The following is a 54,611-nucleotide window of genomic DNA, read 5'->3' as shown; positions in this document are numbered from 1 at the left end:
TTCGAGCCGGCGAACTTTGCGTCGGACGAACCATAACCGGCCTGACCGCCGACATAGAAGCCCTGCCAATTGACCCGCGAGGCGCTCAGCCCTTCGGTGAAGCTGCCTCGGAGAAACGGCAAGTCCGGCATGTCAGCCGCCTGGGCGACACTCGCCGCTCCGCACATCACAGCCACCAGCAACAATCGACGCATCGCAACGCTCCATCAGACGCTCTGAACTTGCGTTGATCATCGCCTGTTAACCTTAACCAATCGTTCCCGCGGCATCCATTTGGCGAGATCTTGTCGGAAAACCGGCGAACATTTTCGTACAGCCCTGCATCCGCAATCGGCATGCGCCAAAACAAAACGGCGCGGGAAACACCCGCGCCGTTCGGCAATCGTTAACGAATGGAAGTCGCGATTAACCTTTGCGGATCAGCGGCGACGGCGCGTAGACCTGCGGGCTGGTCAGGTCCCAGCGCACGCCGAGCTTCAGGTCATGCGAAGTGATGTGCTTGAAGGTCGTCGGGTTGTTGATGTTGTTGGTGCCGTCGAACGCGCGAAGGTCGCCCGTCAGGCCATCGCCCATATCGAGATAGCGATAGGCGAGTTCGACGGTGAAGCTCGGCGTGACCCTGTAGGCGAGACCGGCATGGGCCGCCCAGGCAAAATTCCACTTCGCGACGTTGTCGCCGAAGGCGAGGCCCGCCAGCGCGGGGCCGGGCGGCGTGGGATTGCTGACGATGCCCTGATCGGTAAAGCCGTTGATCGCCACCCGCGCGCCGCCGACGCCGGCGCCGATGAACGGGGTGATGCACCACCAGGTGCCGAGATCGACATAGGCGTTGGCCATGACGACCCACTCGCTCTTGGTCGCGTGATAGGTGTCGGTGCCGACGCCGCCCACAAACGTGTTGCGGTCGGTGCCAAAGAACTGCGAGTTGCCGCGGTATTCACCGGTGACATCAGCGCGGAACCAGTTGTTGACCCTGTAACCCACGCCGAGGCCGAAGATGCCAGCGCTGTTGAAGTTGTTGGTCTGCACCGACGAGGTGAGTGTGGAGTCGAGCCTGTTGTTCAGACGATCGACACGCTGGCTGCTGAAGCCGATGTCGCCACGCAGATACCAGCCGCCGAAATCCTCAACCACCGGCGGAGCATAAGGCGGCGGCGCAATCGCCATGTCGGCAGCAAACGCCGCCTGGGACAACAAAGTGGCCGCACCGGCGGCAATGAAAGACTTAACGCTACGCATCGGGCTTCGTCCTTTTGTCCGGTGAGGCAGACTGCGAAAAAAGCCCCACTCCAAAAACTCACGGGCGGACGATGCCATTAAATGCTTAAGCGGCGCTTAACCCTAATTATTAAGGTTGACAAACTCTAACTGATTTCTCTGCAGGTGTTTCGCGACGCGGGAGTTGATGCATTCGCGCGCACAGAGAACGGTAGAAAACCGCCACACACCCTAACGATGGATTTCGCGCGCTATAGCGGTGTTAAGATTTTGTTGACGCAGCACCCCTCGCCCGCGGCACGCGTCAGCGCACGTGCTCAGCGCACAACAGGTTGAGGCATCTTCGGCAGGAACACCGCGAGCAATCCCAGCGCGGGCAGGAACGCGCAGATATGATAGACGTAAGCGATCCCGGTGTGATCGGCGAGCTTGCCGAGTACGGCTGCGCCAAGCCCCCCGATGCCGAAGGCGACGCCGAAGAACACGCCCGAGATCATCCCGAAGCGGTGCGGCATCAATTCCTGTGCGAACACGATGATCGAGGACGTCGCGGAGGAGAGGATGAGGCCGATGAACACGGTCAGCACCGCGCTTCCGACAAGGCCGGCATAGGGCAGCGCCAGCGTAAACGGCAGCGCGCCGAGGATCGAGAACCAGAGGACGTATTTGCGGCCATAGCGGTCACCGAGCGGCCCGCCGAAGAACGCCCCCGCCGCGTTGGAGGCAAGGAAGATGAAGAGATAGAGCTGGGCTGCCTGCGTCGACACCTGAAACCTGTCGATCAGGTAGAAGATGTAATAGCTCGACAGGCTCGACACGTAGAGCTGCTTTGAGAACAGCAGCGCCACCAGCACCGCGAGCGCGATTTTGACCCGTCGTGAATCCGGATGGTCCGGATGGCGCTCGACCGCCACGGATTTCTTGGTCGTAATCTGCGGCTTGTACCAGACGCCGATCCGCCACAGGATCACGATCGCCAGAAACGCGATCGATGAAAACCAGGCAATGCTCGGCTGACCGAACGGCACTACGATCAGCGCCGCGAGCACCGGCCCCATCGACGTGCCAAAACTGCCGCCGAGCTGAAACACCGATTGCGCAAAGCCGTAACGCCCGCCCGAAGCCAGCCGCGCGATCCGCGCCGACTCCGGATGGAACACCGCCGAGCCAAGCCCGACCAGCGCCGCCGCGATCAGGATGATGGGATAGAGGTGCGCGACGCTCAGCAGCAGCAATCCGAAGAAGGTAAAACCCATGCCGATAGCGAGCGAGAACGGCTGCGCCTTCTTGTCGGTGAAATGCCCGACGACGGGTTGCAGCAGCGACGCGGTAAACTGGAACGCCAGCGTGATCATGCCGATCTGCCCGTAGTCCAGCGCGTAAGCATCCTTCAGGATCGGATAGACCGAGGCGATCAGCGACTGCATGGTGTCGTTGAGGAAATGCGAGAAGCTGATGCCCGTCAGCACGACATAGGCCGGCCCCGCGACAGCCGCCTTGGCGGCGAAGCCTGGCGTCGCATCCAGCACGACCACCGGCGCGGTCGCTGTTTCCTCTGAGACGATGACAGGCTTGTTCAAGGCGCATTCCCGAAAAGAATCGCGGACAGGCAATGTCCCGTGTTCTACGGCCGCACCATCGTCGCGACCAGCATCAATAGCTTATGGCTGCGATGCGTTGTCGCAGCAGCGATCAGCGACTCCGTACCGTCGGAATAAAGCTGGCTTATGCCGCCGCGGCGTGGCCGAGCGCGGTGACGATCTGATCGACGACGTCCTCAACCAGGATGCGGTCGTCGCCCTCGCCCATCACGCGGATCACAGGCTCGGTGCCGGACGAACGGACCAGCAGCCGGCCGTGGCCGTTGAGACGGTTCTCGCCGTCCATGATCGCCGATTTCACCTCGGCATGGTCGAGCGGCTTGCCGGATCGGTAGCGCACGTTCTTCAGGATCTGCGGCAGCGGATCGAAACGGTGGCAGACTTCCGACACCGGACGGCGAAGTTTTTGCACCACGGCCAGCACCTGCAGCGCGGCGACGAAGCCGTCGCCTGTGGTGGCGTAGTCCGAGAGAATGATATGGCCCGAGGGTTCGCCGCCGAGATTGTAGCCCTGCGTCAGCATCTGCTCGAGCACGTAGCGGTCGCCGACCGGCGTACGCACCATGCCGAGGCCCTGCCCTTCGAGAAAACGCTCGAGCCCGAGATTGGACATCACGGTGGCGACGATGCCGGGCTTGGCGAGACGTCCGTCTTCCTTCCAGCTTTGCGCGATCACCGCGAGCAACTGGTCGCCATCGACCACATGGCCGCGCTCGTCGACCAGGATGACGCGATCGGCGTCGCCATCGAGCGCGATGCCGATATCGGCGCGCATCTCGCGCACCTTCTTCGCCAGCGCTTCCGGCGAGGTCGAGCCGCATTCCTTGTTGATGTTGAAACCGTCCGGTTCGACGCCCATCGCGATGACGTCGGCGCCCAATTCCCACAGCGCTTCCGGCACCACCTTGTAGGCCGCGCCGTGCGCGCAATCGATCACGACGCGCAAACCGTCGAGCGAGAGCTCGCGCGGCAGCGTGCGCTTGGCGAATTCGATGTAGCGGTCATGCACGCCGTCGATGCGGCGGGCGCGCCCGAGGCTGGCGCTTTGCGCGAGACGGCGGTCGATCGGCTCGTCGAGCAACTGCTCGATCTGCTTTTCGACGTCGTCGGACAATTTGAATCCCTGCGGACCAAACAGCTTGATGCCGTTGTCCTCGAACAGATTGTGCGAAGCTGAAATCATCACGCCGAGATCGGCGCGCATCGACTTGGTGAGCATCGCGACCGCCGGCGTCGGCATCGGGCCGAGCAGCAGCACATCCATGCCGACCGAGGTAAAGCCGGCCACCATCGCGTATTCGATCATGTAGCCGGAGAGCCGGGTGTCCTTGCCGATGACGACGCGGTGGCGGTGGTCGCCACGCTGGAACACCAGGCCGGCCGCCTGCCCCACCTTGAGCGCTAGCTCCGGCGTGATCAGACCATTGGCACGGCCCCGAATTCCGTCGGTACCGAAATATTTGCGGCTCATGTGACCCCCAGCCATTCCAGGGCTTCTTCAGGCCATCACGGCCACGAATCCCCGAACGCCCACCATCGTAGCGTCCAGCGGTTATAATCCCTCGGCCGCTAAAATGGCTTCAAAAAATATGATGAATCATTACCGCCGGACGCGGCCGCAATCAACGCATAAGCATTTGTAATAAATGGATATTTTACGGAAACGGCCGCGCCCGCCCTGGCGTGCTAGTTCCCTCGCTTGACGTGGCGGTCCCCCTTCGAGGGCGCTGGCTGGGTGACATTGACCGGGTCGGACCCCGGAAAGGTCTCTTTCAGGCCCTCCTCCAGGGCGTCGTCGAGCCGGCGCTTTTCCTCGCGATCGGCCAAGCCGGCATCGACTGGGGCAACTACGCGCGGTCCGGTCATGGGAATGTCCTCCCGTCGGGAATGGCGCCCAGGCGACACGATAAGCGATGCGATTCGGCAGATGCGATTTGGCTGACCATCCAACCATGCTAGATGACAACGCAGCGAAGAAGTTCAAGAAGGGCCGGGACGTCCATGAAGCACATCACCTGCATTGAGGATCTGCGCCAGTTGCACAAGCGCCGGGTTCCCAAGGCGTTTTTCGACTACGCCGACCGCGGCTCCTACACCGAGGACACGCTGCGCGCCAATTCCGAGGATCTTGCGCAGATCAAGTTCCGCCAGCGCATCCTGGTCGATGTCTCCAAGCGCGATCTCTCCACCAATATCCTCGGCGAGCCGGCCGCGATGCCGTTGATCCTGGCGCCTGTCGGCCTGCTCGGCATGCAGCATGGCGACGGCGAGATTCATGCCTGCCGCGCCGCGCAGGCCGCCGGCATTCCCTTCACCCAGAGCACGATGTCGATCTGTTCGATCGAGGACATCGCAGCCGCCGTCGACAAGCCGTTCTGGTTCCAGCTCTACGTGATGAAGGACCGCGGCTTCATCAAGTCGCTGATCGAGCGCGCGATCGCGGCCAAATGCTCGGCGCTGGTGCTGACCGTCGACCTGCAGGTGATCGGGCAGCGCCACCAGGACATCAAGAACGGCATGACGGTGCCGCCGGAATGGTCGCTGTCGAAACTGCTCGACTTCGCCAGCAAGCCGTCATGGGTTGCCGGCGTGCTGCGCGGCAAGCGCCGCAGCTTCGGCAACATCGTCGGCCACGTCAAAGGCACCGAGGACCTTACCAAGCTGTCGGAATGGACCGCGTCGCAGTTCGACACTTCGCTGAACTGGAAGGACATCGACTGGATCCGCTCGATCTGGCCGGGCAAGCTGATCCTGAAAGGCATTTTGGACGTCGAGGACGCCGAACTCGCCGCGAAAACCGGCGCGCAGGCGCTGGTCGTTTCCAACCATGGCGGCCGCCAGCTCGACGGCGCGCCGTCATCGATCGAGGTGCTGCCCGAGATCGTCGACACCGTCGGCTCGCAGATGGAAATCATGTTCGACGGCGGCATCCGCTCCGGCCAGGACGTGGTGCGCGCGCTCGCGCTCGGCGCCAAATCCTGCATGATCGGCCGCGCCTATGCCTATGGCTTAGGGGCCGGCGGACAGGCCGGCGTCACCAAGGCGCTCGACATCATCGCCAAGGAAATGCTCACCACCATGGGATTGTGCGGCGTCAATACGATCGCCGAGATCGACGATAACGTGCTGGCGGTGTGAATACAAAGCGCAGTCATTCCGGGGCGATGCGAAGCATCGAACCCGGAATCTCGAGATTCCCAGATGCGCAATTGCGCATCATAGTTCGCGCTTCGCGCGCCCCGGAATGACCCTACGGGTCACATCGGCGGTGTGATGCCGTCCCGCCCGACATTGACGCGATTGGCTTCCAGCGTGCCGTCGTCCTTCTTCGCCGCGCCGAAGATGATGATCTTGGCGCCCGGCTTCAGTTCGGACTTGTCGCCGGCGACGAAGGTGACGATCGGCGTACCCGGCGGCACCACGACTTTCTTTTCGCCGTCCTTGTACTTGACCAAAATGTTCTGGCCGTCGGTGCCCTTCACCGTCTGGGCGACGGTGGCGTTGGTCATGGTCGAGTTCGGCCGCTGATCCCAGGGCCGAAAGCCTTCGGCCGCGCCGCGCTGGTTCTCCGGGAAAATATGCACCGCGACCGCCTTCTGGGTGCCGTCCGGCTCCGGCATCGCGGTGACGCCGATGTAGGAACCTTCCTTGATCTCCGAGAGTTCGGTCTTGGCGACGCCGAACACCGCGACATTATCGGTGACCCGCACCTTCATGTCGGTGCCCTCGCGCGACTTGATCGACAGCATGGGTCCGTCGACCGCCTCGATGGTGCCGCGAATCCGGACCGTCGGCGGCTGCTGCGCCCACGCCACCGATCCAAGCAGGGTGACAAAGGTCAGCGAGGCCGCGAGCATCCGCGGCCAAGAAGAAGATTTCAGCATGGTATTCCTCCGAGGTGTAATTGGCGCCCAACTCAACGCAAACACCGCACGGGAGGTGCTATTCCAGGCGGTGACTTCACATCGGCGGGGTCAGCCCGTCGCGGCCGACGCTGACGCGGTTGGTCTCGAACGAGCCGTCCGGCAGCTTCTTCATGAAAGCGATCACCTTGGCGCCGGGTTTGAGGTCGGACTTGTCGGCGGGGACATAGGTCACGACCGGCGTCTCCGGGGAGACCACGACTTTCTTCTCGCCGTCCTTGTATTTGACCATCAAGGTGTGACCGTCATTGCCGACCACGGACTCCGCCACCGTGGCGTTGGTCATGGTGGAGTTGGGCCGCAGGTCATAGGGCCGCGAGCCCTCGCCGGTGCCGCGCATCGCTTCCGGAAACACATGCACCTCCACCGCATTCTGGCTGCCATCCGGTCCCGGCACAGTAGTGGTGCCGATGAAGGAACCGACCTTGATATCCGACAGCGAGATCTTGGTGATCCCCACGATCCTGAGATCGCCGGTCATATGCAGCCTGACGTCCTCGCCGCCCCGCGACTTCACGGCAAGCACGTCGCCATCGACGGCTTCGATGGTACCGCGAACGCGCGTCGGCGTGGGCGGCTGCTGGGCAATGGCGTAGATCGTGGAGCCGGCGACCATCGCGACTGCGACAAGCGGGCGAACGAACTGAAAGCGACGGGCGGTCATGCTGAAGTCTCCGGTGGCAGTGACGTAACCATTTGACCCCGGCATTTCAAAAAAATTCCGGCTCAAGTCTCCGCGATCAGCCGATCATGTATTTGTGAGATCGGCCTCGACCAGCACGCGAAGTTCCGCCGTCACCTCTGGGCGCTGCCCGAACCACAATTCGAAGCCGCGCACCGCCTGGTGCAGCAGCATGCCGAGCCCGTCGGCCGTCTTCAGCCCGCGGGCGCGGGCGGCGGTGAGCAATGGCGTGTCGAGCGGCACGTACACGAGATCGGCGACGACGGCGTGTGACGGCAACCGCCCGACATCGAGTTCGAGCGCCGGCTGGCCCTTCATGCCGAGCGAGGTCGTATTCACCAGCAGCCCGGTGCGCGGCAGCAGATCGCCGAGCGCGTCCCATGCCACGGGGACAACGCTCGCGCCGAATTCATCCGCCAGCGCGCGGGCGCGCTCGATGGTGCGGTTGGCGAGATGCACGCGCTTGATGCCGCGGTCGAGCAAACCGAACACCACCGCGTGCGCCGCACCGCCGGCGCCGAGCACCAGCGCGTCCTCGCAACCGTCCCAGCCGGGCGCGCTGGCGTCGAGATTGTTGATGAACCCTTCGACGTCGGTATTGGTCGAGCAGAGCTCGCCATTCTCGAACCACAGCGTATTGGCCGCGCCGACCGCACGCGCCCGCTCATCCGGCTTCGACAGCGCAAGCGCGCGCTCCTTGTGCGGCATGGTGACGTTGGCGCCGACAAAGCCGCGCAGCGACAGGCGGAAGATGAAATCCTTGAACTCGTCGGGCGGCACCGCCTCGATGACATAGCCGCCCGCGATGCCGAGCGTCCGCAGCCAGTAATGATGGATCAGCGGCGAGCGCGAATGCGCGGCCGGCCATCCGATCAGGCAGGCGGCGGGGGGTTTTGTTCCACTGGTCATGCCTGTCACATCAGGCAAGCGGCGGGCGCTGTCAATGACCATGGTCCGGAGACCAGATCATCGACATCTCATAAGCCGTCTCTCACGCCGCGACGCGGTGCGCGGCGATGATCTGGTCGGCGGCGCGGCCGGTGACTTCGGCCATGCGGTCGAACGCCCTCGTGAACCCGCCGGCGCCGGCGGTGGCCGACCGTAACTCCACGATCAGGTCGCCGATCTCCGCCTCCGGCATGGTGGCGCGGACGCAATCCCATCCGGGCCAGCCTTCGCGGGTATCGAAGCCCAGGATCTGGCCGCGCCGCGCCGACAGGATGGCGTTGATCTTCGCCGTCGCCTCCGTCGGGCAGACGATCTCCACCATGTGGATCGGCTCCAGCAGCACCGGCTGGCACTGCGGCAGCGCCTCACCCATACCGATCCGCGCCGCCGTGCGGAAGGCGAGGTCGGAGGAATCGACGCTGTGATAGGAGCCATCCGTCAGGGTGACATGAAGATCGATCACTGGAAAACCGAGCGGCCCGCGCACGAGGCTGTCGACCACGCCCTCCTCGACCGCGCCGATATAGTTGCGCGGCACGGCGCCACCGACCACCTTCTCGTGGAACTCGAAGCCGCTTCCGCGCGGCATCGGCTTGATCTCCAGCACCACGTCGCCGAACTGGCCATGGCCGCCGGACTGCTTCTTGTGACGGCCGCGCTGGGTAGCCGATTTGCGGATGGTCTCCTGATAACCGATCGCCGGCGGCTGCGATTTGACGTTGACGCCAAAACGGTCCTTGAGCCGCTCGAGCGCGACGCGCAGATGCATCTCGCCCTGCCCCCACAGCACGATGTCGTGGGTCTGCTGGTTCTGGATCATCGTCAGCGACGGATCCTCCTCGTTCAGCCGCAGCAGCGCCTGGCCGAGCTTGACGTCGTCCTTGCGGTCGGTCGCCGCAAGCGACAGCGCCAGCACCGGCGGCGTCGGCTCGACATGGACCAGCGCCGGCGGCGCGGTCTTGCCGCTCGACAGCGAGTCGCCGGTCTTGATCGCGTCGAGCTTGCCGAGCGCGATCGTGTCGCCGGCCTCCGCCGCGGGCCGCTTGGTATCGTGCCCGCCGCTCACCGCGAGAATACCGGAAACCCGCCCGGCCTCACCGGAGGAAGATTGCAGCGTCGCGCCGTCATCGAGATGCCCGGCGAGCAGCCGCACCAGCGACAGCTTGCCGCCGTGCTGCAGATGCAGGGTCTTGAACACGTAGGCCAGCGCTTCCTTTTGCGCGGATACGCCGAGCCGTTTCGCCGTCTCGGCAACGCCGGGCGCTTCATGCCGCAGCGCCTTCATCAGCCGCAGCACGCCGTTTTCGCGCGCCGCAGCACCGAGCAGCACCGGGCAGATCAGGCCTTCGCGCAATTCGCGGGCGAGGTCGTCGAACACCGCGTCGCGCGGCGGCTGGATGTCTTCCAGCAACTGCTCCATCAGCGCGTCGTCGTGGTCGGCGAGCTTTTCAAGCATCGAGAACCGCGCTTCCTTCTCGCGGTCGAGATTGCCGCCTTCGAGTGCTACGACCTCGGACGGCTTGTGTTCCCGGTAAACGAAGGCGCGCTCCAGCGCGAGGTCGACAAAGCCCTCGATCAAGTCGCCGTTCCAGATCGGAATCTGCCGCAGCACCAGCGGCACGCGCGAGGCCGGCTGCAGCGTCGCCAGCGTCTCGCGGATACGCTTGTTGGCGCGGTCGATCTTGTTCAGAAACAGAAAACGGGGAATGCCGAGATCCTCGAGCTCACGCAGGATGATCTGCAGTTGCGGCAGCTTCTTCTCGTCCGCCTCGCAGACCACGACCGCGGCATCGACCGCAGGCAGCGCGGCGCGCATGTCATGCGCGAACTCGATCGAGCCGGGACAATCGATAAAGGTGTAACTGTCGCCCATGAAGGTGGTGGTGGCGGCGGAAAGGCCTACCCCCATCTTGTGATGGCGCGCCTCGGGGCTGGCATCGCCTACGGAAGTTCCGGCATCGACGCTGCCGGCATTTTTAATGGCGCCCGTTCGCGCCAGTATGGCCTCTAGAAGTGTGGTCTTACCGCTTTGGAAAGGGCCCACCAGCGCGATGCACCGTGGACCACGGGGACTTCTGACGTCTTGTCCCATTGCCGCCTCCTTACTTTTGGAGCTCGGCCCGTGATTGGGTCGGCGACCTCTGATGCTCCGCCTGTCCTGAGGTTTTGGCAAGCGGGAAAAATTCGCTGCAGTGCATACAGTCGTATATGTCGACGTCCACCTCGGCACGCCGGTATTAGGTATGCTTTTGGGTCCGCTCACCGCCTTCCCGGTCTGGAACTCAACTGGATCCCGCTCAGCCGGTCGCCGTACCCGATCCGTCCGAACGCGGATCGAGCATGGTTAGCAGCGCGACGGCGAAGCGCTCGATATCGACGCGCCCGTCCCAGGCAAGCTGCAGCGAAATGCCTTGCAGGACCGCGACCATGACGCGGGCGGCCGAAGGCGGATCGAGATGCGACGGCCAACGCCCCTGTCGTTGCGCCTCTGCGATCATCGGCGCCAACACGTCCACGGCCTGCGAAACCCCCGCAAGCGCTTCGCGCTTCAATCGCGGATTGGAAAGGCTCTCCGCCCAAAGCTGCACGGCCAGATGGCGCCATCGCCTTTCCTTAGGCGTGCGCAATTCGAGCACGAAGCCTTCGACGAGACGTCGCAGGCCGGTGTCGATGTCAGGCGCGGCCAGCGCGAATTCCATGCGCCGGCGTTCCATCGCGTGGCGTTCGGCAGCGATCGCCATCGCGATCTCGGTCTTGCCTTTGAAATAGCCGTAGATCGCGCCGGGACTAAGCCCTGACTCCTCGACGATGTCCTGCACGGTTGCCGCATGAAAGCCTTCGCGCGCAAAGCATGTCAGCGCGGCATCGAGGATGCGCCCGCGCTGCTCGTTGGCGCGCGCCGCCGATATCCTAGGCATCGCCGACTTCCGCAAGCACCGTGTGATAGAAGCTGTAGCCCTGCATGTTGCGGCCGGCTTGTCCCATCACCCGCTCCCGGTATTGATCGGCGCCGAGATCGCTCACCAGCCTCAGCCCGCGCTCGCGCAGGAAGTCCGGCAATTCGTTCGGCAGCAAGCCGAACCGCCAGGGTTCGCCCGAGCCGTCGACCTTGGCGATGACCTTGTCCGCGCCATCGAACGCGACGCTGCCGTCGATCGCGCCCTCATGAACATAGGTGAAGATGAACCGGCTGCGCGGCGCGAGCCGGCCCGCCCAGCGTATCACGCCGCACACCGCCTCGCCGGTCAGATACTGGCTGACGCCTTCCCACACGACGATCGTGCGCCGTGCCGGATCGAAGCCGGCATCGCGCAGACGCTGTTCGAAATCATCGATCTCGAAATCGACGGCGACAAAGCTCACCCGGTTCAGATCGGCTCCGGCAGCCTGCAGCCGCTCTTGTTTCACCTTTGCCGTTGCGGGGTGATCCACTTCAAAAACCCTGACGGCATCGAGCGCGGCAAGCCGCCAGGCCCGCGTATCAAAACCCGCACCGAGCAACACGACCTGCTCGGCCTGTCCGGTCGATTCCTCGATCCAGTCGTCGATCAGCCGCGTGCGGGCGATGCCGGAGGTGCGCGCGCCCGGCCATCGCCCGTCAATGTAGCGGTTGAGCATTTCGCCTACGGGACGGACCGCGAGCAGTTTGGCTGGCAGCCGCAAGCTTCCCGGCAACAGCGCGACGGCCAGCGGATCGGTAAACACGCGTCGTCCGGCACCCTTCGCATGCTCCGACGCCCGGAACATGGCCATGTATTCGGCGGTCCGGCTTGGCTGATGCTGCAGCATTTCGCGACCTCCTCAAAAAGAACGTTTATTCTTTTTAAGACCAAGCGCAGTCGCGGGTCAAGACGTCCCATGGCGAAAATGAAGTGCGGTTAACTAGCGCCCCGGCCGCAGTTCCAGACTTTCCAGTCCGGCAGCAACGCTGACCCCGACCTGCCCCTGCACGCTCAGCGGCTGCAACGCGATCGAATTCTCGGAGCCGCCGACCAGCACGTTGCCGCCGACACCGACGCCGAGCGTCGCGCTGCCCTGCGCGCCGACATAGTCGCCGGAAAGGCCGGCCGCCCCCAGCCGCGCCACGGGCGCGAACACGCCCCAGGCCAGCGCCGATTCCTGGGTGATGCCGAGATCGAGCCCGACTTTCCGGATGGTGGCGATGTAGCGGTCTTCCGGCATGCCCTCGGCGCGCAGCACGCAGCCGAGATTGGTGACGGAGCCGACGACGAAACCGACACTGGCGCCGCCGCGGCACTCCAGCACGCCCACCTGCACGCGCTGCACCTGCTGCGCATGGGCGCCGCTGATGGAGGTAGCCAGCACGAAGAGAGCGGCAAGGATGATGGAGCGACGCATGAAGTAATCTCCGGCTGAAAAAGTGATGCGAGCAGAGAATCAAGAATGGCGCCGTGCCCGCGGCGCTTTCCGTTCTATGCCACAACATCTGGGGCCGTGCCAGAATTTGCCGCCGGGGGTGCGCCGCGTCCTGAAACGAAAAAGGCCCGCTTGCGCGGGCCTTTTCCTTAACGTGTCATTCTCAGCTGCGGCGGTGATGCCCGCGATGGTGGTGCCGGCGCGGACCGTTGCCGTAGAACGGCTGCAGCTCGAGACCGGCGATACCGGCGGCGACATTCAGCCCGGTCTGGCCTTGCACGCTAAGCGGCTGCAGCGCGTAGGCGTTGGACGGACCGCCGACCAGGAAGTTGCCGCCGCCGCCGACGCCGATCGATGCATTGGCGCCGACGCCGCCATAGCTGCCGGCGAGTTCGCCGCGCCCGAGCCGGCTGTTCGGCGCATTCACGGCCCAGGAAAGCTGGGTCTGCGCGGTGACGCCGAGGTCAAGACCGATGCGCTGCACCTTGGCGATGTAGGGTTCGGGCCGGCGGCCTTCGCTCTGAAACACGCATTCGAGGCTGGTCACCGAACCGACCACGAAGCCGACATTCTGGCCGCCCTGGCATTGCAGGATGCCGGCGCGAACCGGCGGCGCCGCGCCGGCGGTCGCGATCGGCGCGAGCAGCGAAAGCGTGGCGAGTGTCAATGTCAGGAGTCGCATGTGTCCCAGTCTCCGCATCATGTTGATGAACAAATTTAGCGGAGCGGACAGGATGGAAACGCCGTGTCGAAAACATGGCGCTTCCGTAAAAAACATGGCGCTTCGATCAGAAGCGATCAAAACATCGTGCACGCGTGATGTGATTAGAAACGTCTTTTTTCTGACGCGTTTCTTGACGCGGGCCGAAACCCATCCCGCATCAACATGCGGGACAGGCTTGGGACTCGAAAATGCTTATCGCAAATTGCCGCAGAAGCGCTGGATGCGCTTGCAGGCGTCTTCGAGGTCGGAGGTTTTGGTCGCGTAGGAAATCCGGAATGCCGGGCCGAGACCGAACGCAGACCCCTGCACGACGGCGACGCCTTCGCTCTCCAGAAGCTCGGTGACGAAATCCTCGTCGTTGGCGATCACCTTGCCGGACGGCGAAGTCTTGCCGATGGTGCCGGCGCAGGACGGATAGACATAGAATGCGCCCTCGGGCCGCGGGCATTCGATGCCCTTGGCCTGATTCAGCATCGACACCACGAGGTCGCGCCGCTCCTTGAACACCTTGTTGTGCACGGGGATGAAGTCCTGCGGACCGTTCAGCGCTTCCACCGAAGCCCACTGCGCGATCGACGACGGGTTCGAGGTCGACTGCGACTGGATCGTCTGCATCGCCTTGATCAGGTCGGCGGGGCCGCCGGCATAGCCGATGCGCCAGCCGGTCATGCAATAGGCCTTCGACACGCCGTTCACCGTGAGCGTGCGTTCGTACAGTTTCGGTTCGACCTGCGCCGGCGTTGCGAACTGGAAGTCGTCATAGACCAGGTGCTCATACATGTCGTCCGTCATCACCCAGACATGCGGATGCTTCACCAGCACGTCGGTGATCGCCTTCAACTCGGCGCGGGTGTAGGCGGCGCCGGTCGGGTTCGACGGCGAGCACAGGATGATCCACTTGGTCTTCGGCGTGATCGCCTTTTCCAGATCGTCGGGGCGCAGCTTGAAGCCGCTCGACGCCGGGCACACCACGGCGACCGGCTCGCCGCCGGCCAGCGCCACCATCTCGGGATAGCTGACCCAGTACGGCGCCGGGATGATGACCTCATCGCCGGGGTTAAGCGTCGCCATCAGCGCATTGTAGAGCACCTGCTTGCCGCCGGTGCCGACGATGATCTGGTTCGGCTTGTAGGTGAGGCCGTTCTCGCGCTGGAATTTGGCAATGATGGCTTCCTTCAGCTCGGGAATGCCGCCGACATCGGTGTACTTGGTCTTGCCGGCCTCGATGGCACGGATTGCCGCCAGCTTGATGTTGGCGGGCGTGTCGAAATCCGGCTCGCCGGCGCCGAGGCCAATGACGTTGCGCCCCGCCGCTTTCAGCGCGCGCGCTTTATCCGTGACCGCGATCGTCGCGGACGGCTTCACACGGGCGAGCGAGGCGGACAGGAAGGGCATCATCATCTCCTGGCAAACGTCGTGACCTCTGGAATTCACGACTCTTTTTGATGGGAACGCCGCACCCTAAGGCGCTGCGCGCTGCATCGCAAGAAGCTTGGCCGGATACGGGTCAAACTTTAGGGAACGCCGCGCGAGCTCGGTACGGTCGGAGCAATATCGGCGCAATATTCGCAAAGTTCCGTGCCGGATTGACTCATATCTGACAAGGGATCGCCGAGGCTGAAGTTTTGACAGGGACCGCGATGGCGAGCGCGGCTGTTGGCCCCGGGGCCGCTGTCCTGCACGGCCGCCGCGGGAGGCCGCCAGGGCATCCGGTTCTCCACCACGCAAGTGGCGCATGGCACGGCGCTCGCCTCTTCGCGGCCAATGTGGATTCAACGCCAGGGTGTCTCGTCAGCGATTCGGATTCCCTTCCGCTCACGCCGGAAGCGGACGCAGGCAGCCTGGTCGCGAAGGCTTGCATCGGTTTGCGCCTTCGCTCTCGTTCACGTGATCGATACGCTGTGGCATGGCATGCTGCGCGCGTGCAGTGCAGTAGAGGTTTTCGACTTTTTCCATTCCGCGGGCCTTGCGACGCATTCGTATCGGCATCATTGTTTAGCCGCGTTGCGGCGCGAGAGCTTCGCGCAGTTCGCCGACGGCGTGCGCCCCTCGATCCCCGAGTGAACTTAAACGACGATGTACAAGCTCTATTCGATGCAGCGCTCCGGCAACAGCTACAAGGTCCGCCTTGCGCTGGCGCTGCTCAACGCGCCGTATCAGGCGATCGAAGTCGACATTCTCCGAGGCGAAAGCCGCACACCGGATTTCCTGGAAAAGAATCCGAGCGGACAGGTGCCGCTGCTGGAAGTCGCCGATGGACGCTACCTCGCCGAGTCCAACGCCATCCTCTGGTATGTCTGCGGCGGCACTTCGCTGGCGCCGGAGTCACGGATCGAGCGCGCCGAAGCGCTGCAATGGATGTTCTTCGAGCAGCACGCGCTCGAGCCCAATATCGGCGCCGCCTATTTCTGGCTGTCGCTGGTCAAGGGCGGCCGCGACTTGCAGACGCATGCGCTGGAGGATTGGATGGAGCGCGGCTATGCCGCGCTGCAGGTGATGGAAAACCATCTCAAGACCTGCAGCTATTTCGCCGCCGGGCAACTGACGGTCGCCGATATCGCGCTGTACGGTTACACCCACGTCGCCGACCGCTGCGATTATGATCTCGCGACCTTCCCCGCCATCCGCGCCTGGCTGCGGCGGGTCGAGCAGACCCCCGGCTTTGTCACCATGGACTGGCAGCCGGAGGTCGAGGTCGACGACCAGGCCGGCATCGCGGCCGGCGCATAACCGCGCCGCCCGCAGCCAGCCTCCTCACTTTCGCGCGAGCACGCCGCCAAAGGTTAACAATAGCGGGCACAACGTTAACCTTTGCCGCGATTTTGCCATTTTCAACGGCTGACCCGCCGCAATGTTGCCGGTGATCATTGCAAGATTTTCCTGACGTCGCGTGAGTCGCGGGTGATTCGTCCCGCGTTACAAGGATTTAGGCCAATGATGCGGTCATCCGGCGCGGTCGGCTTCGAGAGCAGCCGAGCGCCCGTCGCTTCTTCCCGATTGCTTGGTGCCATCGCCACATCGCTCGCGATCGGCACGCTATCGCTTTGCCTCGTGGTCACCCTGACGGTGCTGTCGATCAGGGCCACCGTTGCGATGCCCTTTCCGTGACAGCTTGCGGCTTTTTTTGTTTGCATCATTAGCGAACGCGCGATGATCGGCATCGCGATTGGACCCGCATGAAGACACCTGTCGGCCTTGTGACGGCCGCGCTGGCGCTAGCGATCCTGCTCGCGGTTTCGTTCCTGATCGCCACCAGCACCCGCGGCGAAGAACCGGCGTTCGGCTCGTCGGCGGGCGAACTCGAGGTTCGCACCATCGCAAGGGGCCTCGTCAATCCATGGGCGCTGGCGTTCCTGCCAGACGGAACGATGCTGGTGACCGAGCGTCCGGGCCGCATGCGCATCGTCACGGTGGAAGGACAGATCTCGCCGCCGCTCAAGGGCGTCCCGGAAGTGTGGGCATCGGGCCAGGGCGGCCTGCTCGACGTCGCCATCGACAAATCCTTTGCGCAGAACAAGACCATCTATTTCTGCTTTGCCGAGCGGACCGATGGCGGCGGACGCACCGCGGTCGCGCGCGCCAATCTCAACGACGGCAAGGACCGGCTCGACGAGGTCAAGATCATCTTCCGCCAGCAGGGGCCACTGTCGTCAGGCAATCATTACGGCTGCCGCATCGCGCAGGCCGACGACGGCAATCTGTTCGTCACGCTGGGCGAACACTTCACCTATCGCGATCAGGCGCAAAGCCTCGCCAATCATCTCGGCAAGGTGATCCGGATCGCGCCGGATGGTTCGGTGCCCGCAGACAACCCGTTCGCCGGCCGCGCCGACGCCAGGCCGGAGATCTGGAGCTACGGCCATCGCAATCCACAAGGCCTCGCGATCCATCCCACCTCCGGCGAGCTCTGGGAAATCGAGCACGGCCCGCGCGGCGGCGACGAGGTCAATTTGATCGGGAAAGGCAAGAACTACGGCTGGCCGGTGATCGGCTACGGCATCGATTACTCCGGCGCCAAGATCCACGACGCAACCGCCAAGGACGGCATGGAGCAGCCGCTCAAATACTGGGTGCCGTCGATCGCGCCGTCGGGCATGGCCTTCTACACCGGAAAGCTGTTTCCGAAATGGAACGGCAGCCTGTTCACCGGCGCGCTGCGCGGCGCGATGCTGGTGCGGCTGACGCTGAACGGCAACACAGTGACGTCGGAGGAACGCCTGCTGCAAAACCTGCATGAGCGTATCAGGGACGTCCGCCAGGGGCCGGACGGCGCGCTGTGGCTGCTGACGGATAGTTCGAACGGACGGGTGTTGCGGGTGGCGCCGGTTGCAAAGTGACGTCCGGGTCAGGTTCGCCGCCGCAACCAACTCACGTCCATTTGTGAAAAATCAGAAACGCGCCAACGGCAATGAAAAGAAAACCGAGTGCGTGATTCCAGCCCAGCGGCTCCTTCAGATAGAGCACCGAGAAGCCGGCGAACACCAGAAGCGTGATCACCTCCTGGATGGTCTTGAGCTGCGCCGCCGAATAGACCGCGCTGCCCCAGCGGTTGGCCGGCACCGCCAGCCAGTATTCGACAAAGGCGATGCCCCAGCTCACCAGCACGACCGTCGGCAGCGGGCTCTGCTTGAATTTCAGATGGCCGTACCAGGCAAAGGTCATGAAGACGTTGGAGGCAAACAGCATCAGGATCGGCAGCAGCGCCGGGGAAACAGTGGGCATCGATGTCCTCTTTGCAAAATGTCGTGCGGCTCAATGGTCGGGTGCGGTACCCCGTTCCCTGCCTCGATAGCATTTGATTTCAAAAATGCGAAAGCCCGCCGCATCCCCGCAACGCCCTCTTAAGACTGGCGGCGGAAAGGCGTGCACAATCGCAACAATCGGGCATGCTTGCGCCTTATTCCCGGCAAGTGGCGAGAACGGGCATGCAGGTGAACTGGCGCGCAATCTCTGGTCCGGCTCTTACGACAGCGACGGCGGTGCTCGCCTTCCTCGTCGACCGGCATGTCGTCTCCATCCCCAATCCCGCGCCGCTGTTCGTCTGCATCGTAGCGCTTGCCGCTTCCATCAGCGGCATCGTCTCCGGCATGGCCAGCGCCATCATTGCAGTTTCGTCTTCCGCGCTGCTCTTCCTCAACCACCGCGCCGCGCCCGGTTACGACATATCGGACCTGGCGCGCATGCTGCTGCTGGCGGCGACCGCCGGCGGCACCGCGCTGATCACCGGCCTGTTGCGGCAGAAATGGGTCGACGCATTCGCCTGGGAGAAGAAGCACCACGCCACCGCGGACCGGCTGTCGGCCGCGCTCGACCAGGTCGATATCGGCATCGTGCTGCTCGATTCCGATACCCGCGCCGAATTCATCAACCGCGCCTTCCGCGACTATTTCGCTTTGTCCGACGCGCAGGCCGACAGCAAGCCGCCCTTCATCGCGCTGATGTATCACGGCCGCGACACCGGCGCCTGGCAACTGCCCGAGGACGAGCTGAGCGCGTTCATCGCCAAGCGCACTGAAATGATCCGGGTCGGCGATTCCACGCCGATCAACATCAATCTCGCCGACGGACAGGTGCTGCGCTTCATTTGCACGGCGCTGCCCGATGGCGGACGCATGCTGAGCTATACGCCGGTCACCGATCTCGTTCGCCACAGCGACGATCCCGACAGCGGCGACTACTACCGCGCGCTGCGCGGCAGCCATCGCAGCCTCGCCCAGCACCTCGGCGCCGCGGAATAGCGGCGGCACGCTGGCGCCCTCGCGACGTTGATCCCCTCCCGCCCTTTCTGTAGTAATGAACGGACATCGCGCGTCCCGACGCGTCACCTCCGAGCAAAACGGAATCGCTCAATGTCCGGCGACCTCACCATCCGCTTCGTCACCCGTCAGGACTACGCGCAATGGCTTCCGCTGTGGGACGGCTACAACGGCTTCTACGGCCGCTCGGGCGCAACCGCGCTGGCGCCCGAGATCACGGCTATGACCTGGGCGCGCTTCTTCGACGCCTACGAGCCGGTGCATGCGCTGGTCGCCGAGAGCGGCGGCGAGCTGCTTGGGCTGACGCACTACCTGTTTCACCGCTCCACGACAATGATCGAGCCGAACTGCTATCTGCAGGATCTGTTCACGAGCGCCGCGGCGCGTAACAAGGGCGTCGGCCGCGCCTTGATCAACGGCGTGTACGAACAAGCGAAACTGGCCGGATCTTCCCGCGTCCGTTGGCAGACGCACGAGACCAACCACACCGCCATGCAGCTCTACGACAAGGTGGCGGAGCGTTCCGGCTTCGTCGTTTACCGCAGGCTGTTCTGACACGCTTTTGTGAAAACGGCCCCATCAGGCGGGCTGTGGATAAGTCCGGTTGTCACGGCGGCGTAACATAGCGCGGCTAGGTTGCACCCGCGTCTGATCAGGCCCCCCGTCTCAGATCACGCGCCCCAAGCGGCCCCCGTCAGTCGCCGCGTCTGACCGGGGCCGCATCTTTTTGTGCCGCATGGCTGCCAAGCATAAAGGCCGATAGCACCGCTGCTTGCGGGTCGTAGCCGCGCGGGCCACAATGATGGCCCCTCTCCCCGCGTGCTTCCCACAGGATCGATCCATGCAAATTCGCAACCTCGGCGGCTCCGGCCTGCGCGTTTCCGCCGTCGGCCTCGGCTGCAACAACTTTGGCCAGCGCACCGATCTCGAAACCTCGCGCAAGGTGATCCACAAGGCGATCGACCTCGGCATCACCCTGTTCGACACCGCCGACATCTATGCCGGCATGGGCGGCTCCGAGACCGTGCTGGGCACCGTGCTCGGCGACCGCCGCAAGGACATCGTGCTGGCGACGAAATATTCCAAACCGATGGCAACCGACGGCACCAAGCAGGGCGCCTCGCGCCGCTACATCATGTCCGCCGTCGAGGCCAGCCTGACGCGGCTGAAGACCGACTATATCGATCTCTACCAGCAGCATGATTACGATCCCCTGACGCCGATGGAAGAGACGCTGCGCGCGCTCGACGATCTCGTCCGCCAGGGCAAGGTCCGCTACATCGGCAATTCGAATTTTCCGGCCTGGCGCATCGCGGAAGCGGAAATGATGGCGCGGCAGATGAACGTCAGCCGCTTCGTTTCCTGCCAGGACGAATACAGCCTCGTGGTGCGCGGCATCGAAAAGGATCTGCTGCCGGCAGCAACGGAATACAAACTCGGTCTGCTGCCGTTCTTCCCGCTCGCGAGCGGGCTCCTCACCGGCAAATACAAGCGCGGCGCCGCCGTCCCCGACGACACCCGCTTTGCGAAAGCACCCGCGCTGAAGGACCGCTACGTCACGGCGCGCAACGAGGACATCGTCGAACAGCTGCAGGCATTCGCGCAAGCCCGCGGCCACACCATGCTCGAACTCGCCTTCTCCTGGCTCGCCTCCCGCCCGCAAGTCTCAAGCGTCATCGCCGGCGCCACCCGCGTCGAACAGGTCGAGCAGAACGTGAAAGCCATCGGCTGGACGCTGAGCGCGGAGGAACTGGCGGAGATCGACGGGATTACGAGATAGGTTGTCGTCCCTGCGAACGCAGGGACCCATACCGCGTGATCTATCGAGGGCGCGCGGTCGCTGACGCTCTGCGTTGCCCAACACCCGTTGTCGCTTGCGGAACCGAAGCCGTCTCCCACTGTGCCCTCACGCCGGCCGCGGCGTATGGGTCCCTGCGTTCGCAGGGACGACGGGAGAGAGAGTCGGCTTCCTTTAAACAATCAGATCGCTGAGATCGCGCCATTCCAGATTCTCGCGCTCGATTAGTTCGATCTTCCAGTCCCGCTTCCAGCGCTTGAGCTGTTTTTCACGGGCAATCGCTTCATCCGGCCGCTCGAACGCCTCGACATAAACCAGCCGATAAACGCCATAGGTTTTGACGAACGATGAGCCTTCGCCGTTGCGATGCTGCTCCATCCGTTTCGAAAGCGAATTGGTCACCCCGATATACAGGGTCCCATGCCGCCGGCTCGCGAGGATGTAAACGTAATACATGCGCAATCGCAATTGTTGTCGTCCCTGCGAACGCAGGGACCCATACCGCGTGATCCATCGATGTGCTGCGGTAGCCAACACTTTACCACGAAGGCCTGTGGTAATGGGTCCCTGCGCCCGTGCGCAATTGCGCACTAGGCAGGGACGACACTTTCATTGAAGCTGGCACCTACCCCACCAATCCCTGCATCGGCTTCAATGCAGCACTGTCGGGAAACACACTCTCCGTCAGCACCCGCTCCGCCAGCCCGAACTGATCCTTCAGCACGCCCTTCATCACCGCGCGCAGATCCGTGGTCGGCGCAAGATCGCGGCCCTGATAGAGATTGGCGGGCTTCAGCCCCGGCCAGTCCGCGATCACGCGCCCGCCTTTCACTGCGCCACCGGCGAGCAGTGCGATGGTGCCGGTGCCGTGGTCGGTGCCTTGCGTGCCGTTGACGCGTGCGGTGCGGCCGAATTCGGTGGCGACCACGATCACGGTGTCGCGCCAGCGTGGCCCCAGCCCGGTTTCGAATTCCGCCAATGCGCCGTCGAGGCCGCCGAGCAGTTGCGCCAGCCGCCCTACAGGTCCGCCCTCATTGGCATGGGTATCCCAGCCGTCGAAGGCAAGCGCGCCGATGCGGGGGCCGTCGTCGGCGGCCATCAGCTTTGCGGCGCCGCGTGCCACCAGCCGCATCGCGCCGACGCCATTGATGCCCGGCTTGGGCTTCATGTCGTCGCCTTGCGCGGCCTTGTCGAGTGCGAGGCCCTGCTTCAACGCGCTCGCCAGCGCGGGATCGCGGTGTTGGTAAAGCTCGACCAGCCGCATCGCGGTATCTTCCGCAGCCTGCGGCAGCGCGACCGGCGCCCAGCCGACGGTTTGCGCGGCTCCGCGCAGCACCAGCGGCGTGGTCGGGCCGACCGCGAGCGCGCTCGTCACCCGCTCACCTTTCGGCAGACCTTCCAGCGCGCGGTTGAGCCAGCCGGACTGCACCCGGCCCGGCCCCGTAAAGCCGCTTTCGAGCACGTCCTGCCCGTCGAAATGCGAACGGTCGCGGTACGACGTCGCCACCGCGTGAATTACCGCAGCCTTCTTCTCGCGATACATCCGCGCAAATTCCGGCATCGCCGGATGCAGCGCGAAAAACGAGTCCAGCGGCAACGCCGCGTTCGGGCCGCTCGACGACAACGCGATCGAACCATGCAGGCCGGCATAGTCAGGATCGCCAGTCGGCGCGACGGTGGCGAGTCCATCCAGCGCGCCGCGCAGGATCACGACCACCAGCCGTGGATCCCGGCCGTCGGCGGCGCGGGCGAATTTCGGCAAATAGGCCCATGCCGCAAAAGAGGCGCCGCCGAGCAACACCGCGCGCCGCGACGTCGCCGGCGATCGCATGTCTTCGCAGCAATCCATTGTCGTTTCCATGGACGTCATCTCCTCTGGAATTCCGGCGACATCAACAGCAGCGCCAGCGCCTGCTGCCGCGATTCCGCGCGCTCGATGGTTCGCCGCGTCTCCGATGACGCCGCGTCCGCCGCAATGAGTTCGAGCAGGTCGCGCGGATCGACGCCGTCGGCGAGCCGAGAGGCGATCTGCGCTGATATATCGAGCCGCAGTTTCATGCCTTCCGGCGCCGCCCAGGCCGCGTTGCTATCGGGAAAACCGTTCGGCCCGGCCGGCGACCATAATGGCTGGCCCAGCGTGTTGAGAGCGCCGAGATAACGGCCGGGATCGTTCGGAATTTGCGCGAGCAACCGGCCCGACGCCACCAGGAATTCGTAAGGCGAGCGCATCTTGGAAAGCGGCGCCTTCCAGGCGTCGTCGGAATCCGCCAGCGCCGTCGCCAGCGCCTTCAGATCGCCGTCGGTTTTTGTGAAGACGTCGGCGAGCCGCGCCACCAGGGCCGGTGGCGGATCGTCGGCCACGAAGTGACGCGCGAATTTTCCGGCGATGAATTTTGCGGTCGACGGATGGCGCGCGAGATCCACCAGCACCGCCTCGCCCTGCGTCACGTCAGGAGCGTCGTAGATTTTTCCCATCACCCGCTGCGCGCCCGGCTGATGCGCATTGGCGTTGAACACGAAGGTGCCGGGCGCCCCCAATTGCCCGAGCCTCCCCGCATAGGTCCAGCCCGTGATGACGTTCGCCAGCGACGTCACATCCGCCTGGGTATAGCCGCCGCCGACGCCGAGCGTATGCAATTCCATGATTTCGCGGGCGAGGTTTTCGTTCAGTCCGCGGTTGCGGTTTCTTCCGGCGCGCGAATCCGGGCCCAGCGATTGCTGATTGTCGAGAAAGAACAGCATCGCCGGGTGCTGCTCCACCGCCTTCAGCATGTCGGCGAAGCGCCCGAGCACGTGCGGGCGAATCGCCTCGCGCTCGAACGAGCCGGCCCACATCCGCGCCGGCCCGCCCTTGTTGGCGGAGATGCAGAAATGATTGGCCCAGAACACCACCAGCCGTTCGGTGAATCCGCAATCGGCGATCACCGCCCGCTGCAGCCGCGCCAGCGCCTCGGCGCGAAAGGTTTTCTGGATGATGTTGAGCGGCGCCGGCGGTGGCTTCGGCGCATTCGGCCGCATCGCTTCGGTGGGCGCCATGGCCGCATTGGGATTTTCCGGCGGCTTGGCCGGTTGTTCCTTTGACGGTTCTTTGGCTGCCAAGTCCTTGGGTGCCAACTCCATGGCGATGCTGTTGAGCGAAAGGTTTCGCCGCTGCGCCTTCGCATCCGGCGGCGACTGACCTTCGGTCGCGGGCGCCGCCGACTTCGCGGCGGCATCGCGCGCCTGCTGAATCTCAAACTGATAGTCGAACACGGCCTTGCCGAGCGCTGCCGTCGACTGCAATCCCGGCACTTCGAGCAGCACGCCATTGGGACGGGCGAGTTCGGCCTTGACGAAGCCGCGCGGATCGGAGGCCGCGTTGAGAAAATCGCCGGAGGCCCCGCCACGCGCGCCCAGTCCGAAGCGATGGAGCGCAACAAGGGCTACTTGCGAATCGCGGGCCATCGGATTTCCCTTGGAATTTTCACAGGCGTATAGTGGCTCACGGAGTATAACGCGCTTCGATGTGAACCCGGGATTAATTCCGCGTCAGGATGCGGCCTCATTGATGACAAATCGTTTGGAAAATGCACCCACGCACCGCCTCGCCTGCGCTGCTTGCGGCGCTGAATTCAATTGCAGCCTGTCGGGGCCGTGCTGGTGTTCCGAAGAAGCGTTCCGCCTGCCGATGCCCGCAGACGGCGGCGATTGTCTCTGCCCAAACTGCCTGCGCAAGCTGGGGGAACAGCGCGCGGGCGCAGGTGTAACGTGACCTACAGATGGAACGTCAGCGCCGTCCTGCTCGACATGGACGGCACGCTGCTCGACACCGAGAAAGTCTATTTCAACAGCCTCGTCGCCGCGCTCAATGCCAGCGGCTACACCGATGACGCCGTTGCGCTCGGCCACGCCATGGTCGGCCTTCCCGGGCCGGCCTGCGAGGCCATGCTGCTCGATCGCTATGGCGAGACCTTTCCGCTCGCCGAGATCAACCGCGCCTTCCTCGTTAATCGCGACAAATTCATGGAGGCCGGCCTGCCGCTCAAGCCCGGCACGCTGGAACTGCTCGACGGGCTCGCCGCCGCCGATTGCCCGATAGCGATCGTGACCTCGTCGACGCGCAGTTCCGCCGAACGCAATCTATCACTCGCCGGAATCCGCTCGCACTTCGACACCATCCTGACGCTCGACGACGTGACGCGCGGCAAGCCGAGCCCGGACCTCTATCTCCTCGCCGCGAGACGCCTTGGCTTCGCGCCGCAAGTCTGCATCGCGGTCGAAGATTCAAATCACGGCGTGGCCGCCTCCCACGCCGCCGGCGCGATCACCATCATGGTGCCGGACATGGCGCCGCCGACCGACGAGACACGCGCAAAATGTGCTGCCGTGCTGCCCGACCTGAATGCAGTCCTGGCGATGCTGCGGGAGCGTGGCGAATTTGGACGCCGCAGGCAGTAGCCGTCATTGCGAGCGAAGCGAAGCAATCCATCGCGCCACAAGCGGAGACATGGATTGCTTCGTCGCTTCGCTCCTCGCAATGACGGCAAAAATCTACTCCGCCGGCCCGGCAAATAGCAGCAGATTGCCGTCCGGATCCTTCACAATGAAATCCCTGGCGCCCCACGGCTCCCGTCTCAGGGTCTGGAAGAAGGTTACGCCCGCGGCCTGATATTCAAGGAAGAGCTGCTTGATCTCGTCGGCGGTATCGACCGTCAGCGAAGCGGCAAGTAACTCCTCGCGATCGCGCAGCGCGCCGTCGATTGGCGGCGCTTCGACGCAGCGCAGGTTGAGCCGGACGCCGTCGCGCATGACCTGCGCATAGAAGGGCGGCTCGCCGTAAGTGAATGCGACGGTGAAGCCGAGCTTGCCGGTGAAGAAATCACACGTTGCGGCGATGTTGGTGACGAAGAGTTCCGGCTCGACGGCGGTGATAACTACTCTGGTGGTCGAGGGCTTGTCTGCGTGATCAGGCATGGTGGACAATCCTGTCTTGAGCGCATGCCAGCTTTCAAAACCATGCTGCCGCGCGACCAGTTCCTGCGCATCGCACAGCTTGAAGCTGCACGACAGGATTTCAGGGTCGGTCATCCGGCTGAAGCGGGGCAGGCCCGACCTGATCTGGGCAGCGACCGGATAGTGCCGGTCACGATGCCAGCGCAGGATGAGCTTGGCCTGTTTGCGAAGGTTTTCGAGATTGGGCATGGGCGCAGCTACGGTTGACGTCGCGTAGGTGGGCATTGCCCCTTCGGCCACAGCCGATGCGCCCTACATGCAGCGGCATCAGGATGCCGAGCCGCCGCGCGGCTGTCAATCGATCCGTCGCGCGTTGACCGCGCTAACGCGGAGACCGGCTCGCGACAAGAAAACGCGTCAAATCAAAAAATCCAAAACCCCGTTTCGATTCCATCGGAACGGGGCTCTGCCGGACTAGGCGGCGTTCTTGGTCGCTATCACCGCCCGCATGTCGTCGGCCAGTTCGCGGTAACGCTGGCCGAGGCGCAAATATAGCTCGCGCTTCGTCCTGTCCGCCGCCAGACTGCTGATCACATCGCATTCGGCAGCGCGAGACTCAAACCGCTCCAGTTTGGCTTCAAAGTCGGTCATGACGCGCCTTCCCTAACGGCCACCAAGGGGAATAAGACTACGCCATCATTTTACGTCACGGCTAACATCGTTATCGGATAGAACTAATTTTCAGCCTCGGCGATAGGCCGCACAGTCGCGCAATCATTGCCTGTCAATTTACGCCGGCGAACGTCATCGTTGCTTTCGTAAGCCGACGCCGCCGCGCCGACGCTAGCCGTGATAGCTTGGCGACTTCCGCGCCAGCCCATCGAATGCGTCGAGCAGCCGCCCGCGCCAGGCATAGACCGGGTCGTCTTCCATCAGCAGCTTGAACGGGCTGACCACCCGCGCCCACTGGAATGCGCCGAACACGATATAGTCCGCATAGTTCGCAGCAGTGCCGCCGAGGAAGGGCTGCGTTCGCAATGTCAGCCGCAACGGGTCGAGCGATTTGCGGAAACCGTCGACGGCCTTGTCGCGGCTCGCCATGATTTCTTCCAGCGGCCTGCCGAAACGCGCCTCGCGGCTTTTGCGGAAATAGGCCGCGTCCTCCGGCTTCAGGTTGAGCGGGATGTCGGCGATGATGAGCGGAAACATACCGCCGATCACGCCGTCGCCCCACCAGTTCAGCATCCGCGCCATGGCGCGGCCGCCCTCGCCGCCGAACAGCGACGGCCGGTCCGGATAGGTGTCCTCGAGATAGTTGGCGATGGTCCAGGAATCGACGACCGCGCTGTCACCATCGAGCAGCACCGGCACTTTTTCCGATCCATGCGGCGCGATCGCCGTCTTCTCGGTGAAGCACCACGGGATGGTTTCCGCCGACAACCCCTTGTGCGCCAGCGCCATGCGCGTGCGCCAGCAGAACGGGCTGAACGGGCGGGATGTATCAGTGCCGACGAGTTCGTAGAGTTTGAGGGGCATGTGAGACCCATTCCGAAGACGATCGCCAGCCTAGCCGTCATTGCGAGGAGCGCAAGCGACGACTTGTCCGCCGTAGCTCGAAGAGTGAAGGCGGAAGCAATCCATCCATCCGTTAAGCCGCAATATGGATTGCTTCGCTGGCGCTCGCAATGACGGCGGAGAGACCGGCTCGCCTACCGCACCACCGCCGCGGTCTGGCCGAACAGGATCCTGCGTTCCTCCTCGGTGCGATTGACGGGCTGGCCGAAATTCGGATTGACCTCTTTGGCCTTGGCATAGGCGCGCTCGGTCGCCGGCCGGGCGCGGATGGTTTCCAGCCAGCGCTTCAGATGCGGAAAGTCGTCGATATTCTGCTCCTGGTTCTTGTAGGGCACGATCCAGGGATAGCTCGCCATGTCGGCGATCGAATAGTCGCCGGCGATGAATTCGCGATCGGCGAGGCGCTTGTTGAGCACGCCGTAGAGCCGGTTGGTCTCGTTCACGTAACGATCAATGGCGTATTTGATTTTTTCTACCGCATAGTTTCTGAAGTGATGGTTCTGCCCGGCCATCGGACCGAGCCCGCCCATCTGCCAGAACGTCCACTGGATCGCGTCATAGCGCCTGTAGAGATCCGCCGGCAGAAACTTTCCGGTCTTCTCGGCGAGATACAGCAGCATCGCACCCGACTCGAAGATCGAGATCGGCTTGCCCCCGCCTTTCGGCTCATGATCGACCATCGCGGGAATCCGGTTGTTGGGCGCAATCGCCAGAAACTCCGGCGTGAACTGTTCGCCCTTGCCGATGTTGACCGGGAATATCTTGTAGGGAAGCCCGGTCTCCTCGAGGAACATCGTGATCTTGTGGCCGTTCGGCGTGGTCCAGTAGTGAAGGTCGATCATGGGGCGATCCTGCTATGCACTAGATTGTTGTTTTCGCAAGAAAGATGCGGCTGCATGAATTTGAGCGGATCGCCGCCGCAAGTCAATCGGCGTCGGCCCCGCGCGCGCGAATGTGATGGGCGCTTCTCACGCGCTGCGGCCGTGCTCGCGCAGGAATTTGGCGCCGCTTTCGGTGATCGCCACGCGCGCGCCCTGCCCCGCCGCCGGCTGGCGCGCGACATAGCCGCGATCGACCGCGTCTTCCCAGATGGTCAGGCGCGGGCATGAGGTGCGCCACGTCTCGATCACGTCGGAATAAAGCCGCGGCTCGCGGCCGATCCATTCGACGAGGTCGAGCACCAGTGCGTCCGTTGTCTCGGTCATCAGCGCCTCCGCATCAGAAGCGGGTGAAACTCAAAACGCCATCGCGCTGGTGCGCGTGAACAGCAGCCAGCCGCCGTAGAGGATGTAGTAGCCCGCGACCGTCGTGATCAGCCGGTTCGCCCAGGTGCGAAACTGCGCATCGCTCATCGCTTCGAGAATGCGCCGCGCCAGCGTGGTGCCGAGCATCGAGGCGGCGATGGCGACCGCTGCCAGCGCCGGATCGAGCGTCGCCGCCTGGTCGACGATGCCGCCGAAATAGATCAGTTTTGTCAGATGGCTCGCGACCTGGCAGGTGGCCTTGGTCGCGACCACCTCGCGGCGGCCGAAATTGCCGCCGAGAAAGAACGTGTCCATCAGCGGGCCGGAGACGCCGGTCATCAGCATCAGGCCCATGCAGATGAAGCCGTAGAACGAGCCCTGCGCGATACTATCAGGGTTGGGCTTGAGGTTCTTCGGCATCAGCCGCGCCATGAACGGCGTCACGCCCAGCAGCAGCAGCGCGATCGGCTTGTCCGGCACGTAGCGGATGATCGACCAGGCGCCGAGCGCGAGCCCGCAGCCGATCAGATAGACGAACACCGGCCGCCAGCGGATATGCGCCCGCCACAAGAAGGCGCGCCAGCCATTGGAGGCCATCTGCGTGATCGCATGCAGCACCATCGCGGTCGGCAGCGGCATCAGCATCAACAGCACGCCGATCAGGATCATCCCGCCGGCCATGCCGAACAGGCCCGACAGAAAGGCTGTCGCGACCATCAACGCACCGAGGGCTGCAATCATCAACGGCGTCACCGGAAATCTCCTTCGTCAGCCAAGCTCGGGTTGATGCGCGCGGCTGCTGCTGCTTCTGCTCCCTCGCCCCGCTCTTCGCGGGGAGAGGGTCGGGGTGAGGGGCTCTCTTCGCAAACTCGCTCACAATCGGACTAGCGGAGAGAGCCCCTCACCCAGCGCTTCGCGCCGACCTCTAAGAGCGAGCTTCGCTCGTCTCGACCCCGCAAAGGGCGGGGCGAGGTTGAAAGAACCGCTCCTGATTCAACCTATCAACATGCCTGTTCTTGTGCCGCGCTTGTGGCGCCGGCGCAAACTGAGTTATCTTGCCCTGGCATCAGTTTTCCTGAGGGTTATGTGCGGCGACTGCTCTTTCTCAACGGTATCAAGGCGTTCGAGGCTGCGGCCAGGACCGGCAGCTTTGCCGCTGCCGGCGCCGAGCTCAACGTATCCGCCGCCGCGGTCAGCCGGATGGTGCATCTGCTGGAAGAGCGGCTCGGGGTGGCGCTGTTCGAGCGCAAGGCCAACCGCCTTGCCACCACGGCGGCGGGCCGCGCCTACCAGAGCGGGCTGACGCCGATCTTCGACGCACTGGCGAGCCTGACCGCGCAGGTCACCGTCCCCTCCAGCGTGCGCGTGCTGACCATCGGGGTCGGCCCCACCTTTGCGATGAAATGGCTGATCCCGCGACTGGCGGATTTCCGGAAATCAGAGCCCGATATCGACGTCCGCATCACCACCGGCGGCGTCGCGGTGCCGTTCGGCGAGGACTGGAGCTGCGGCATCAAGCTCGGCGATGGCGAATGGCCCGGCCTGATCGCCGAACCGCTATTCGCCGCCGACCTGCTGCCGGTGTGCGCGCCGCGCCTGGCGGGCGCACTCAAACGCCCCACCGACCTGAAGGGACCGACGCTGCTCCGCGTTGCGCATTCGCCCGACGATTGGCCGTCATGGCTCGAGGTGGCCGGCGTCCCCCGCATCACCGCGCGCGGGCCGGAGTTCGCCCAATACGGCCAGGCGCTGCAGGCCGCCGTCGACGGCCTCGGCATCGCCATGGGCATCCGCCCCTATATCGACGACGACCTCGCCGCCGGCCGGCTGGTCGCGCCGTTTGCGTTAAGCGTGCCGAAAGGCATGCGCTGGTATCTGGTGTATCGCGGCTTCAGCACCGCCCAGCGCGATTTCGCTGCGTTCCGGCGCTGGATTGTCCGCGCCGCGGCGGAGCCCGCCACACGCCGCAGGGGCCACAGACATGCCGGATGAAAAAATCGAGACGCTCGTGGTCGGCGGCGGCCAGGCGGGGCTCGTCATGAGCCACCGGCTGAAGCAGCGCGGGCTTTCGCACCTCGTGCTCGAGCGCCATCGGATCGCCGAGCGCTGGCGCAGCGAACGCTGGGACGGGCTGAAATTCCAGTTTCCCAACTGGTCGGTGCGCTTGCCGGACTTTCCGTTTCCGCACAGCGATCCGGATGGCTATGCAAACACCGACGACATCGTCAAATTCATCGACGACTATGCCGCCTTTGTCGCGCCACCGATCCGGTGCGGCGTCGCGGTAACGCGGCTGTCGCAGTGCGGCGGCGGCGGTTTCATCGCCGAGACCACCGATGGCACGATCGCAGCTGATAATGTCGTCGTCGCCACCGGTCCCTATCAGCGCAACCTCGTCCCGGATCTGCTGGGCGATCATCCCGTGTTTCAGGTCCATGCCGCTGACTACAAAAATCCCGGACAGCTTCCGCCGGGCGCGGTGCTGGTGGCCGGCGCCGGCGCGTCGGGCGCGCAGATCGCCGAGGAATTGCTGCAGGCCGGCCGCCGCGTCTATCTCTCGGTTGGACGGCACCGCCGCCTGCCCCGCCGCTACCGCGGCCGCGATTTGATCTGGTGGCTCGCCGAGATGCGCCTCGATCAGGTCACGCCGGAGGAGCGTGGACCCGCGCGGCTGGGCCCGGTCATTTCGGGCGCCTATGGTGGCCGCACCATCGATTTCCGCAGCTTCGCCGCCGACGGCATGATCCTGTTGGGGCGTATCGAGGCCGCGCATGACGGCGTGCTCGACATTGCGTCCGGCCTTGCTGAAAGCATGGCCGATGGCGATCTGGTCTACGCCACGTTTCTCGGCGCCGTGGACGAGTATGTGAGGCGGCGCAAGTTGGACCTCCCGGAAGATCCGGACGCCCGAACGACGCTTCCAAACCCGCCTTGCGTCACCGAGCCCCTGCGGCGTCTCGACCTCGCGGCGGAAGGCATCTCCGCGGTGATCTGGGCCACCGGCTACGGCGTCGATTTCGACTGGATCGACCTCCCGGTCACCGACGCCAAAGGTGAGGCCGTCCACCACAACGGCATATCCGCCGTGCCGGGCCTGTATTTCCTCGGCCTGCAATGGCTCTCGAAAATGAACTCCTCGTTCCTGTCAGGCGTCGGCGACGACGCCGAGGTGCTCGCCGATCATATTTTGGCGCGGCGCCTCTAACCTCGCCCCGCCTGCGGGGAGAGGGAGTGGAGAGAGCGCGGAACGCCATCGAAAAACTCTCCGACGTGTGAACCCGTTCACAAAGTCCCTGCCCCAGCCGTGCTTCTGTCGTGCCATGAGGCAACCCGGGGGACACGCCATGATCTATGGCGGCTTTGAAATTCAGTCGTTCGAAGCAGGGAGAGGGCTATGGCACGCCAGGATTCAACGGGCCGACCAGGAGCCGGTGGTAATCGATGGGATGGCGTTTCCGACGCTCGAAGTCGGTTTCGCGTGGTCGAATCCAGAAGCGGCGATTGCGGACGCGAAAGCCCATATCGACCGTTTCAAGCCGCGGTTTGCGAATCCGTAAGCGCTACCGGCGGGACTGCCGGCCGCCCGCTGGCCGGCCGAATCTCGCTAGCTTTGCCCGAACAGACCCTGCAGGCGACGCCGGTGCTCTCGTCCTGCCCGGATTGCAGCGCCTCGCTCGCAGTGCTGCGCATCATCCCCGGCCGCGCCGGCGCCGAGTACTGGACCATGCGATGCACCCGTTGCGGCGGGATCCATCTGGATATCGTCAACCCCCGACCGCCCCGCTGACGGCGTAAGGCAGGCCCGCCGCCATGACGGCGAGCGCATTCCATCCAGCCCATCGGCCTTTTACCGTTGCGCCGCGCTCGACACCCTGAAGGCATCGACCGGCGTCACCGGCTGCGTCGTGCCGGCTCCCGCGGCGGCGACCGCAGCACGCGTCTGCGCATCGGCGGACGTCGTCCCACGCGCCGTGTTGCGAATATTGGTCAGGCCGGTCACGGCGTTGTACCAGAACGGCGCGCCGAGCCCGACCAGCAAGCCGCCCAGGAAGAGGTAGAACCAGACGCCGGGCGAGGTCGGCACCTGACCCCATATCTCTCTTCGCCATTGGTTCTTGCCGCAGTCCTTCCAAATCGACGCGAAGCCTTCCCCCTCTTTCTTGTTCGGGTCTTTGCACGTCCAGACCAGCTCGTACATCTTCGCCCGCTCGATGCGTTCGTCGTTCCAGCCGATGGGCACGCCAAGATCGGCATATTGTTTGACCGTTAAGTTCGCCTTGGCGATCGCTTCCTTCCAGTCGCTCTTCAACCCCTCGATCTGCTTCTTGACTTCGTCCGAGGTCAATGTCGCGTCCGGATCTATCGCCTTCAGCACTTTCGCCGCTTCCGCGGCGGCCCTGTGCTGCGCCGTCACCGCCTCGGATTGCTCGATCACCTTGGCGCGTGCGTTCGGATCGCGCAGATAGGTTCGAAACAGATCGACCGCATCGACATGGGCGAGGAAAGCCAGCGCCATCGCCACGACAACGGAAAGCAACCGGGCCCGGCCCTCGAAATAGACGCTGGCTTCCTTGCCGAACGCCTCGAACTTTTGCGTGACATCCTTGAGCACGACATTAACCGCGTCCGCCGCCGTGGTGCCGGCCTGCTGGGCGGCATTGGTGGCCGCCCTATCCGCGTCGGCAATCGCCTGCCCGACATCGATGCTGCCGAGCCGCTCCATGAACTCGGCCGGCGTCATCGCGGCCAGATCGCGGCCGCTCCACAGGCCGAATACCCGCTTCGGATTGGCGGCGACCTGCGCGGCCGGATCGGTCGGCGTCGCCTTGGGCGTCACCCCCATCGGCGCGCGGTTGGCGCTCATGCGTTCGACGAACGCCGTGCGCGTGTCCGCCACCAGCTCCCTGATCCGATCGTTCCTGGCGGCGGCCGCGATCGTCGCATCCGCCTCCACGGCGCGCGTGATCGCCGGGATAACGTATTTCGCGAGCACCTGATCGAACATCTGCCTGAGTACGTGCTTCAGCCCTTCTTCGCGCATCGAGAAAATGCGGTGAATGATTTCGACGAATGACGAGACCACCAGCGACAGCGCGAGCATCGTGATCGCGAAGGCCAGCGCGGCTTCAATCAGCTGCATGACTTCCCCCGAAGCTTACGCCGCACCGATACAATCACGGGCTGTTTTTACCGACAAGACTCCGCGCGGCGATTCCAGACGTTTTGCCATCCCCCGGTCGGGTGACATGACGGCTGCGATTGTCAGTGGCTGGCAGCAGCGCGGAAGCCAGCGGATTTGCCGCGGGACTGCAAAACGAGTTGCCGATTTCGGCCTTTTCAGCGGCCTGCCGCAGTCCCATATTGCCGTCATGGCGAAGACTCCCGAAGTTCCCAAGAAATCGAAAACCCCGAAATCCAAAGCCCACCGGCCCGAAGTGCAACCGATCGGGCCGGCGCTCGCCGAACTGCTCAATCCCGCGATCAACCGCGGCGATGCCGGCATGGGTTCGGGCACCGGCCTGCAGCCGCCGCCGGACAATTCGTGGGACCGCCGCGCCGGCGGCGAGGCCGCGGCGCATCGCGCGCGCGCTTCGACCAAGGGAACCAGCGATGACGTCGCCAAACGCGATGCATCGAGCCAAGGCCTCGAAGAAGCTCCGCAAGCCAATTACGGCACCTCGGCCACCATCCCCACGCTCGACCCCGAACTCGCGCGGCAACTCGGGCTGCCGACGGCGGAGGACGACGACGAGGCGCTGGCCCGGCCGCCGCGCAACAAGATGGAGGCGCTCGGCGTCAAGGCCACCGCCGACGCGCTGGAGAATCTGATCCGCGACGGCCGCCCGGAATTCAAGGGCAACGATGGCCAGATAAAAGTCTGGACGCCGCACCGGCCGCCGCGCCCGGAGAAATCCGAAGGCGGCGTGCGCTTCGAGATCAAATCCGAATACGAGCCGAAGGGCGACCAGCCGACCGCGATCGCCGAACTGGTCGAAGGCATCAACCGCAATGACCGCACCCAGGTGCTGCTCGGCGTCACCGGCTCGGGCAAGACCTACACCATGGCCAAGGTGATCGAGGCGACGCAGCGCCCCGCCATCATCCTGGCGCCGAACAAGACGCTGGCCGCGCAGCTCTATGGCGAGTTCAAGAGCTTCTTCCCCGACAACGCGGTGGAATATTTCGTCTCGTACTACGATTACTATCAGCCCGAGGCCTACGTCCCGCGCACCGACACCTATATCGAGAAGGACTCTTCCATCAACGAGCAGATCGACCGCATGCGCCATTCGGCGACGCGCGCGCTGCTGGAACGCGACGACGTCATCATCGTGGCGTCCGTGTCGTGCATCTACGGTATCGGCTCGGTCGAGACCTACACTGCGATGACGTTTGCGCTGAAAAAGGGCGAGCGCATCGACCAGCGGCAGTTGATCGCCGACCTCGTGGCGCTGCAGTACAAGCGCACCCAGGCCGATTTCACCCGCGGCACGTTTCGCGTCCGCGGCGACGTCATCGACATCTTCCCGGCGCACTATGAAGACCGCGCCTGGCGGGTGAACCTGTTCGGCGACACCGTGGAGAATATCGAAGAATTCGATCCGCTCACCGGCCACAAGCAGGACGAGCTCGAGTTCATCAAGATCTACGCCAACTCGCACTATGTGACGCCGCGCCCGACGCTGGTGCAGGCGGTCAAGTCGATCAAGAGCGAATTGAAGCTGCGGCTCGACGAGCTCAACAACCAGGGCCGCCTTTTGGAAGCGCAGCGGCTGGAGCAGCGCACCACCTTCGATCTCGAAATGATGGAAGCGACGGGAAGTTGCGCCGGCATCGAAAACTATTCGCGCTATCTGACGGGACGCCGACCCGGCGAACCGCCGCCAACGTTGTTCGAATACGTGCCTGATAATGCGCTGGTCTTCGCCGACGAAAGCCACGTCACAGTACCGCAGATCGGCGGCATGTTCCGCGGCGACTTCCGCCGCAAGGCGACGCTCGCCGAATACGGCTTTCGTCTACCCTCCTGCATGGACAACCGTCCGCTGCGGTTCGAGGAATGGGACATGATGCGCCCGCAGAGTGTCGCGGTGTCGGCGACGCCGAGCGGCTGGGAGTTGAACGAGAGCGGCGGTGTGTTCGTCGAGCAGGTGATCCGCCCGACCGGACTGATCGATCCTCCCGTCAACATTCGCCCCGCGCGTACGCAGGTCGACGATCTCGTCGGCGAAGTCCGCGCCACCGCGCAGGCCGGCTACCGCTCATTGATCACGGTGCTGACAAAACGGATGGCGGAGGACCTCACCGAATACCTGCACGAGCAGGGCATTCGCGTGCGCTATATGCACTCTGATATCGACACGATTGAGCGCATCGAGATCATCAGGGATCTTCGATTGGGCGCGTTCGACGCACTGGTCGGCATCAACCTGCTGCGCGAGGGCCTCGACATTCCCGAATGCGCGCTGGTCGCGATCCTCGATGCCGACAAGGAAGGTTTTCTGCGCAGTGAAACGTCACTGATCCAGACCATCGGCCGCGCCGCGCGCAACGTCGACGGCAAGGTGATCCTCTACGCCGACCAGATGACCGGCTCGATGGAGCGCGCCATCGCCGAAACCGACCGCCGCCGCGAGAAACAGGTCGAATACAACACGGCGCACGGCATCACGCCGGAGAGCATCAAGAAGTCGATCGGCGACATCATGAACTCTGTCTACGAACGCGACCACGTGCTGGTCGAGATCGGCGACGGCGGCATGGCCGACGACGTCATCTCGATCGGGCACAATTTCGAAGCTGTCCTCTCCGACCTCGAAACCCGCATGCGCGAAGCCGCTGCCGATCTGAATTTTGAGGAAGCCGCAAGACTCCGCGACGAAGTCAAACGCCTGCGCGCGACCGAGATGGCGGTGGTCGACGATCCCACCGCGAAACAGCGTGCCGTGCAAGGCAAGGCCGGCGCTTATGCCGGGACGAAGAAGTACGGCGAGGCCGCGAACCTGCCGGTAAGCGCGATGAAGAAGAAGGGCGTGTCTTCCGCGGTCAAGGCGAGCGGCAGCGGCCCTTCAAAGGTCCACAAGCCGCATCTCGACGAAATGCACGGCCCGGAGTCCCTGCCCTTCCGCCCCAACCGCGCCGCACCTCGGAAACCCTCGCCCGACAGCGGCAGCAAAATCTTCCAGCCCACCGACTCCCGCCAATCCGGCCCCGAGTTCGGCCCTGCTCCAAGATCGAGCGGCGGTGCGCCGGGGCATCGGGGTGGGTGGAAGAAGAGGTAGGCCCTTTCTTTCAGTTGCCGCCCGCACTCCGCCAGGCCTGCTCAAGCGCCAGGGCAGCCAAGGTAAGGCCGTCGTCCAGTTGACGGTTTGCAATCCCGGCAGCGAGTTCTCGCGCCGTCAGAAATTCCAATCCGTCGATCGGCTCGTCGCTGGCGACGAGTTTCGCGTTGTCGATCTCAACGGCGTAGACCTGAAGGGGGATGTTCATCAGACCGGTGTCAGCATAGGTGACGCCGACATTTGTCAGCGACAACGCACCCGCACCGATTTCCTCTTTCAGCTCCCGCCGGATCGCCTGCTCCGGCTGCTCGCCGCGATCGATGAAGCCGCGCGGAAATTCGAGATGCACTTTTCCCGTAGCGTATCGCCAGTGCCGGATCAGGACGTAGGTCTCCCCGAGCCTGGGCACAGCGATCACACCACCGCCGCTCGCGTGCCCTCGTTCGATCGTGATGTAGGTACCGAACGTTCCGGAGGGAAAGCGGACGGGATCGCGGACGATCCTGACGTATTGATCGGCGTAGACCTCACCGAGCGTCGCCCAGCTCTCGGGCAGACCAGCCGCACGCAGCCGCGACTTTTGCTGGTCGACCGCCCGTTCGATGTCTTCCGGCTCGACCAATTTGGTAATCATGGATTTCCGATGCTCCTCGCTATTCCGGAAGATTGATCGTGTTCTCCCGATCATCCTCGCGGGCCTTTGTTTCGCTCGTGTCCTTCACTGATACATTGCCTCTGGCCTTCTGATAGGCTGCTATCTTTTCTCTGGTTCGACGAAACATGTCGGCCGGATTTTCGACGCGCTTCTTCAAGAGCGGATATTTGCGAATGGCCCGTTTCCGTCCGCGCTTGTCAATCGTGTTGTAGGTCGCCTCGATCAGGATCGGCGAGGTTGCTTCCGCGAACATCGAAGGCAGCTCATGCGGTATTTCGATGCTGTGTCCGCCGACAAACTCCGAGAAGATCTTGACGCCCACATTTGCGAAGGATGCGCCGATCTCCCACCACCCGGATACCTCCTCCATCACTTCGCGCGTTGCAACGACCTGTGCTGCATTGGTGAGAAGGGCTGCATGAACCTGATTCAGCGCTTCCAGGTTCTTGGAATCGAATATGGCATGAGCGGCCAGCCGCCCGCTGTTGCGCGCAGGCAGGATTCGCTTCACCGTGTCCGCGTATTCGCTCCAGCTTGGATTGGCGCGCAGCTGGAGAACGTCGGCGAGGCTCAGCTTCTGCAGGAAGTCGAAGGAATTGAACGTGTTCAATTCGTCGAAAGCGCCGCGCGTCAGAAGGTCGATGAAGGCCGCCTCGTCCTCTGCGTCGAACAGCGAAAGCTGGACTTCGCTCTTTGGCGGCTCGTGCAGCACGGTCCGGTCGATGTCGCCGGCCGAGGTGACGGCGTAGCGTGACAGCGCGTCCGGCAGGTTGCAGTTGTATTTCAGGTCGACCAACGCCTTGATTTCCCGCGCAAACGGCTTGTTGGCATCGAGGAAGCCTCCGACCGTCTTGCCCTCGAGCGAGACGAATTGTTCGTACATTTGCTCGCGCGTGACATAGCTCGGTCCGCCCTCCTGACGCCACGCGCGTTTGCCAACCGCGAACTTGACGACTTCCGCGATCGTGTCCGCAAAATGCTCCCACTTCTGTTCGGGAATCTTCAGATCGGCCGCGAGCCTCTCGAAATGATCAACGGTGTTCAGGGTCTGGGCATAGTTGTGAAACGGCCGCGCCAGGTGATTGACCAGCATATCCCGGTTTCGCTCGTCATCGTTCCAGTCAAAGCGCAGGCAAGGGATATCCGAATTGGTGAACAGCGCCCGTAATGCCGCCAGCTGATGGCCCGTGAGGTGATGTTCATAGGTCTTGAAATTGAGCTTGTCTTCCAGCGATCGCTCGCCGGCGAAGAAGATGATCATCTGCTCCTTGTCGAACAGCTTGACCAACTCGTCTCTCTCGGTCTTGTGCGAGCATAGATCGCCGATCACGTCATTGCTGTAGAGGTAGGCGCGGTTGAGGATAAGCTGTTCCGACGTCAGCAGCGCTCCCATGAACTCGCGCCGGATGGCGTCCGTGCGGTGCTCCCCCAGGCTGTGGTAACCGCGCTCGCCGTCGAGCTTGCTGGCCAGCTCCGGCGGAAGCCATTGATTGTCGAGACATTGGGCCACGACGGCAAGATCGCGCACCTGATCTGAGGTCTTCTTGCGAATCGGCATGAGAAATCCCCTCGCAAATTGAAAATTGAAAATTACTTCATCAAGAACCTAGAGTTTAGCCATAAAAATGTGACAGCGGGTCTAAAAAATCCGACCATGGCGCAGCGAAATGGTGCGATGGGCCGCGCGGAGACCCCTATCGTTCGCTTGGCTGATGCAGCTATCGTCGACGGGGCTATAATAATAGCGGCCGTCGGGCCATTGTCGGAACATCACTTGCGAGTCAGACGGACAGAACGATGCAAACCGATCGCAGGCCATTGTCCGACCGGCTCGCCGCCTTTCCTCGCCTCGGCTTGGCCAGCCTGCCGACCCCGCTCGGACCGATGAAGCGGCTGACGGCGCATCTCGGCGGACCGCGGCTGTGGGTCAAGCGCGAGGATGCGACCGGGCTCGGCTTTGGCGGCAACAAGTTGCGCAAGCTCGACTACGTCCTGCAGGAGGCCGTTTCCAGCGGCGCCGATACGATCGTCTCGGGCGGTGTCGTGCAATCGAACAGCCAGCGGCAGGTTGCGGCGGCGGCGGCCAAGCTCGGCCTCGCCTGCCATCTTGCCGTCTACCACGGTCGGCTCGAACCGCCGACGCCGGAATACAAGACCTCCGGCAACGCGTTTCTCAATCGGCTGTTCGGCGCGCATCTCCATGATGTGCCATGGACCGGCGACCGCAATGCCGCCATTCGCGCGCTCGTCGACGATCTCCAGGCGAAGGGTCACAAGCCCTATTTTGTTCCTTACGGCGTCTCGAATGCGCTCGGCGCCGTCGCCTATGCCACGACGATCGCCGAGATCGAACCGCAGGCCGCGCAGTTGGGTTTTGCGCCAACCGCGATCGTCCACTGCACCGGCAGCGGCGGCACGCAGGCAGGCCTCGTCGTCGGTGCCGCCGTCGCCATGCCAGACACGCGGATCGTCGGGATCGATATCGACGCCGAGCCCGCGCGGGTGCGCGCCGACGTCGTGGCGTTTGCGCAAGAAGCGTCCAACCTGCTTGATATTCTCTTCGACGAAGCAAGCGTGGAAGTCGTCGCGGGCCATGCGGGCCTTGCCTACGGGGTTCCGCACGAAGCCACCATCGAAGCGATCCGCCTCGCCGGCCAGCTCGAGGCGCTTCCACTCGATCCCGTCTATTCGGGCAAGGGCCTCGCGGGCCTGATCGCCCTGATCCGCCAGGGGCGCTGGCGCAGCGACGAGGATGTCATCTTCCTGCACACCGGCGGCGCACCGGCGCTTTTCGCCTACCAGAGCGCGCTCGGGATTTGAGCTGGCGGGGCCGAAGTCACCACCAGGGGTGGGGAGGCTTCTGGTGCGCATTCTGCTAACGTGTACCGAACTCCGATCGAGCCTTTGCCGTCACCGTCTTAACGAATGCATGCTTCCCATTGCGAAATCCTTCGATGTCGTCCCCGAACGCGCGTGCGAGCGACTTCTTCAAGCTCCCATAGGCGCTCGCCGTCTCCGGGTGAGCGCGCAAATAGTCGCGAAACAACAGAAAGTCCTGCCAGCGCGGGTTGGACGGCTCCATGACATGGACGTGGTGGGTCCAGGGACCCGGTATCCCCTTGCGGAAGAACAGCTCGGCCGGCAACCATGTTTCGTACTCGGGTATATAAGTGTAGCGCAGTGCTCGAAGCGGCTCCACGCAAGTGGACTTCGCTAAAGCGAGGCTCTGCACGCCGACCAACAGATCGATAATCGGTTTAGCCGCCAATCCGGGCACTGACGTACTTCCGATATGTTCGATCGCGACCGCCGGACCAAACACACCCTGCAGGCGCTCGCATTCTTCATCGAACAAAGCAGGCCATCTCGGGTCGTAGTCACGAACCTCGATAGCGCCACCGCCATATCGTTCCATACCGACCTCCTGGATAGGTCAGATTTTGCAAAAGCGCTACTTGTGCAGGCAACTTGTCGTCCGGCGCAAAACTGCGGCCGCGCGAGTCATCGGCGCTCGACTTCATACGATCTAGTCCAGCAATCTGGCCCATTCATGAAAAGCTGGTTGCGTCCGGCAGAAAATAGTTGAACCCGTGCCGGCAGTTCGACGCGCCCGGGACAAACGAGGATGGCTCACCTCATACTCACTACCGCCACTGCCAGCAGCGCCAGCATCAGTTCGGTCGTCACCAATTGCACCGACGTCGTCGGCCGCTCGCGCCACTTCTCGATCTTCTCGGCGAACGACAGGCCAGCGTTGAAGAACAGGGGCTCGTATCCGTGCTTGAAGAATTTTGGAAATTTTGGCGCGAGCCAGGCCGTGAACACGCCGTGGAGCGTGCACGCCAGCATGTCCGCCCGCGCGCCGATGCGCCGTGACATGCGTCACGCGGCGGCCGTTCGCCCGGTGAACCTCTCTTCGCGGTCTCAATTCATCGCAAAGCGCGCTGCGCCAAAACGCCGATTTCATCAGGCCGATCAAGGCGATTTGGGTGGTCCAGTCCCGTCAGCGAAAATAAATCGCTTCGCCGTTACCCCAAATCACCCCTACAACTCCCGCCATCCCGCGCCCATGAGAGGGGCGTATCGCGATCGTCACGGACGTTGGGTGCGGGATGCGATGGACGCGGCAGCGTCGGGCGCGAACGGGATCGCAGGGCGGGCTTCGGCCTGTGAGCGAGCAGCCGGCGCGCAGACGAACGGCGCTTAAACGCCTTCGCCAGAATTTCGGTCGGCAGCACATGAGCCGGTCGAAGCGTTTTGGCGGAGGAAGCCGCGGACGGCAAAGGCGTGTGGTCCTGGCACCCGTGGCTGGTGTCAAGCTGATGGAGATTTGTCGAGCCCAACCGGGCTTCGGCCAGTCGCCAATCCATCAGCGACGGTGGCAAGAGGAATTCGTCGCCGGGGAGAGCGCGCTATAAGCCGTAAAACCATTGCGCAGGGAAGGCCGGGTATTCCGGCGCACCTTGCGGTCACCCGTGTGCATTTTGTGCGCACGATCGCGGGTGCTGAGGGCACCCGGCTTTCCCTGTGCCCTCTTCGTTTTCGAGGGCATCGCCGATCGCATCACTTCGGGCGCCTCGCGCCGCGGGAATGCGAAGGCGTGTCTTCTTGTAGGATGATGGCTGTTTGAAATTCGAAAACGAGCACGCGGCACACTCGCTGTCGTCCCTGCGAACGCAGGGACCCATACCGCGTGATCTATCGATAAGGCAGTGCGGCCGACGCCTTTCGCAAAACTTCCGGCGGTGGTTATGGGTCCCTGCGTTCGCAGGGACGACGTCGAGAGCGGAGAATCGCGCCCCCTCACCCCGACCGGCGGTTGCTCGTGTTCTGCGTCAGATTGCCGTGCGCGGCCTGTTCGCGGATGTTGTTCTTCTCGTCGTCGCGATGGCCCTTGGTGGTGTCGAGGGGAACGCTGGGCGCGCTGCCCGCGCCCTTGTGGCTCTGGTTACCTTCCGGGATCGGAGGTGCGGTTTTCGTCATCATGGTCTCCGTATCAACGGATGAGAAACAACGCCGGCCGTGGCGGGATCGTTCCCGGGGCACGTCGGCGTGCAACGGCGGCTGCGTCCGAATACCTTCAGAAACATACTTTCAGAGACTTTAAATCCTTTTGCTGATTGATACCTGTGCCGTTCCGTTCACAATGGGACCGGCCGCAATCGCGGGATCGAACACAAGGTGGGCGAATGACCGAGGGATCAAATCGTCAGCACGTGCTGGATTTCCTCAACGTCCTGTATTCCGGCGACGTCGAAGCCACGCTCGAGCGCTGCACCGACGACATCGAATTCCTCGCCAACGCCCCGATCGACATCCTGCCGCATATGGGCCACCGCCGCGGCAAGGCCGAAATGCGCGAGATGTGGAATGCGGTGCGGGCCCGCTATTCCGAGCTGCGCTGCGAGGTGCCGATGCTGGTCACCGAGGGCGACAAGGCGGCCGCGTTCATCCGCGTGTTCTTCCGCAAGAGCATCAATCAGCGCATGGTGCAGTTCGACGTCGCCGGCTTCTATACGCTGCGCGACGGCAAGATCAGCCAGATCAGGGAAGTCATCGACACCTTCGATCTGGTCCAGCAACTGCTCGAACGCGACGTCGCCGCGATCCTGACCGGCAGAAGGCCGGACCCGATCTAGCGTTTGTGGACTCTGTCATTCCGGGACACGCCGCGGCGTAGAGCTCGGATGTGTGACTGCACGTCGGATGTGCACGCCAAACGCGCCGCTCATTTTCCGCGCAGCATTGAACCTCGTCGCGCTTGCCGTGACACACCACAGGGCTGTTTCCGACACGAAGAACGTATGAAGATCGCCCTGCCGGCTTTGCCTGGCTTGGCGCAGGGGGCGCTGGTCGGCACGGCGCTGGGCATCGGGGCTGGACTCGCCTGGGTCGAAATCTTCAAAACCACGAGTTTTGAAGGCGATAGCGGGATACCGGTGTTCTTCACCTTCATGCCGCTGCAGGCTGTGATCAGCGGAATCGGCGGCGCCCTGCTGTTCGGCATCATCGCATTCGCGACGCCGGAATCGCCATCGAGCGCGAGCCGGTGCGCCGTCATGACTGATAAGTGACCGGAAAACGGGCGAAAACGCCGCATTTGTGCAATGCAGAAACAATGATTGTAATTTGGGCGAGCTGCTCTATTTGTAGCTCCAACAGTGAGTACAGCATTTCAGCCCGGCATCGATGACGATGCTCATTAGGGCGTGATTGCTGTTTGCAAATCCAGTTTTCAAGGACCAACTTAAAATGACAGAGCATAGTCTCTGGCGTTTTTCGCGTGCGTTTCATCGCGCGATCAATGAACGCCAGCCCGCCGATCTCGAAGCGCTGCTCGACGAGGATGTCGACTGGGCGATCTATGGACCGATCGACATGTATTCATTCTTCGGCTCGCGCCGTGGCAAGGCGGCCGTGATCGATGTGATCAGGCAGATCGCGGACAACTTCCGCGTCCACCGCTTCGACCGCGAATCGATCATGCTGGGGGTGGATTCGGCCTCCTCGATGATGCGCTATTCGCTGACCGCGCTGGATTCGAACAAGCCGATCTCCTTGCGGATCGCCCATTTCGCCCAGTTCAGGGCCGGTCGCCTGACCAACTTCCGTGTGCTGGTCGACACCTTCGATCTGGTCGAGCAGACCGTAGGCTATCCGATTCACCTGCCGCGGATGGCGATCTAGCTCACGTCAATCGATTCCAATCGTCATGCCCGGAAGCGCGAGCAGCATCTTCGCGCCTGGGCATCCACGTCTTCCTTCGCCAGCCCCAAGGGGGCGTGGATGGCCGGGTCTCTGGCGCGATGACGCGCTGTGCCCGGCCATGACGTTCACGTGAAGTGAGCAAAGATCGCGCACGCCATAATTTCGCAACAGAGCGAACGCATTCTGGGCGAGACTTGGAATGCGGGCGGGCAATGATTCCCAAAATGCGGTTTGGCTGGGCGCGGCTGCCAATGCTGGTGGCCGGCGTAAGTTTGGCTTCGATGGTGGCGGCAGCGGCGCAAACGCCGCCTTCCGACGACGATCCGGAAATGCCGGTGGCGGAAGAGACCGAGACGGCGCCCGACGTCAACGACGTCGACATCATGAAGGACATCGACGTCAGCAAGCTCGACTGGAGCCTGCTCAATGTCGATGCGTCGACCCTGACCGGTCCGGAGCCCAAGGGAGGCGGCGCGTCGAAAGCCGTCGCCAGCGCGGATGCCGCGTGGTCCGCCAATGAAAGGGCGAACGGCACCTCCGCGGTGTCGGTCAAGCAGTCCATCTCGCCGTTCTTGGATACGCGCGTCGGCGCCGACATGACGGTCGCACGGCAGGGCACGGCGACCACGTCGGAGTTGCTCTCGGAAAAACTCGCCAATGGCGGCAGCCTGCCGCAATCCTCCGGCACCGCCTGGGCGGCGATCACGGCCCCCGGCGTCGCCTCGATCTGGGACAAGACCTCGGTCGAGGCCCGCGTCGATCCCGGATCCGAGCAGAGCAGGCTCGGCACCTCCTTGAGCAAATCGCTGCCGCTCAGCGAGCAATATTCGGTGACCCTGAAGAACGACTACAATTTGATTCAGCAGGGCCTCGTGCCGGTGCCCGGCATCGTCAGCCATCCTGCGCGCAGCTACGAGACCGACCAGTCGGCAAAGCTCAGCATTGCCGACACCGGCACCAGCCTGATCGCCGGCCAGACCCTGTCGACGTCGGACGACAGATGGCTGCGCAAGGTCGGCGCCGAGCAGAAGCTGTTCGACGGCGTCACCATTTCCGGCTCGATCGGCGAAACGCCGTCCGGCGCCGCCAGCAAGAGCCTCAGCGCAGGCTTCAAACGCAGCTGGTAAGGGCCGGAAATGTCCCGATTTGACGCGTTTTCCGCCCCAAAACCCCCGCCCCCGAGAATGATCCACCATTGCCGCAGATTGGCCCAGATGCGGCCAAAATCGGCAGCGCAGATGGACCCCGCTCCACTTCGTCGTGCGGGGGACGTCCGCGCTCGCCTGAAAGCGAAACAGAGGAATTGCCGATGAACGCCACCATTCGTCCGGAACAGATTGATGAAACCCCGGAAGTCGACAACGATCTCGCCGCCGTATCCGAAGTCGAAGCCGGTATCCGCGAATTCGTTCGCAACGACATTGCCTATCTGCGCCGGCCCGCGGTCGCCGCGGAGACTGCGCCGCTCGACGCCAATGCGGAAGCCACCGTCAACAACGTCAATTCGCTGATCCAGCGCGTCGCCGGCACTTCGCTGGCGGAAATCGAGAAGCTGATTTCCGAACTCGAAAGCCTCCGCGACCTGCTTCATGCCGAAGGCCAGCGCGTCCAGCGCGAGATTTCCGGCTATGCCCAGCTCAGCCAGGCCGCGATGAAGTCGACGCGCATGATCGCCGACAACGTCACGCAGTGGAAGCGCGCCGCCGACGGTCTGCGCAACAGCTAAGCGCGATCGTTGCAAAAATCTGACACTCCGCCGTGTTCCGTAAGGGAGCGCGGCGGTTTTGTTTGGCTGTGTTCGATCTGAACTTTATAAACACGGTCGCGTCCAGGGACGGATGTCGTCACGTGGCGACAGGCACCTTTTGGGGACACACCGGCGATGCAAAACGTTCAGCCAGACAACGTTGATTCAATGCCGCTGCGGCAATCGTCGCATCGCGTGGGCACGATCGTGATCCGCTTCGTCGGACTGCTGACGTTTGCGGTCGTGGCGATGACGCTGATCTGGAGCCGCTGAACTTTCTTCAGCGCTCACGGCGATCCGATTCGCCGGCTACTGGCGGACGAACGCGGTGTCCTCGATCGTGTAGACACCGTCGGCGTAGGATTTCACCACCATCGTGGCGGTCAGCATCACCGCCATCGTGACGGTTGCGAAGATAAAGCCGACGAATTTCAGGCTGCCGCGATCTGCCATGGTCATCCCCTCGGTACTTCCCCTGAGACGCATATGGCAGGCAGAAAGTTCAAAATGCGTTAGCAAGAAATCCATTCCATGGAGTCATGGATTACGAGGAGCTAACGGCACGACTCGCTAACCATGTTGCGCCCGGACTGGGGGCACGTAGCCCGGATGGAGCGCAGCGAAATCCGGGAACACCATATCCGCCGCGGGCCTGCCCCGGATTTCGCTTCGCTCCATCCGGGCTACGGTTGATCTGCGGGTAGCTAACTCCGTCGCGGCACGAAGGCGGTCGCGAGGAACGAGTACACCTGCTCGCCGCGCTGGTTGGTGCCGGTATTGCGGGCCTGCACGATGCCCCATTCGGGACGCTTCTCCGAGGTCCGCTTGGTTTCAACCACGCTGGAAAAGTCGATGGTGTCGCCGGCCAGCACCGGCTTGATCCAGCGCAATTCACGAAAGCCGGGCGATGGCCCCCACACCGCGACCTGCTCGCCGCGTGCGACAGCCTCCGCCGTCAACCGCTTGCCGTCGGCGACCAGGAGCTTCATGCAGACCGCGGCGACGTGCCAGCCCGACGCAGCCAGTCCCCCGAACAGGGATTTGCGTCCTTCCTCCTCATCGAGATGAAAGCGCTGCGGATCGAACTGCGTGGCAAACTTCTTGATGTCGGCGGCGGTGAAGGTGAACGAGCCGAACTCGCGCTGCGCGCCGATCTCGATGTCCTCGAAGAAACGCATCGCTACTTCGCCCCCGATTCGGCGCGCCGGCGCACGATGATCGGCGACTCCATCTCGCACAGCACCACGCCGGCCGCGTTGCGGATGGTGCCCTTGAAGGTCACGATGCCGGTTTCAGGACGGCTCTTCGAAATCCGGGCCTCCGCGACGTCGACATCCAGCGTCAGGTCGTCGCCCGGCCGGAGCGGCGCCAGCCAGCGCATCTCGTTGACGCCGGGCGAGCCGAGCGAGGCGGTACGGCCGATAAAGCCGTCAAACAGCATCCGCATCATGATCGAGCCGAGGTGCCAGCCCGATCCGGACAGCCCCTTCAGCATCGACGCATTGGCGGCGGCCTCGTCCAGATGCATCGGCTGCGGGTCGAATTCGGCGGCAAAGGCCAAAATGTCCTCGCGCGTGACGTGGCGCGGTCCGAACCTGCCGAAATGGCCGGGCGTGAAGTCTTCGAAGGTCAGCGTTGTCATCGATTGAAAATTTGGACTGGGATTAACGGTGGAGAAGCCCGAATGTGGCCGTTATTTGCGGCAATCTCAACCCACCCACCCGCATGGCTTGTTCGCCACGGGCGAGTACCGCCAGCGGCGCTCGCCCGTGACTTGCCCGGAACAATTTTCGGGGCTAGCCCTGTGCGGTCTGGGACCAGGTTGTTTGATTCGCCGGAGAACCATCCATGTTGGATTTTCAGGATCTGTTTCAGTGGGACCGCTTCATCACGCCCACGATCATCAAGACCTTCTACTGGCTGGTCATCGGCTTGATCGTGCTGTTCGGCCTGTCCGGGATCTTTTCGGCGCTTGCCGCGATGGCGATCAGCCCGTTCGGCGGGTTCATCCTGTTGCTGTCCTCGATCGCCGGTATCGTGGTCGGCGTGGTGTTTTCGCGCATCGCCGCGGAATTCATCCTGATCGTCTTCCGCATCAACGAGCACCTCGGCGCGATCCGCGATCAGGGGCAGATGCGGTAGGCTTTCTCCGTCATCCTGAGGAGCGCGGAACGCGCGTCTCGAAGGATGATAGAGCCCGCGGCCCATCCTTCGAGACGCCGCGCAAAAGCGCGGCTCCTCAGGATGACGGCGGAGTTGGTGGCGAAGAATTCTAGGTATTAAACCTGAAATGCATCACGTCGCCGTCGGCGACGACATATTCCTTGCCTTCCAGCCTGAGCTTGCCGGCGTCGCGGGCGCCGGCTTCGCCGTTCAGCGCGACGTAATCGGCATAGGCGATGGTCTCGGCCCGGATGAAGCCTTTTTCGAAATCGGTATGGATCACGCCGGCCGACGCGGGCGCCTTGGTGCCGCGGTGGATGGTCCAGGCGCGGGCCTCCTTCGGGCCGACGGTAAAATAGGTGATGAGATCGAGCAGCTGGTAGCCGGCGCGGATCAGCCGGTCGAGGCCGGCCTCCTCAAGACCGAGCGTCTCCAAAAACTCGGTGCGCTCCTCGCGTGACAGGGTCGCGATCTCGGATTCGATCTTGGCCGAGATCACCACGGCGACCGCGCCTTCCTTCTTGGCGTGCTCGAACACCTGCTTTGAAAAGCTGTTGCCGTCCTTGGCCGAGCCTTCCTCGACGTTGCAGACGTAGAGCACCGGCTTCGACGTCAGCAGGCCCAGCATATTGAACGCGCGCTCTTCCTCGGGCTTGCGCTCGAGAAAGCGCGCCGGCTTGCCGTCGCGCAGCAGCGCCAGCGCTCGGTTGACGAGATCGAGCGCCTCCTTGGCGTCCTTGTCGTTGCCCTTGGCCTTTTTGGCGAGATTGTCGACGCGCTTTTCCAGGCTGTCGAGATCGGCAAGCATCAGTTCGGTTTCGATGGTCTCGATGTCGGCCAGCGGCGCAATCTTGCCTTCGACATGGGTGATGTCGGAATCCTCGAAACACCGCACCACATGCGCGACCGCGTCGACCTCGCGGATGGTGGCGAGGAACTGGTTGCCGAGGCCTTCGCCCTTCGAGGCGCCGCGGACGAGGCCCGCAATGTCGACAAAGGTCAGCCGGGTCGGGATGATCTGCGCGGAGCTTGCGATCGCCGACAGCTTGTCGAGCCTGGGATCAGGCACGGCGACCTCGCCGACATTCGGCTCGATGGTGCAGAACGGATAATTCGCCGCCTGCGCCGCCGCCGTCTCGGTCAGCGCGTTGAACAGCGTCGACTTGCCGACATTGGGCAGGCCAACGATACCGCATTTGAATCCCATAATACGTCCTGAAGTCCGTTCGCGATGTCAGCTGCCGCCCTTGGCGTCACCATCGCCCTTGTCTAAAATTCCCTTGGCCTGCAGAACCAGATGTACCTTGTTCTGGAAGGTCGAGTCCTTGCCGGTCGCCAGCAGCCCGGCATTGTCGGCAATCGCCTCGCACAGCGCTTCTACCCACGGCCGATCGCTCTTGGCAAAGTCGGACAGCACGTGGCTGTGCACCAGTTCCTTGACGCCGGGATGACCGATCCCGAGCCGCACCCGGCGGTAGTCGTTGCCGATATGCGAGGAGATCGAGCGCAGTCCGTTATGACCGGCGATGCCGCCGCCGATCTTGACGCGCACCTTCGCCGCCGGCAGTTCGAGTTCGTCCTGAAACACGGTAATGTCACCGGCGGACAGCTTGAAGAAGTTGGCGGCTTCCTGAACCGCGCGCCCGGACTCGTTCATGTAGGTGGTCGGCCGCAGCAGAACGACCTTTTCGCGATCGAGTGTGCCTTCGGAGGTCTCGCCCTGAAAACGGCGGCGCCACGGTGCGAAACCGTGACGCCGCGCAATTTCATTGACGGCCATGAAGCCGATATTGTGCCGGTTGTTCGCGTATTTCGAACCGGGGTTACCGAGACCGACAAACAGGCGCATGACGCGGCATCCCGCCGCTGCTTACTTCTTCTTGTCGCCGCCAGCCGGCGCCTTCGCGCCAGCTGCCGGAGCGGCAGCACCCGCCGCAGGGGCGGCAGCAGCCGCCGGCGCCGCCGCGGCACCCGCCGCCGGAGCAGCCGTGCCCGCAGCCGCAGCAGCCGCCGCAGCCTTCTGTTCTTCGGCGTAGCCGGACGGCGGCACGATGGTCACCAGCGTCGCGTCCTCACGCGACAGCGACTTCACGCCGGCCGGCAGCTTGATCTCGGAGAGATGCAGCGAGTGGCTGATTTCCAGCGCGCTGACATCGGCCTCGATGTACTGCGGAATATTGTCGACCGAGCATTCGAGATCGATGGTGTGGGTGACGATGTTGACGGTGCCGCCGCGCTTGACGCCGGGCGAGGTTTCGCCGTTCACGACGTGCAGGGGAACGCTGACGCGGATGGTCGCGCCTTCACCGAGCCGCATGAAATCGACGTGCAGCGGGAAGTCACGAACGGGATCGAGGTGGAAGTCGCGCGGAATCACGCGGTGCTTCTTGCCCTCGAGATCGATGTCGTAAATCGTGGTCAGGAAGCGGCCGGCGAGGATGCGCTGGCGCAGTTCCTTGTCGTCGACCGAAATGGTCACGGGGGGCTGGTTGTTGCCGTAGATCACTCCGGGCACTCTCCCGGCGCGACGCTCTGCCCGGGCGGCCCCCTTGCCGCTCTGCGGACGCGCGGTCGCCTTCAATTCCTTGACGGTCGCCATCGTGTTAAGTCCTTGTTTTCTAAAAAGTTAAAGGCCGCATCGCGGCCCGTTGGCGTCCCACAGCAAGCCTCCAGGGGTGCGGGGGCTGCGGACGTGGCGGGCTTTTAGCCCCAAAGGCGAGAAATGACAAGGAAATGAAGGGATTTTTCTGCGGTTTAGGGTCATTGAGGGCCCCAAAGCCGTCATGCCCGGTTTTGGGCCGGGCATCCACGTTCTTGCCGCCGCGACGAAGAGCCGTGGATGGCCGGGAATGTACCCGACCATGACGATTGGTGATGAAATCCCTACCCGTCCGTCTTCGTGCTGCCGGCGTCCGGCGCCGACGGCGAAATGCCGAGCTTGGCTTCGAGCGCCGCGATCCGGCCCTTCAGCGCCTCATTCTCCTCGCGCGCCAGGCGCGCCATGTCCTTGACCGCGTCGAACTCCTCGCGCTTGACGAGGTCGAGATCGCGCAGGATGCGCTCGGCCTGGTTGCGCACGACCGTATCGACCTCGCGCTTGACGCCCTGGGCCGCGCCGGCGGCGTCGTTCATCAAACGGCCGATCTCGTCGAAAAACCGATTGCTGGTCTGGGTCATCTGAAAACGCTCCGGTCGCTGCAAATTGATCGTCACAGACATGACAATGGCGATCCCAGGGACAAGGTTCAAGTGCGCCGTGCAAAACCAACCTGATGCCCTTCGCCTTGTCATGCCCCGGTTTCCTTGCAATCGTATCAAGCGCTTAACCAGAAACCAGAATCACAACACATGAAGAAACGCCCATGATCGACCAGCAGATCGATATTGCGACCAAGGACGGCAAGACCACGACCTTCATCACCCATCCCGAGCGCGGCGGGCCCTTTCCGGTCATCATCTTCTACATGGACGCGCCGGCGATCCGCGAGGAACTGCGCGACATGGCGCGGCGGCTCGGCACGTCGGGCTATTACGTGATGCTGCCCAACATGTATTACCGCTCAGGCGTCATGGAGATCGGGCCGATCAATCCGGATCCAAATTCGCCCGAACGCAAGAGGATGTTCGAACTGATGAACTCGATCAACATCCCCCTGGTGATGGAGGATACCAAGGCCTTGCTCGCCTTTGCCGAGACGCAAAGTGCAGCTAATACCAAGATCGTCGGCACCGTCGGCTACTGCATGAGCGGCCGCTACGCAGTCAACGCGGCGACGCATTTTCCGGATCGTGTGAAGGCGGCAGCTTCGATCTACGGCACGCACCTGGCGACCGATCAACCCGACAGCCCGCATCTTGCCGCAACAAAGACCAAGGCCGAATTGTATTTCGCCTGCGCCGAGACCGACGTCTATGCGCCGCAGGAGATTATCGACAAGGTCGCGGCCGGCATGAAGGGATCGAACAACGAGGTCGAGATCTATCCCGGCACCCATCACGGCTTCGCTTTCCCGAAACGCCCGGTCTATGACCGCGATGCCGCCGAGCGGCACTGGGAGCGGCTGCTGGCGCTCTATCACCGCAACCTGTCGACGTGATCGCAGGCTGGCGATGGCAGAAATCCGACTCAGAGATTACCAAAGTGCAGACGCGGAAAACCTGAACCGGATTGCAATCTCGGCGTTTGATGAGTTTCGAGACCACTATGATGACTGGCCGGCGATGCGTGCCGGCCTGTCGAAAACCTCGGCGCTTAGCGTGAGCGGAGAAGTCATCATTGCCGAACTCCAAATTGCCGAACTCCGAGACAAGTTCGCGGGCGCCGTCGCCTATTTCGGGCCCTACAGTCAAAAAGCCGCGTTCTTCGATCAACGCTGGCCCATCATTCGCATGCTGGTCGTCGACCCCGCGTTTCGCGGAAAAGGAATTGGGCGAGCCTTGAGCGATGCGTGTATTGCGAGAGCCAAGCGCGACGGATCGCCGATCATCGCGCTCCACACCAGTCCGATCATGTCAGTCGCCCTGCCGATGTATCTGAAGATGGGGTTCGTCAAAGCCTATGATGCCCCGCCGATCTTCGGCGTAGCCTACGCGGTCTACACCAAAACCCTGTGAGCCAGATGCCCTTTCTCGCCATCACCTTTCCGACAATTGATCCCGTCGCCATATCGATCGGACCACTCGCGATCCGATGGTATGCACTGGCCTATATCAGCGGCATCGTGATCGGATGGGTCTATGCGCGCGCGCTGATCAGAAGCGAGAAATTGTGGGGCGGTCCGGCACCGATCGCGCCGGTGCAACTCGACGACTTCATTCTCTGGGTGACCCTCGGCATCATCCTCGGCGGCCGCACCGGCTACGTGCTGTTCTACAATCTCCCCTTCTTCATCGAGCATCCGGCCGCCATTTTCAAATTGTGGGAGGGCGGCATGTCCTTTCACGGCGGCTTTCTCGGCTGCGTCGCCGCGGTGATGCTGTTTGCACTCAGGAACAATATCTCCATCCTGTCGCTTGGCGACATCACGACCGCGGTCGCTCCGATCGGAATATTCCTCGGGCGGCTCGCCAACTTCATCAAGGGCGAGTTGTGGGGCCGTGAGGCGGATGCCAGCGTGCCCTGGAGAATGATCTTTCCCGATGACACGCAACACCTTTTCCGCCATCCAAGCCAGCTCTACGAAGCTGCGCTCGAGGGTATCCTGCTGTTTGCCATCCTGGCTGTCATGATCCGGATGGGTGCGTTGAAACGGCCGGGCCTGATTCTCGGCAGCTTCATCACGATCTATGGCCTTGCACGTATTACGGGCGAGTTTTTCCGCGAACCCGATCCCCAGCTTGGATTTTTGTGGCGCGGGCTGACCATGGGTATGCTGTTGTCGGTGCCAATGATCATTGCTGGAGCCATCCTGATCATAATGGCATGGCGCCGCAAGACGCCGGAGCATATACAGAAGTCGATTTAAGGCAGGCCGTGACCGAATTTTCACCGCTGCAGGCGGAGATCCACAAGCTGATCAGATCGTCGGGACCGATGCCGGTCTGGCGATACATGAAGCTGTGCCTGATGCATCCCGAGCACGGCTATTACGTGTCGCGCGATCCGCTCGGCCGCGAGGGCGATTTCACCACCGCGCCCGAGGTCAGCCAGATGTTCGGCGAGCTGCTCGGTCTATGGACGGCCTCGGTGTGGAAGGCGATCGGCTCGCCGCCGACGCTGCGGCTGGTCGAACTCGGCCCCGGCCGCGGCACCATGATGGCGGACGCGCTCCGTGCGATCCGGGTGCTGCCACCGCTCTATCAATCGCTCCATATCGATCTCGTCGAGATCAACCCTGTACTGCGCGAAAAGCAGCGGACGACGTTGTCAGGCGCCCGCAACATCACCTGGCATGACAGCATCGACGACGTGCCGGAGGGCCCCGCGGTCATTCTCGCCAACGAATATTTCGACGTGCTGCCGATCCATCAGGTGGTCAAGCGCGAGACCGGCTGGCACGAGCGTGTCGTCAACCTCGACGACAATGGCAAGCTGGTATTTGGAGCCTCGGACGACCCGATGCCGCGCTTCGAGGTGTTGCTGCCGCCGCTGGTGCGCGCGGCCCCGGTCGGCGCCGTGTTCGAGTGGCGGCCGGACACCGAGATGATGAAGATCGCCGCGCGGGTGCGCGACCAGGACGGCGCGGCGCTGATCATCGATTACGGCCATCTGCGCAGCGACGCCGGCGATACCTTCCAGGCGATCGCGCGTCACAGCTTTGCCGATCCCCTGAAAAATC

Annotated in this window: 63 protein-coding genes (1 of these 63 running past the window's edge); 26 read left to right on the top strand and 37 right to left on the bottom strand. The window is 63.3% G+C overall.

Going from position 1 to position 54,611, the window contains the following annotated elements; genetic code table 11:
- The 5 genes from V1283_RS00320 to V1283_RS00300 form a co-directional block, all read right to left on the bottom strand.
- A protein-coding gene (locus tag V1283_RS00320; RefSeq protein WP_334384471.1) for an outer membrane protein crosses the window boundary here: on the bottom strand, positions 1-194 show its 5' portion. The gene continues 631 nt to the left of window position 1, outside the view; only the first 194 of its 825 coding nucleotides appear in the window; it begins with the start codon at positions 192-194; its stop codon lies beyond the left edge, outside the window.
- A gap of 211 nt (positions 195-405) precedes the next feature.
- Entirely contained in the window at positions 406-1,239 is an 834-nt protein-coding gene (locus tag V1283_RS00315; protein WP_334384470.1) for an outer membrane protein, read from the bottom strand.
- A 296-nt stretch (positions 1,240-1,535) separates the two neighbouring features.
- Entirely contained in the window at positions 1,536-2,798 is a 1,263-nt protein-coding gene (locus tag V1283_RS00310) for an MFS transporter (protein WP_334384469.1), read from the bottom strand.
- Positions 2,799-2,943: 145 nt separating this feature from the next.
- Positions 2,944-4,290: a phosphoglucosamine mutase gene (glmM, locus tag V1283_RS00305; RefSeq protein WP_334392914.1), complete on the bottom strand. Its 1,347-nt coding sequence runs from the start codon at positions 4,288-4,290 to the stop codon at positions 2,944-2,946.
- A 215-nt stretch (positions 4,291-4,505) separates the two neighbouring features.
- Complete coding sequence (locus V1283_RS00300; protein WP_334384468.1) at positions 4,506-4,685, bottom strand: hypothetical protein; 180 nt, start codon at positions 4,683-4,685, stop codon at positions 4,506-4,508.
- A 135-nt stretch (positions 4,686-4,820) separates the two neighbouring features.
- Between V1283_RS00300 and V1283_RS00295 the strand changes: the two genes are divergently transcribed.
- Positions 4,821-5,957, top strand: coding sequence for an alpha-hydroxy acid oxidase (locus tag V1283_RS00295; RefSeq protein ID WP_334384467.1), 1,137 nt, complete (start codon positions 4,821-4,823; stop codon positions 5,955-5,957).
- A gap of 119 nt (positions 5,958-6,076) precedes the next feature.
- On the opposite strand, the gene V1283_RS00290 is transcribed toward V1283_RS00295, so the two are convergent.
- The 9 genes from V1283_RS00290 to V1283_RS00250 form a co-directional block, all read right to left on the bottom strand.
- On the bottom strand, positions 6,077-6,676 hold the full coding sequence (locus tag V1283_RS00290) for a hypothetical protein (protein ID WP_334392913.1): 600 nt from the start codon (positions 6,674-6,676) through the stop codon (positions 6,077-6,079).
- 103 nt (positions 6,677-6,779) lie between these two features.
- The gene (locus V1283_RS00285; RefSeq protein WP_442895832.1) at positions 6,780-7,358 is read right to left on the bottom strand and encodes a hypothetical protein; all 579 of its coding nucleotides are present in this window, start codon (positions 7,356-7,358) and stop codon (positions 6,780-6,782) included.
- A 132-nt stretch (positions 7,359-7,490) separates the two neighbouring features.
- A complete protein-coding gene (locus V1283_RS00280) occupies positions 7,491-8,333 on the bottom strand; it encodes a shikimate dehydrogenase (protein WP_334384465.1) in 843 nt (280 codons plus the stop codon).
- Between the two features lie 82 nt (positions 8,334-8,415).
- Entirely contained in the window at positions 8,416-10,464 is a 2,049-nt protein-coding gene (locus V1283_RS00275) for an elongation factor G (protein ID WP_334384464.1), read from the bottom strand.
- A 205-nt stretch (positions 10,465-10,669) separates the two neighbouring features.
- On the bottom strand, positions 10,670-11,290 hold the full coding sequence (locus V1283_RS00270; protein ID WP_334384463.1) for a TetR/AcrR family transcriptional regulator: 621 nt from the start codon (positions 11,288-11,290) through the stop codon (positions 10,670-10,672).
- On the bottom strand, positions 11,283-12,161 hold the full coding sequence (locus V1283_RS00265; protein WP_334384462.1) for a class I SAM-dependent methyltransferase: 879 nt from the start codon (positions 12,159-12,161) through the stop codon (positions 11,283-11,285). Before V1283_RS00265 ends, V1283_RS00270 begins: the two co-directional genes overlap by 8 nt.
- A 93-nt stretch (positions 12,162-12,254) precedes the next feature.
- On the bottom strand, positions 12,255-12,731 hold the full coding sequence (locus tag V1283_RS00260) for a DUF992 domain-containing protein (protein WP_334384461.1): 477 nt from the start codon (positions 12,729-12,731) through the stop codon (positions 12,255-12,257).
- A gap of 181 nt (positions 12,732-12,912) precedes the next feature.
- Complete coding sequence (locus tag V1283_RS00255; protein ID WP_334384460.1) at positions 12,913-13,431, bottom strand: DUF992 domain-containing protein; 519 nt, start codon at positions 13,429-13,431, stop codon at positions 12,913-12,915.
- Positions 13,432-13,665: 234 nt separating this feature from the next.
- Positions 13,666-14,868, bottom strand: coding sequence for a pyridoxal phosphate-dependent aminotransferase (locus tag V1283_RS00250; RefSeq protein ID WP_334384459.1), 1,203 nt, complete (start codon positions 14,866-14,868; stop codon positions 13,666-13,668).
- A gap of 492 nt (positions 14,869-15,360) precedes the next feature.
- Here V1283_RS00250 and V1283_RS00245 point away from each other — a divergent pair, with 492 nt between their 5' ends.
- The 4 genes from V1283_RS00245 (at position 15,361) to V1283_RS00230 (ending at position 17,810) form a co-directional block, all read left to right on the top strand.
- Positions 15,361-15,537: a hypothetical protein gene (locus V1283_RS00245; RefSeq protein WP_334384458.1), complete on the top strand. Its 177-nt coding sequence runs from the start codon at positions 15,361-15,363 to the stop codon at positions 15,535-15,537.
- A 12-nt stretch (positions 15,538-15,549) separates the two neighbouring features.
- Complete coding sequence (locus V1283_RS00240; RefSeq protein WP_334384457.1) at positions 15,550-16,203, top strand: glutathione S-transferase family protein; 654 nt, start codon at positions 15,550-15,552, stop codon at positions 16,201-16,203.
- Positions 16,204-16,407: 204 nt separating this feature from the next.
- Entirely contained in the window at positions 16,408-16,581 is a 174-nt protein-coding gene (locus tag V1283_RS00235; protein WP_334384456.1) for a hypothetical protein, read from the top strand.
- Between the two features lie 68 nt (positions 16,582-16,649).
- The gene (locus V1283_RS00230) at positions 16,650-17,810 is read left to right on the top strand and encodes a PQQ-dependent sugar dehydrogenase (protein WP_334384455.1); all 1,161 of its coding nucleotides are present in this window, start codon (positions 16,650-16,652) and stop codon (positions 17,808-17,810) included.
- 31 nt (positions 17,811-17,841) lie between these two features.
- Here V1283_RS00230 and V1283_RS00225 read toward each other — a convergent pair whose 3' ends face one another.
- Positions 17,842-18,195, bottom strand: coding sequence for a DMT family protein (locus V1283_RS00225; RefSeq protein ID WP_334384454.1), 354 nt, complete (start codon positions 18,193-18,195; stop codon positions 17,842-17,844).
- A 203-nt stretch (positions 18,196-18,398) separates the two neighbouring features.
- Between V1283_RS00225 and V1283_RS00220 the strand changes: the two genes are divergently transcribed.
- The 3 genes from V1283_RS00220 to V1283_RS00210 all read left to right on the top strand — a co-directional run bounded on the left by V1283_RS00220 (position 18,399) and on the right by V1283_RS00210 (position 21,009).
- A complete protein-coding gene (locus tag V1283_RS00220; RefSeq protein WP_334384453.1) occupies positions 18,399-19,211 on the top strand; it encodes a PAS-domain containing protein in 813 nt (270 codons plus the stop codon).
- Between the two features lie 111 nt (positions 19,212-19,322).
- The gene (locus V1283_RS00215) at positions 19,323-19,784 is read left to right on the top strand and encodes a GNAT family N-acetyltransferase (RefSeq protein WP_334384452.1); all 462 of its coding nucleotides are present in this window, start codon (positions 19,323-19,325) and stop codon (positions 19,782-19,784) included.
- Between the two features lie 286 nt (positions 19,785-20,070).
- Positions 20,071-21,009: an aldo/keto reductase gene (locus V1283_RS00210; RefSeq protein ID WP_334384451.1), complete on the top strand. Its 939-nt coding sequence runs from the start codon at positions 20,071-20,073 to the stop codon at positions 21,007-21,009.
- Between the two features lie 192 nt (positions 21,010-21,201).
- Here the strand turns inward: V1283_RS00210 and V1283_RS00205 are convergent, their stop codons facing one another.
- From V1283_RS00205 to V1283_RS00195, 3 genes are all read right to left on the bottom strand, one after another.
- A complete protein-coding gene (locus V1283_RS00205; RefSeq protein ID WP_057840923.1) occupies positions 21,202-21,483 on the bottom strand; it encodes a GIY-YIG nuclease family protein in 282 nt (93 codons plus the stop codon).
- Between the two features lie 169 nt (positions 21,484-21,652).
- Positions 21,653-22,888 (bottom strand): DUF1501 domain-containing protein, encoded by a 1,236-nt coding sequence (locus V1283_RS00200; protein WP_442895685.1) that lies wholly within the window; start codon positions 22,886-22,888, stop codon positions 21,653-21,655.
- Positions 22,889-22,893: 5 nt separating this feature from the next.
- Positions 22,894-24,471, bottom strand: coding sequence for a DUF1800 domain-containing protein (locus V1283_RS00195; RefSeq protein ID WP_334384449.1), 1,578 nt, complete (start codon positions 24,469-24,471; stop codon positions 22,894-22,896).
- A 303-nt stretch (positions 24,472-24,774) separates the two neighbouring features.
- Between V1283_RS00195 and V1283_RS00185 the strand changes: the two genes are divergently transcribed.
- The gene (locus V1283_RS00185; protein WP_334384448.1) at positions 24,775-25,464 is read left to right on the top strand and encodes an HAD family hydrolase; all 690 of its coding nucleotides are present in this window, start codon (positions 24,775-24,777) and stop codon (positions 25,462-25,464) included.
- Positions 25,465-25,557: 93 nt separating this feature from the next.
- Here V1283_RS00185 and V1283_RS00180 read toward each other — a convergent pair whose 3' ends face one another.
- The 6 genes from V1283_RS00180 to V1283_RS00155 all read right to left on the bottom strand — a co-directional run bounded on the left by V1283_RS00180 (position 25,558) and on the right by V1283_RS00155 (position 29,531).
- Positions 25,558-26,208, bottom strand: coding sequence for a bleomycin resistance protein (locus V1283_RS00180; RefSeq protein WP_334392911.1), 651 nt, complete (start codon positions 26,206-26,208; stop codon positions 25,558-25,560).
- Positions 26,209-26,433: 225 nt separating this feature from the next.
- Positions 26,434-26,610: a hypothetical protein gene (locus tag V1283_RS00175; RefSeq protein WP_334384447.1), complete on the bottom strand. Its 177-nt coding sequence runs from the start codon at positions 26,608-26,610 to the stop codon at positions 26,434-26,436.
- A 192-nt stretch (positions 26,611-26,802) separates the two neighbouring features.
- On the bottom strand, positions 26,803-27,495 hold the full coding sequence (locus V1283_RS00170; RefSeq protein ID WP_334384446.1) for a glutathione S-transferase family protein: 693 nt from the start codon (positions 27,493-27,495) through the stop codon (positions 26,803-26,805).
- A 173-nt stretch (positions 27,496-27,668) separates the two neighbouring features.
- Positions 27,669-28,376, bottom strand: a complete 708-nt coding sequence (locus V1283_RS00165) for a glutathione binding-like protein (protein ID WP_334384445.1) — start codon at positions 28,374-28,376, stop codon at positions 27,669-27,671.
- A 126-nt stretch (positions 28,377-28,502) separates the two neighbouring features.
- A complete protein-coding gene (locus tag V1283_RS00160; protein WP_334384444.1) occupies positions 28,503-28,739 on the bottom strand; it encodes a hypothetical protein in 237 nt (78 codons plus the stop codon).
- 30 nt (positions 28,740-28,769) lie between these two features.
- The gene (locus V1283_RS00155) at positions 28,770-29,531 is read right to left on the bottom strand and encodes a sulfite exporter TauE/SafE family protein (RefSeq protein WP_334384443.1); all 762 of its coding nucleotides are present in this window, start codon (positions 29,529-29,531) and stop codon (positions 28,770-28,772) included.
- 333 nt (positions 29,532-29,864) lie between these two features.
- On the opposite strand from V1283_RS00155, the gene V1283_RS00150 reads away from it, so the two are divergent.
- The 4 genes from V1283_RS00150 to V1283_RS00135 all read left to right on the top strand — a co-directional run bounded on the left by V1283_RS00150 (position 29,865) and on the right by V1283_RS00135 (position 32,565).
- Entirely contained in the window at positions 29,865-30,770 is a 906-nt protein-coding gene (locus tag V1283_RS00150) for a LysR substrate-binding domain-containing protein (protein WP_334384442.1), read from the top strand.
- Positions 30,760-31,983, top strand: a complete 1,224-nt coding sequence (locus V1283_RS00145) for an NAD(P)-binding domain-containing protein (RefSeq protein WP_334384441.1) — start codon at positions 30,760-30,762, stop codon at positions 31,981-31,983. The genes V1283_RS00150 and V1283_RS00145 overlap by 11 nt, the downstream gene beginning before the upstream one ends.
- Positions 31,984-32,122: 139 nt before the next feature.
- On the top strand, positions 32,123-32,335 hold the full coding sequence (locus tag V1283_RS00140) for a hypothetical protein (RefSeq protein ID WP_057853134.1): 213 nt from the start codon (positions 32,123-32,125) through the stop codon (positions 32,333-32,335).
- A gap of 29 nt (positions 32,336-32,364) precedes the next feature.
- A complete protein-coding gene (locus tag V1283_RS00135) occupies positions 32,365-32,565 on the top strand; it encodes a hypothetical protein (protein WP_334392910.1) in 201 nt (66 codons plus the stop codon).
- A gap of 60 nt (positions 32,566-32,625) precedes the next feature.
- Here V1283_RS00135 and V1283_RS00130 read toward each other — a convergent pair whose 3' ends face one another.
- Positions 32,626-33,918: a hypothetical protein gene (locus V1283_RS00130; protein WP_334384440.1), complete on the bottom strand. Its 1,293-nt coding sequence runs from the start codon at positions 33,916-33,918 to the stop codon at positions 32,626-32,628.
- A gap of 229 nt (positions 33,919-34,147) precedes the next feature.
- Between V1283_RS00130 and uvrB the strand changes: the two genes are divergently transcribed.
- Positions 34,148-37,060 carry an excinuclease ABC subunit UvrB gene (gene uvrB, locus V1283_RS00125; protein ID WP_334392909.1) on the top strand — a complete coding sequence of 971 codons (2,913 nt, stop codon included), beginning with the start codon at positions 34,148-34,150 and terminating at the stop codon, positions 37,058-37,060.
- A 10-nt stretch (positions 37,061-37,070) separates the two neighbouring features.
- On the opposite strand, the gene V1283_RS00120 is transcribed toward uvrB, so the two are convergent.
- Both V1283_RS00120 and V1283_RS00115 read right to left on the bottom strand, forming a co-directional pair.
- Positions 37,071-37,694 carry an NUDIX hydrolase gene (locus V1283_RS00120; protein ID WP_334384439.1) on the bottom strand — a complete coding sequence of 208 codons (624 nt, stop codon included), beginning with the start codon at positions 37,692-37,694 and terminating at the stop codon, positions 37,071-37,073.
- Between the two features lie 19 nt (positions 37,695-37,713).
- Positions 37,714-39,273, bottom strand: a complete 1,560-nt coding sequence (locus V1283_RS00115) for a hypothetical protein (protein WP_334384438.1) — start codon at positions 39,271-39,273, stop codon at positions 37,714-37,716.
- A gap of 239 nt (positions 39,274-39,512) precedes the next feature.
- On the opposite strand from V1283_RS00115, the gene V1283_RS00110 reads away from it, so the two are divergent.
- On the top strand, positions 39,513-40,535 hold the full coding sequence (locus V1283_RS00110; protein WP_334384437.1) for a D-cysteine desulfhydrase family protein: 1,023 nt from the start codon (positions 39,513-39,515) through the stop codon (positions 40,533-40,535).
- A 55-nt stretch (positions 40,536-40,590) separates the two neighbouring features.
- On the opposite strand, the gene V1283_RS00105 is transcribed toward V1283_RS00110, so the two are convergent.
- The 3 genes from V1283_RS00105 to V1283_RS00095 form a co-directional block, all read right to left on the bottom strand.
- Positions 40,591-41,130: a GrpB family protein gene (locus V1283_RS00105; protein ID WP_334384436.1), complete on the bottom strand. Its 540-nt coding sequence runs from the start codon at positions 41,128-41,130 to the stop codon at positions 40,591-40,593.
- Between the two features lie 215 nt (positions 41,131-41,345).
- Positions 41,346-41,594 carry a hypothetical protein gene (locus tag V1283_RS00100; protein ID WP_334384435.1) on the bottom strand — a complete coding sequence of 83 codons (249 nt, stop codon included), beginning with the start codon at positions 41,592-41,594 and terminating at the stop codon, positions 41,346-41,348.
- 924 nt (positions 41,595-42,518) lie between these two features.
- On the bottom strand, positions 42,519-42,698 hold the full coding sequence (locus tag V1283_RS00095; RefSeq protein ID WP_334384434.1) for a hypothetical protein: 180 nt from the start codon (positions 42,696-42,698) through the stop codon (positions 42,519-42,521).
- A gap of 206 nt (positions 42,699-42,904) precedes the next feature.
- Between V1283_RS00095 and V1283_RS00090 the strand changes: the two genes are divergently transcribed.
- The 6 genes from V1283_RS00090 to V1283_RS00065 all read left to right on the top strand — a co-directional run bounded on the left by V1283_RS00090 (position 42,905) and on the right by V1283_RS00065 (position 46,443).
- A complete protein-coding gene (locus V1283_RS00090) occupies positions 42,905-43,354 on the top strand; it encodes a nuclear transport factor 2 family protein (protein ID WP_334384433.1) in 450 nt (149 codons plus the stop codon).
- A gap of 165 nt (positions 43,355-43,519) precedes the next feature.
- Positions 43,520-43,789 carry a hypothetical protein gene (locus V1283_RS00085; RefSeq protein ID WP_334384432.1) on the top strand — a complete coding sequence of 90 codons (270 nt, stop codon included), beginning with the start codon at positions 43,520-43,522 and terminating at the stop codon, positions 43,787-43,789.
- A gap of 178 nt (positions 43,790-43,967) precedes the next feature.
- Positions 43,968-44,402 carry a nuclear transport factor 2 family protein gene (locus V1283_RS00080; RefSeq protein ID WP_334384431.1) on the top strand — a complete coding sequence of 145 codons (435 nt, stop codon included), beginning with the start codon at positions 43,968-43,970 and terminating at the stop codon, positions 44,400-44,402.
- 245 nt (positions 44,403-44,647) lie between these two features.
- Entirely contained in the window at positions 44,648-45,550 is a 903-nt protein-coding gene (locus V1283_RS00075; RefSeq protein WP_334384430.1) for a hypothetical protein, read from the top strand.
- Positions 45,551-45,732: 182 nt separating this feature from the next.
- On the top strand, positions 45,733-46,149 hold the full coding sequence (locus V1283_RS00070; RefSeq protein WP_334384429.1) for a hypothetical protein: 417 nt from the start codon (positions 45,733-45,735) through the stop codon (positions 46,147-46,149).
- Positions 46,150-46,305: 156 nt separating this feature from the next.
- Positions 46,306-46,443 carry a hypothetical protein gene (locus V1283_RS00065; protein WP_334384428.1) on the top strand — a complete coding sequence of 46 codons (138 nt, stop codon included), beginning with the start codon at positions 46,306-46,308 and terminating at the stop codon, positions 46,441-46,443.
- A gap of 36 nt (positions 46,444-46,479) precedes the next feature.
- On the opposite strand, the gene V1283_RS00060 is transcribed toward V1283_RS00065, so the two are convergent.
- The 3 genes from V1283_RS00060 to V1283_RS00050 form a co-directional block, all read right to left on the bottom strand.
- Positions 46,480-46,623, bottom strand: coding sequence for a hypothetical protein (locus V1283_RS00060; protein ID WP_025590610.1), 144 nt, complete (start codon positions 46,621-46,623; stop codon positions 46,480-46,482).
- Positions 46,624-46,874: 251 nt separating this feature from the next.
- Entirely contained in the window at positions 46,875-47,348 is a 474-nt protein-coding gene (locus tag V1283_RS00055) for a MaoC family dehydratase (protein ID WP_334384427.1), read from the bottom strand.
- A 2-nt stretch (positions 47,349-47,350) separates the two neighbouring features.
- On the bottom strand, positions 47,351-47,812 hold the full coding sequence (locus tag V1283_RS00050; RefSeq protein ID WP_334384426.1) for a MaoC family dehydratase: 462 nt from the start codon (positions 47,810-47,812) through the stop codon (positions 47,351-47,353).
- 206 nt (positions 47,813-48,018) lie between these two features.
- Here V1283_RS00050 and V1283_RS00045 point away from each other — a divergent pair, with 206 nt between their 5' ends.
- Positions 48,019-48,312: a DUF4282 domain-containing protein gene (locus tag V1283_RS00045; RefSeq protein ID WP_108522017.1), complete on the top strand. Its 294-nt coding sequence runs from the start codon at positions 48,019-48,021 to the stop codon at positions 48,310-48,312.
- Positions 48,313-48,442: 130 nt separating this feature from the next.
- On the opposite strand, the gene ychF is transcribed toward V1283_RS00045, so the two are convergent.
- The 4 genes from ychF to V1283_RS00025 form a co-directional block, all read right to left on the bottom strand.
- Entirely contained in the window at positions 48,443-49,540 is a 1,098-nt protein-coding gene (gene ychF, locus V1283_RS00040; protein ID WP_334384425.1) for a redox-regulated ATPase YchF, read from the bottom strand.
- A 27-nt stretch (positions 49,541-49,567) separates the two neighbouring features.
- Entirely contained in the window at positions 49,568-50,182 is a 615-nt protein-coding gene (pth, locus tag V1283_RS00035; protein ID WP_334384424.1) for an aminoacyl-tRNA hydrolase, read from the bottom strand.
- Between the two features lie 21 nt (positions 50,183-50,203).
- Positions 50,204-50,932 (bottom strand): 50S ribosomal protein L25/general stress protein Ctc, encoded by a 729-nt coding sequence (locus V1283_RS00030; RefSeq protein ID WP_334384423.1) that lies wholly within the window; start codon positions 50,930-50,932, stop codon positions 50,204-50,206.
- A gap of 284 nt (positions 50,933-51,216) precedes the next feature.
- The gene (locus tag V1283_RS00025) at positions 51,217-51,510 is read right to left on the bottom strand and encodes an accessory factor UbiK family protein (protein WP_334384422.1); all 294 of its coding nucleotides are present in this window, start codon (positions 51,508-51,510) and stop codon (positions 51,217-51,219) included.
- A 185-nt stretch (positions 51,511-51,695) separates the two neighbouring features.
- Here V1283_RS00025 and V1283_RS00020 point away from each other — a divergent pair, with 185 nt between their 5' ends.
- The 4 genes from V1283_RS00020 to V1283_RS00005 form a co-directional block, all read left to right on the top strand.
- Positions 51,696-52,430 carry a dienelactone hydrolase family protein gene (locus tag V1283_RS00020; protein ID WP_334384421.1) on the top strand — a complete coding sequence of 245 codons (735 nt, stop codon included), beginning with the start codon at positions 51,696-51,698 and terminating at the stop codon, positions 52,428-52,430.
- A gap of 13 nt (positions 52,431-52,443) precedes the next feature.
- The gene (locus tag V1283_RS00015) at positions 52,444-52,947 is read left to right on the top strand and encodes a GNAT family N-acetyltransferase (RefSeq protein ID WP_334384420.1); all 504 of its coding nucleotides are present in this window, start codon (positions 52,444-52,446) and stop codon (positions 52,945-52,947) included.
- A gap of 5 nt (positions 52,948-52,952) precedes the next feature.
- Complete coding sequence (gene lgt / locus V1283_RS00010; protein ID WP_334384419.1) at positions 52,953-53,798, top strand: prolipoprotein diacylglyceryl transferase; 846 nt, start codon at positions 52,953-52,955, stop codon at positions 53,796-53,798.
- Between the two features lie 8 nt (positions 53,799-53,806).
- Positions 53,807-54,611 (top strand): class I SAM-dependent methyltransferase (locus V1283_RS00005; protein WP_442895684.1); only part of this gene is annotated, 805 nt, incomplete at its 3' end.

Source organism: Bradyrhizobium sp. AZCC 2262, from assembly GCF_036924535.1.
Taxonomy (GTDB): Bacteria; Pseudomonadota; Alphaproteobacteria; order Rhizobiales; family Xanthobacteraceae; genus Bradyrhizobium.
The sequence above is the reverse complement of the archived record's forward strand: the minus strand, read 5'-3'. Positions and strand labels throughout refer to the sequence as shown.

Bases quoted from the DNA above. Each gene is read 5' to 3' on its own strand.
- V1283_RS00315 (WP_334384470.1), bottom strand. From the start codon at position 1,239: ATGCGTAGCGTTAAGTCTTTCATTGCCGCCGGTGCGGCCACTTTGTTG.
- glmM (WP_334392914.1), bottom strand. From the start codon at position 4,290: ATGAGCCGCAAATATTTCGGTACCGACGGAATTCGGGGCCGTGCCAAT.
- V1283_RS00300 (WP_334384468.1), bottom strand. From the start codon at position 4,685: ATGACCGGACCGCGCGTAGTTGCCCCAGTCGATGCCGGCTTGGCCGAT.
- V1283_RS00295 (WP_334384467.1), top strand. From the start codon at position 4,821: ATGAAGCACATCACCTGCATTGAGGATCTGCGCCAGTTGCACAAGCGC.
- V1283_RS00290 (WP_334392913.1), bottom strand. From the start codon at position 6,676: ATGCTCGCGGCCTCGCTGACCTTTGTCACCCTGCTTGGATCGGTGGCG.
- V1283_RS00285 (WP_442895832.1), bottom strand. From the start codon at position 7,358: ATGGTCGCCGGCTCCACGATCTACGCCATTGCCCAGCAGCCGCCCACG.
- V1283_RS00280 (WP_334384465.1), bottom strand. From the start codon at position 8,333: ATGACCAGTGGAACAAAACCCCCCGCCGCCTGCCTGATCGGATGGCCG.
- V1283_RS00275 (WP_334384464.1), bottom strand. From the start codon at position 10,464: ATGGGACAAGACGTCAGAAGTCCCCGTGGTCCACGGTGCATCGCGCTG.
- V1283_RS00270 (WP_334384463.1), bottom strand. From the start codon at position 11,290: ATGCCTAGGATATCGGCGGCGCGCGCCAACGAGCAGCGCGGGCGCATC.
- V1283_RS00265 (WP_334384462.1), bottom strand. From the start codon at position 12,161: ATGCTGCAGCATCAGCCAAGCCGGACCGCCGAATACATGGCCATGTTC.
- V1283_RS00260 (WP_334384461.1), bottom strand. From the start codon at position 12,731: ATGCGTCGCTCCATCATCCTTGCCGCTCTCTTCGTGCTGGCTACCTCC.
- V1283_RS00255 (WP_334384460.1), bottom strand. From the start codon at position 13,431: ATGCGACTCCTGACATTGACACTCGCCACGCTTTCGCTGCTCGCGCCG.
- V1283_RS00250 (WP_334384459.1), bottom strand. From the start codon at position 14,868: ATGCCCTTCCTGTCCGCCTCGCTCGCCCGTGTGAAGCCGTCCGCGACG.
- V1283_RS00240 (WP_334384457.1), top strand. From the start codon at position 15,550: ATGTACAAGCTCTATTCGATGCAGCGCTCCGGCAACAGCTACAAGGTC.
- V1283_RS00235 (WP_334384456.1), top strand. From the start codon at position 16,408: ATGATGCGGTCATCCGGCGCGGTCGGCTTCGAGAGCAGCCGAGCGCCC.
- V1283_RS00230 (WP_334384455.1), top strand. From the start codon at position 16,650: ATGAAGACACCTGTCGGCCTTGTGACGGCCGCGCTGGCGCTAGCGATC.
- V1283_RS00225 (WP_334384454.1), bottom strand. From the start codon at position 18,195: ATGCCCACTGTTTCCCCGGCGCTGCTGCCGATCCTGATGCTGTTTGCC.
- V1283_RS00220 (WP_334384453.1), top strand. From the start codon at position 18,399: ATGCAGGTGAACTGGCGCGCAATCTCTGGTCCGGCTCTTACGACAGCG.
- V1283_RS00215 (WP_334384452.1), top strand. From the start codon at position 19,323: ATGTCCGGCGACCTCACCATCCGCTTCGTCACCCGTCAGGACTACGCG.
- V1283_RS00210 (WP_334384451.1), top strand. From the start codon at position 20,071: ATGCAAATTCGCAACCTCGGCGGCTCCGGCCTGCGCGTTTCCGCCGTC.
- V1283_RS00205 (WP_057840923.1), bottom strand. From the start codon at position 21,483: ATGTATTACGTTTACATCCTCGCGAGCCGGCGGCATGGGACCCTGTAT.
- V1283_RS00200 (WP_442895685.1), bottom strand. From the start codon at position 22,888: ATGGAAACGACAATGGATTGCTGCGAAGACATGCGATCGCCGGCGACG.
- V1283_RS00195 (WP_334384449.1), bottom strand. From the start codon at position 24,471: ATGGCCCGCGATTCGCAAGTAGCCCTTGTTGCGCTCCATCGCTTCGGA.
- V1283_RS00180 (WP_334392911.1), bottom strand. From the start codon at position 26,208: ATGCCCAATCTCGAAAACCTTCGCAAACAGGCCAAGCTCATCCTGCGC.
- V1283_RS00175 (WP_334384447.1), bottom strand. From the start codon at position 26,610: ATGACCGACTTTGAAGCCAAACTGGAGCGGTTTGAGTCTCGCGCTGCC.
- V1283_RS00170 (WP_334384446.1), bottom strand. From the start codon at position 27,495: ATGCCCCTCAAACTCTACGAACTCGTCGGCACTGATACATCCCGCCCG.
- V1283_RS00165 (WP_334384445.1), bottom strand. From the start codon at position 28,376: ATGATCGACCTTCACTACTGGACCACGCCGAACGGCCACAAGATCACG.
- V1283_RS00160 (WP_334384444.1), bottom strand. From the start codon at position 28,739: ATGACCGAGACAACGGACGCACTGGTGCTCGACCTCGTCGAATGGATC.
- V1283_RS00145 (WP_334384441.1), top strand. From the start codon at position 30,760: ATGCCGGATGAAAAAATCGAGACGCTCGTGGTCGGCGGCGGCCAGGCG.
- V1283_RS00140 (WP_057853134.1), top strand. From the start codon at position 32,123: ATGATCTATGGCGGCTTTGAAATTCAGTCGTTCGAAGCAGGGAGAGGG.
- V1283_RS00130 (WP_334384440.1), bottom strand. From the start codon at position 33,918: ATGCAGCTGATTGAAGCCGCGCTGGCCTTCGCGATCACGATGCTCGCG.
- uvrB (WP_334392909.1), top strand. From the start codon at position 34,148: ATGGCGAAGACTCCCGAAGTTCCCAAGAAATCGAAAACCCCGAAATCC.
- V1283_RS00120 (WP_334384439.1), bottom strand. From the start codon at position 37,694: ATGATTACCAAATTGGTCGAGCCGGAAGACATCGAACGGGCGGTCGAC.
- V1283_RS00115 (WP_334384438.1), bottom strand. From the start codon at position 39,273: ATGCCGATTCGCAAGAAGACCTCAGATCAGGTGCGCGATCTTGCCGTC.
- V1283_RS00110 (WP_334384437.1), top strand. From the start codon at position 39,513: ATGCAAACCGATCGCAGGCCATTGTCCGACCGGCTCGCCGCCTTTCCT.
- V1283_RS00105 (WP_334384436.1), bottom strand. From the start codon at position 41,130: ATGGAACGATATGGCGGTGGCGCTATCGAGGTTCGTGACTACGACCCG.
- V1283_RS00100 (WP_334384435.1), bottom strand. From the start codon at position 41,594: ATGTCACGGCGCATCGGCGCGCGGGCGGACATGCTGGCGTGCACGCTC.
- V1283_RS00095 (WP_334384434.1), bottom strand. From the start codon at position 42,698: ATGACGAAAACCGCACCTCCGATCCCGGAAGGTAACCAGAGCCACAAG.
- V1283_RS00090 (WP_334384433.1), top strand. From the start codon at position 42,905: ATGACCGAGGGATCAAATCGTCAGCACGTGCTGGATTTCCTCAACGTC.
- V1283_RS00085 (WP_334384432.1), top strand. From the start codon at position 43,520: ATGAAGATCGCCCTGCCGGCTTTGCCTGGCTTGGCGCAGGGGGCGCTG.
- V1283_RS00080 (WP_334384431.1), top strand. From the start codon at position 43,968: ATGACAGAGCATAGTCTCTGGCGTTTTTCGCGTGCGTTTCATCGCGCG.
- V1283_RS00075 (WP_334384430.1), top strand. From the start codon at position 44,648: ATGCGGTTTGGCTGGGCGCGGCTGCCAATGCTGGTGGCCGGCGTAAGT.
- V1283_RS00070 (WP_334384429.1), top strand. From the start codon at position 45,733: ATGAACGCCACCATTCGTCCGGAACAGATTGATGAAACCCCGGAAGTC.
- V1283_RS00065 (WP_334384428.1), top strand. From the start codon at position 46,306: ATGCAAAACGTTCAGCCAGACAACGTTGATTCAATGCCGCTGCGGCAA.
- V1283_RS00060 (WP_025590610.1), bottom strand. From the start codon at position 46,623: ATGGCAGATCGCGGCAGCCTGAAATTCGTCGGCTTTATCTTCGCAACC.
- V1283_RS00055 (WP_334384427.1), bottom strand. From the start codon at position 47,348: ATGCGTTTCTTCGAGGACATCGAGATCGGCGCGCAGCGCGAGTTCGGC.
- V1283_RS00050 (WP_334384426.1), bottom strand. From the start codon at position 47,812: ATGACAACGCTGACCTTCGAAGACTTCACGCCCGGCCATTTCGGCAGG.
- V1283_RS00045 (WP_108522017.1), top strand. From the start codon at position 48,019: ATGTTGGATTTTCAGGATCTGTTTCAGTGGGACCGCTTCATCACGCCC.
- ychF (WP_334384425.1), bottom strand. From the start codon at position 49,540: ATGGGATTCAAATGCGGTATCGTTGGCCTGCCCAATGTCGGCAAGTCG.
- pth (WP_334384424.1), bottom strand. From the start codon at position 50,182: ATGCGCCTGTTTGTCGGTCTCGGTAACCCCGGTTCGAAATACGCGAAC.
- V1283_RS00030 (WP_334384423.1), bottom strand. From the start codon at position 50,932: ATGGCGACCGTCAAGGAATTGAAGGCGACCGCGCGTCCGCAGAGCGGC.
- V1283_RS00025 (WP_334384422.1), bottom strand. From the start codon at position 51,510: ATGACCCAGACCAGCAATCGGTTTTTCGACGAGATCGGCCGTTTGATG.
- V1283_RS00020 (WP_334384421.1), top strand. From the start codon at position 51,696: ATGATCGACCAGCAGATCGATATTGCGACCAAGGACGGCAAGACCACG.
- V1283_RS00015 (WP_334384420.1), top strand. From the start codon at position 52,444: ATGGCAGAAATCCGACTCAGAGATTACCAAAGTGCAGACGCGGAAAAC.
- lgt (WP_334384419.1), top strand. From the start codon at position 52,953: ATGCCCTTTCTCGCCATCACCTTTCCGACAATTGATCCCGTCGCCATA.